The organism is Sphingobacterium sp. JUb20 (assembly GCF_004342035.1).
Taxonomy (GTDB): Bacteria; Bacteroidota; Bacteroidia; order Sphingobacteriales; family Sphingobacteriaceae; genus Sphingobacterium; species Sphingobacterium anhuiense.
This window is the reverse complement of sequence record NZ_SLYV01000005.1, coordinates 288,357-346,027: the sequence shown is the minus strand read 5'-3', so window position 1 is coordinate 346,027 and position 57,671 is coordinate 288,357. Positions and strand designations below refer to the sequence as shown.

General features: G+C 34.9%; 50 protein-coding genes and 1 tRNA gene (2 of these 51 cut by a window edge). 16 read left to right on the top strand and 35 right to left on the bottom strand.

Annotated elements, in window-relative coordinates:
- From EDF66_RS10820 to EDF66_RS10790, 7 genes are all read right to left on the bottom strand, one after another.
- On the bottom strand, positions 1 to 221 hold the start of the coding sequence (locus tag EDF66_RS10820; RefSeq protein ID WP_132773587.1) for an ROK family protein. The gene continues 748 nt to the left of window position 1, outside the view; only the first 221 of its 969 coding nucleotides appear in the window; it begins with the start codon at positions 219 to 221; its stop codon lies beyond the left edge, outside the window.
- Positions 222 to 391: 170 nt separating this feature from the next.
- Positions 392 to 784 carry a VOC family protein gene (locus EDF66_RS10815; protein ID WP_132842562.1) on the bottom strand — a complete coding sequence of 131 codons (393 nt, stop codon included), beginning with the start codon at positions 782 to 784 and terminating at the stop codon, positions 392 to 394.
- 228 nt (positions 785 to 1,012) lie between these two features.
- Positions 1,013 to 1,816, bottom strand: a complete 804-nt coding sequence (locus tag EDF66_RS10810) for a hypothetical protein (RefSeq protein ID WP_132842561.1) — start codon at positions 1,814 to 1,816, stop codon at positions 1,013 to 1,015.
- Between the two features lie 191 nt (positions 1,817 to 2,007).
- Complete coding sequence (locus tag EDF66_RS10805) at positions 2,008 to 2,781, bottom strand: alpha/beta fold hydrolase (protein WP_132842559.1); 774 nt, start codon at positions 2,779 to 2,781, stop codon at positions 2,008 to 2,010.
- A gap of 1 nt (position 2,782) precedes the next feature.
- Entirely contained in the window at positions 2,783 to 3,307 is a 525-nt protein-coding gene (locus EDF66_RS10800) for a DinB family protein (protein WP_132842558.1), read from the bottom strand.
- Between the two features lie 125 nt (positions 3,308 to 3,432).
- Positions 3,433 to 4,944 (bottom strand): NAD(P)H-hydrate dehydratase, encoded by a 1,512-nt coding sequence (locus tag EDF66_RS10795; RefSeq protein ID WP_132842556.1) that lies wholly within the window; start codon positions 4,942 to 4,944, stop codon positions 3,433 to 3,435.
- Positions 4,945 to 4,976: 32 nt separating this feature from the next.
- Positions 4,977 to 5,471, bottom strand: a complete 495-nt coding sequence (locus EDF66_RS10790) for a hypothetical protein (RefSeq protein ID WP_132842554.1) — start codon at positions 5,469 to 5,471, stop codon at positions 4,977 to 4,979.
- A gap of 306 nt (positions 5,472 to 5,777) precedes the next feature.
- Here EDF66_RS10790 and EDF66_RS10785 point away from each other — a divergent pair, with 306 nt between their 5' ends.
- The 8 genes from EDF66_RS10785 to EDF66_RS10750 all read left to right on the top strand — a co-directional run bounded on the left by EDF66_RS10785 (position 5,778) and on the right by EDF66_RS10750 (position 15,403).
- Entirely contained in the window at positions 5,778 to 7,130 is a 1,353-nt protein-coding gene (locus tag EDF66_RS10785; protein WP_132842553.1) for a WG repeat-containing protein, read from the top strand.
- A gap of 150 nt (positions 7,131 to 7,280) precedes the next feature.
- A complete protein-coding gene (locus EDF66_RS10780) occupies positions 7,281 to 9,533 on the top strand; it encodes a sensor histidine kinase (RefSeq protein WP_132842551.1) in 2,253 nt (750 codons plus the stop codon).
- Positions 9,534 to 9,538: 5 nt separating this feature from the next.
- Positions 9,539 to 10,168 carry a response regulator gene (locus EDF66_RS10775; RefSeq protein WP_132773576.1) on the top strand — a complete coding sequence of 210 codons (630 nt, stop codon included), beginning with the start codon at positions 9,539 to 9,541 and terminating at the stop codon, positions 10,166 to 10,168.
- Positions 10,169 to 10,339: 171 nt separating this feature from the next.
- Positions 10,340 to 11,026 (top strand): hypothetical protein, encoded by a 687-nt coding sequence (locus EDF66_RS10770; protein WP_132842549.1) that lies wholly within the window; start codon positions 10,340 to 10,342, stop codon positions 11,024 to 11,026.
- Between the two features lie 4 nt (positions 11,027 to 11,030).
- Positions 11,031 to 13,043, top strand: coding sequence for a hypothetical protein (locus EDF66_RS10765; protein ID WP_132842548.1), 2,013 nt, complete (start codon positions 11,031 to 11,033; stop codon positions 13,041 to 13,043).
- A gap of 6 nt (positions 13,044 to 13,049) precedes the next feature.
- Entirely contained in the window at positions 13,050 to 14,315 is a 1,266-nt protein-coding gene (locus EDF66_RS10760) for a hypothetical protein (RefSeq protein ID WP_132842546.1), read from the top strand.
- 323 nt (positions 14,316 to 14,638) lie between these two features.
- The gene (locus EDF66_RS10755; RefSeq protein WP_132842544.1) at positions 14,639 to 15,079 is read left to right on the top strand and encodes a MepB family protein; all 441 of its coding nucleotides are present in this window, start codon (positions 14,639 to 14,641) and stop codon (positions 15,077 to 15,079) included.
- Positions 15,080 to 15,220: 141 nt separating this feature from the next.
- Complete coding sequence (locus tag EDF66_RS10750; protein WP_132842543.1) at positions 15,221 to 15,403, top strand: hypothetical protein; 183 nt, start codon at positions 15,221 to 15,223, stop codon at positions 15,401 to 15,403.
- An 82-nt stretch (positions 15,404 to 15,485) separates the two neighbouring features.
- Here EDF66_RS10750 and EDF66_RS10745 read toward each other — a convergent pair whose 3' ends face one another.
- Both EDF66_RS10745 and EDF66_RS10740 read right to left on the bottom strand, forming a co-directional pair.
- Entirely contained in the window at positions 15,486 to 17,699 is a 2,214-nt protein-coding gene (locus EDF66_RS10745; RefSeq protein ID WP_132842541.1) for an NADP-dependent isocitrate dehydrogenase, read from the bottom strand.
- A 245-nt stretch (positions 17,700 to 17,944) separates the two neighbouring features.
- Positions 17,945 to 18,589: an NAD(P)H-binding protein gene (locus EDF66_RS10740; protein ID WP_132842539.1), complete on the bottom strand. Its 645-nt coding sequence runs from the start codon at positions 18,587 to 18,589 to the stop codon at positions 17,945 to 17,947.
- A 130-nt stretch (positions 18,590 to 18,719) separates the two neighbouring features.
- Between EDF66_RS10740 and EDF66_RS10735 the strand changes: the two genes are divergently transcribed.
- Positions 18,720 to 19,559: an aldo/keto reductase gene (locus tag EDF66_RS10735; RefSeq protein ID WP_132842537.1), complete on the top strand. Its 840-nt coding sequence runs from the start codon at positions 18,720 to 18,722 to the stop codon at positions 19,557 to 19,559.
- Positions 19,560 to 19,687: 128 nt separating this feature from the next.
- Positions 19,688 to 19,960, top strand: a complete 273-nt coding sequence (locus tag EDF66_RS10730; RefSeq protein ID WP_132773561.1) for a hypothetical protein — start codon at positions 19,688 to 19,690, stop codon at positions 19,958 to 19,960.
- Between the two features lie 159 nt (positions 19,961 to 20,119).
- Here the strand turns inward: EDF66_RS10730 and EDF66_RS10725 are convergent, their stop codons facing one another.
- The 9 genes from EDF66_RS10725 to EDF66_RS10685 form a co-directional block, all read right to left on the bottom strand.
- A complete protein-coding gene (locus tag EDF66_RS10725; RefSeq protein ID WP_132842535.1) occupies positions 20,120 to 22,012 on the bottom strand; it encodes a DUF3857 domain-containing protein in 1,893 nt (630 codons plus the stop codon).
- Positions 22,012 to 24,015 carry a DUF3857 domain-containing protein gene (locus tag EDF66_RS10720; protein WP_132842533.1) on the bottom strand — a complete coding sequence of 668 codons (2,004 nt, stop codon included), beginning with the start codon at positions 24,013 to 24,015 and terminating at the stop codon, positions 22,012 to 22,014. The genes EDF66_RS10725 and EDF66_RS10720 overlap by 1 nt, the downstream gene beginning before the upstream one ends.
- Positions 24,016 to 24,191: 176 nt before the next feature.
- Entirely contained in the window at positions 24,192 to 26,378 is a 2,187-nt protein-coding gene (locus EDF66_RS10715) for a DUF4954 family protein (protein ID WP_132842532.1), read from the bottom strand.
- A 4-nt stretch (positions 26,379 to 26,382) separates the two neighbouring features.
- Positions 26,383 to 28,224 (bottom strand): glutamine--fructose-6-phosphate transaminase (isomerizing), encoded by a 1,842-nt coding sequence (glmS, locus tag EDF66_RS10710; RefSeq protein ID WP_132842530.1) that lies wholly within the window; start codon positions 28,222 to 28,224, stop codon positions 26,383 to 26,385.
- Between the two features lie 183 nt (positions 28,225 to 28,407).
- Positions 28,408 to 31,584, bottom strand: a complete 3,177-nt coding sequence (locus EDF66_RS10705) for an efflux RND transporter permease subunit (protein ID WP_132842528.1) — start codon at positions 31,582 to 31,584, stop codon at positions 28,408 to 28,410.
- A 16-nt stretch (positions 31,585 to 31,600) separates the two neighbouring features.
- A complete protein-coding gene (locus EDF66_RS10700; protein WP_132842526.1) occupies positions 31,601 to 32,659 on the bottom strand; it encodes an efflux RND transporter periplasmic adaptor subunit in 1,059 nt (352 codons plus the stop codon).
- A gap of 12 nt (positions 32,660 to 32,671) precedes the next feature.
- Complete coding sequence (locus tag EDF66_RS10695) at positions 32,672 to 34,000, bottom strand: TolC family protein (protein ID WP_132842524.1); 1,329 nt, start codon at positions 33,998 to 34,000, stop codon at positions 32,672 to 32,674.
- An 8-nt stretch (positions 34,001 to 34,008) separates the two neighbouring features.
- Positions 34,009 to 34,632 (bottom strand): TetR/AcrR family transcriptional regulator, encoded by a 624-nt coding sequence (locus EDF66_RS10690; protein ID WP_132842523.1) that lies wholly within the window; start codon positions 34,630 to 34,632, stop codon positions 34,009 to 34,011.
- A 156-nt stretch (positions 34,633 to 34,788) separates the two neighbouring features.
- On the bottom strand, positions 34,789 to 35,460 hold the full coding sequence (locus EDF66_RS10685; RefSeq protein ID WP_021190385.1) for an NUDIX hydrolase: 672 nt from the start codon (positions 35,458 to 35,460) through the stop codon (positions 34,789 to 34,791).
- Positions 35,461 to 35,624: 164 nt separating this feature from the next.
- On the opposite strand from EDF66_RS10685, the gene pfkA reads away from it, so the two are divergent.
- Genes pfkA through gap form a run of 3 tightly spaced genes read left to right on the top strand, consistent with a single transcriptional unit; the run spans position 35,625 to position 38,488 of the window.
- The gene (gene pfkA / locus EDF66_RS10680) at positions 35,625 to 36,611 is read left to right on the top strand and encodes a 6-phosphofructokinase (protein ID WP_021190386.1); all 987 of its coding nucleotides are present in this window, start codon (positions 35,625 to 35,627) and stop codon (positions 36,609 to 36,611) included.
- 22 nt (positions 36,612 to 36,633) lie between these two features.
- Positions 36,634 to 37,485 carry a hypothetical protein gene (locus EDF66_RS10675; protein ID WP_021190387.1) on the top strand — a complete coding sequence of 284 codons (852 nt, stop codon included), beginning with the start codon at positions 36,634 to 36,636 and terminating at the stop codon, positions 37,483 to 37,485.
- Between the two features lie 4 nt (positions 37,486 to 37,489).
- Positions 37,490 to 38,488, top strand: coding sequence for a type I glyceraldehyde-3-phosphate dehydrogenase (gene gap / locus EDF66_RS10670; protein ID WP_132773545.1), 999 nt, complete (start codon positions 37,490 to 37,492; stop codon positions 38,486 to 38,488).
- 77 nt (positions 38,489 to 38,565) lie between these two features.
- Here the strand turns inward: gap and EDF66_RS10665 are convergent, their stop codons facing one another.
- From EDF66_RS10665 to fucP, 7 genes are all read right to left on the bottom strand, one after another.
- Positions 38,566 to 39,357 carry an SDR family oxidoreductase gene (locus EDF66_RS10665; protein ID WP_132842521.1) on the bottom strand — a complete coding sequence of 264 codons (792 nt, stop codon included), beginning with the start codon at positions 39,355 to 39,357 and terminating at the stop codon, positions 38,566 to 38,568.
- A gap of 8 nt (positions 39,358 to 39,365) precedes the next feature.
- Positions 39,366 to 40,193 (bottom strand): amidohydrolase family protein, encoded by an 828-nt coding sequence (locus EDF66_RS10660; protein ID WP_132842519.1) that lies wholly within the window; start codon positions 40,191 to 40,193, stop codon positions 39,366 to 39,368.
- Between the two features lie 9 nt (positions 40,194 to 40,202).
- Entirely contained in the window at positions 40,203 to 41,057 is an 855-nt protein-coding gene (locus EDF66_RS10655) for a fumarylacetoacetate hydrolase family protein (RefSeq protein ID WP_021190390.1), read from the bottom strand.
- Positions 41,058 to 41,104: 47 nt separating this feature from the next.
- Complete coding sequence (locus EDF66_RS10650) at positions 41,105 to 41,869, bottom strand: SDR family NAD(P)-dependent oxidoreductase (RefSeq protein ID WP_132842518.1); 765 nt, start codon at positions 41,867 to 41,869, stop codon at positions 41,105 to 41,107.
- Between the two features lie 132 nt (positions 41,870 to 42,001).
- Positions 42,002 to 43,666, bottom strand: a complete 1,665-nt coding sequence (locus EDF66_RS10645; RefSeq protein ID WP_021190392.1) for a UxaA family hydrolase — start codon at positions 43,664 to 43,666, stop codon at positions 42,002 to 42,004.
- A 1-nt stretch (position 43,667) separates the two neighbouring features.
- The gene (locus EDF66_RS10640) at positions 43,668 to 44,003 is read right to left on the bottom strand and encodes an L-rhamnose mutarotase (protein ID WP_021190393.1); all 336 of its coding nucleotides are present in this window, start codon (positions 44,001 to 44,003) and stop codon (positions 43,668 to 43,670) included.
- A gap of 10 nt (positions 44,004 to 44,013) precedes the next feature.
- On the bottom strand, positions 44,014 to 45,270 hold the full coding sequence (gene fucP, locus EDF66_RS10635; protein WP_132842516.1) for an L-fucose:H+ symporter permease: 1,257 nt from the start codon (positions 45,268 to 45,270) through the stop codon (positions 44,014 to 44,016).
- Between the two features lie 141 nt (positions 45,271 to 45,411).
- On the opposite strand from fucP, the gene EDF66_RS10630 reads away from it, so the two are divergent.
- Complete coding sequence (locus EDF66_RS10630) at positions 45,412 to 46,284, top strand: AraC family transcriptional regulator (protein ID WP_021190394.1); 873 nt, start codon at positions 45,412 to 45,414, stop codon at positions 46,282 to 46,284.
- Here the strand turns inward: EDF66_RS10630 and EDF66_RS10625 are convergent.
- The 8 genes from EDF66_RS10625 to EDF66_RS10590 all read right to left on the bottom strand — a co-directional run bounded on the left by EDF66_RS10625 (position 46,281) and on the right by EDF66_RS10590 (position 53,674).
- Positions 46,281 to 47,249, bottom strand: a complete 969-nt coding sequence (locus EDF66_RS10625) for an NAD(P)H-quinone oxidoreductase (protein WP_132842515.1) — start codon at positions 47,247 to 47,249, stop codon at positions 46,281 to 46,283. The genes EDF66_RS10630 and EDF66_RS10625 overlap by 4 nt on opposite strands.
- A complete protein-coding gene (locus EDF66_RS10620; protein ID WP_132773530.1) occupies positions 47,249 to 50,002 on the bottom strand; it encodes an outer membrane beta-barrel protein in 2,754 nt (917 codons plus the stop codon). Before EDF66_RS10620 ends, EDF66_RS10625 begins: the two co-directional genes overlap by 1 nt.
- Before the next feature lie 140 nt (positions 50,003 to 50,142).
- On the bottom strand, positions 50,143 to 50,670 hold the full coding sequence (locus tag EDF66_RS10615) for a ferritin (protein WP_132842513.1): 528 nt from the start codon (positions 50,668 to 50,670) through the stop codon (positions 50,143 to 50,145).
- A 181-nt stretch (positions 50,671 to 50,851) separates the two neighbouring features.
- Entirely contained in the window at positions 50,852 to 51,226 is a 375-nt protein-coding gene (locus EDF66_RS10610) for a DUF6686 family protein (RefSeq protein ID WP_021190396.1), read from the bottom strand.
- 196 nt (positions 51,227 to 51,422) lie between these two features.
- Positions 51,423 to 51,767, bottom strand: a complete 345-nt coding sequence (gene hpf / locus EDF66_RS10605; protein ID WP_132773528.1) for a ribosome hibernation-promoting factor, HPF/YfiA family — start codon at positions 51,765 to 51,767, stop codon at positions 51,423 to 51,425.
- Between the two features lie 14 nt (positions 51,768 to 51,781).
- A complete protein-coding gene (locus EDF66_RS10600; protein WP_021190398.1) occupies positions 51,782 to 52,660 on the bottom strand; it encodes a tyrosine-type recombinase/integrase in 879 nt (292 codons plus the stop codon).
- 92 nt (positions 52,661 to 52,752) lie between these two features.
- The gene (gene rpsU / locus EDF66_RS10595) at positions 52,753 to 52,947 is read right to left on the bottom strand and encodes a 30S ribosomal protein S21 (protein ID WP_021190399.1); all 195 of its coding nucleotides are present in this window, start codon (positions 52,945 to 52,947) and stop codon (positions 52,753 to 52,755) included.
- Between the two features lie 88 nt (positions 52,948 to 53,035).
- Positions 53,036 to 53,674, bottom strand: coding sequence for an HAD family hydrolase (locus EDF66_RS10590; RefSeq protein WP_207898588.1), 639 nt, complete (start codon positions 53,672 to 53,674; stop codon positions 53,036 to 53,038).
- Positions 53,675 to 53,761: 87 nt separating this feature from the next.
- Between EDF66_RS10590 and EDF66_RS10585 the strand changes: the two genes are divergently transcribed.
- Positions 53,762 to 53,835: transfer RNA gene (locus tag EDF66_RS10585), tRNA-Ile, on the top strand.
- 637 nt (positions 53,836 to 54,472) lie between these two features.
- Here EDF66_RS10585 and EDF66_RS10580 read toward each other — a convergent pair.
- The gene (locus EDF66_RS10580; RefSeq protein WP_031289203.1) at positions 54,473 to 54,661 is read right to left on the bottom strand and encodes a CsbD family protein; all 189 of its coding nucleotides are present in this window, start codon (positions 54,659 to 54,661) and stop codon (positions 54,473 to 54,475) included.
- A 528-nt stretch (positions 54,662 to 55,189) separates the two neighbouring features.
- Here EDF66_RS10580 and EDF66_RS10575 point away from each other — a divergent pair.
- Positions 55,190 to 57,406, top strand: a complete 2,217-nt coding sequence (locus EDF66_RS10575; RefSeq protein ID WP_132773523.1) for a glycosyltransferase family 4 protein — start codon at positions 55,190 to 55,192, stop codon at positions 57,404 to 57,406.
- On the opposite strand, the gene EDF66_RS10570 is transcribed toward EDF66_RS10575, so the two are convergent.
- Positions 57,384 to 57,671, bottom strand: partial view of a glycoside hydrolase family 130 protein gene (locus EDF66_RS10570; RefSeq protein ID WP_132842510.1) — the 3' portion only. Its footprint extends 1,191 nt past the window's final position; 288 of the gene's 1,479 nt are visible here — the last part of the coding sequence; its start codon lies beyond the right edge, outside the window — the gene reads right to left on this strand; it ends in the stop codon at positions 57,384 to 57,386. The genes EDF66_RS10575 and EDF66_RS10570 overlap by 23 nt on opposite strands.

Here is a 57,671-nt window from a genome sequence, read left to right as displayed (position 1 = left end):
CCAATTCCATCAAAGTTTTTCACTGTACCGTATTTCTCGATAAGTGGAGAAACCTGAAGATATAATGCATCAATAAAATCTTCTATTTTCTTATATTCATCTGTTCTTAGGGATCCTTTTTCTAGAACTTCCCCGCGATGATTTACCACTCCGAATTTCGTATTGGTTCCACCAATATCGATTCCGAGAGCGACTCGTCTTGACAAGTTTGTTAACGCCATTTCTCTGTTTAATATGCTAAATCGCTAAAACTATAAAAAAAAATGTATAAATGCGCTATTTAAAAATACTTAATCGATCTTAATGTGTGCTTTATGGAGAGAAAAATGCACTAAAAAGGCATCGCTACTCGATAATAAACGGATATATATTTTTACAAAAAAGTTTCTGGTTAAGGTAACGGAGTACATAATTCAATTAGAAAACCATCTAAATCTCTCACATATGAAACGGTCTGTCCCCACGGCTTGACTGTAGGCTGTTCAACAATAATTCCATTATACTCCCATACTTTGTCTACTAGATCTTCAACATTATCCGTGATAACGCCCAATTCTATTCCAAAAGGTTTCGCTAAACGAGAACTTTCCTGATATCCTGCACTCAAATTAGTCTGTGCTAAACTGTGTTTGGCAAATGAAATGGTGGTTTCTCCTGTTATTAATTCGCCGTAATCTTTTTCAGGTGTTATAAATTTTCGTACAAAGCCAAATACTTGTTCATAAAACTGAATGGCCCGTGTCACATCGGACACATATAAGATAGTATATTTAAATTTGATCATTTTTAACTGTTTTGTTTCTTCAAAATTTTACCTTTTCTATTTTCGCTATATCAATTTGACGTTGTATCATTACTGGAAATAGCCAAGTTCGTCGTCCTACTATGTTTTAACTAACACAAAAATAAGTCTGCTAATGACAACAGTATGTCAGTAAACCTTATTAAAAAACGATAAAAAATAAAAAAGCCTTTTCGAAGTGATCAAGGCTTTTTATAGTTCAATTACAGCTTAATCGGTTCTACTATTGTCAAGTGCTCCTGCTGCTGCACCTAAAGCCACCACCCCTCCTAACAGCAAAGCATTTTCACCTTTTACTTTCTTATAAGCCATTAGATCACCTTGTTTTGTATAATACTCAAGTACATTATTTAATGATGTACCAGTCTGAAATAATGTTTCAGCATAAAATTTTTGTTCTGTAGTTCTGAAAGTAACCTCGCCATTATTCAACACAGAATAGCTCAAAAAACTGCTCAGGATATAAGGCGAATCCTGTATGTTAAACTTGGCTTGTTGAACATTATATGTTCCACCGTTCATGCCATACCGCACAACTTTTTCTTTTTTTGCTTGGGATACCGATTTCTTTACATCATCGCGAAGATCAAAAAACCTTCCATCAACAAACGTATGAGGTGGTATTAATAACATATCTTTAGGTAATGTTGCTGTGCCGTTAAAATATCCATGAATAATATCCTCACTAAAAGCGGAAACATTCTGATTCACTTTACCTTTTAAATCTATCTGGTTGTTAGCGTAACTAAGGGCCTTTCCGTTGATTACTAGTGCAGAATTTTTTAAGTTCCACATGATTGGATGATCTAATTTATTTTCAACCTTAACATATACTTTACCATCCTTCCCCGCAAAAGAGTATTGAACAGCCAAAGTGTCATTTGTGTATAAGAAAGTTCCTTGGTCTTTTTCTTTAATCGTATTGGTGGTATTAACAGTCATCAGGTAATTTGAAGAACAAGCTGACAAGAATAAAGCAGTGCAGAGCGGAATAAATGATTTGTACATCTTCATTTTCAATATTGGTTAATTTAGTAATGGGTTCTTAGCGCGATAAACTTTGAAAGTTTCGTCTGTGATACCCTAAGATATTACAAATATTTAAAAATAAAGTAGCCCTATAACCTATATTTCACTTTATTAATTACCTAATGACCCTAACAAGCTGTAAACTTTGTATTTAAATTGACCCAGGAACATGTAAATTATTCTAAAAATCGTGCGATCTGTGATACCGTAAATGTGATTAATTCTTCATCTACTATCCCTGATTCATCGGCCATCATATACCCGCCGTGGGTGGCAGGAAGTATGCATAATCTTGCATCAGGGAGCAACTGACTGATGGTTGCGGCATGTGTGACTGTAACAACATCTCGATCTCCATAAATGAGCAGAACAGGATTTTTAATATGCTGCATATCACGATCTTTCCAGTCTTCAAAATGGATCATACGCTGACTGTCTTTTTGAAACATATTATGCAACTCATCTATATTCGAATTTAGTTTCAGAAAGTTCTCTTTCAGATAGGTCGGCATATTATCAATTGTGGCCTGTTCCATTGCTTGAAAGAAACCTGGTATCAGGCCATTTCTTTTATAAACTCCAGAGGCTGCTACGATCTTCACGACGCGATCTGGGCAAATCTTTGCTATCTCTAAGGCAGTCGTAGCACCATTGCTAAATCCAAAAAAAGAGGCTTTAGGTACTCCCAACAGATCCAATAATGCGACAATATCCTTTGCATCCTGTTCAAAAGTTTCTGGTTCTTCCCTATGATCTGAGCGTCCGTGATTTTGCAGATCAATGCCGATCAGCAAAAAGCGTTCTTGTAACCGGATAATCGTTTCTCTAAAATCAAACTGTATAGAACCCGCCCCTCCATGAATCAAAACCAAAGGTTCACCTGCTCCATAAATTTCATGATACAGACGAATTCCGTTTACCTCTAAGTATCCTGTTACATGTGGTTCCATGCTAATATGTGATCTTGTCATCTACACCGTAACTCATACTCGAATAATTAAGGATACGTCTCATCAATGCCATCTGCCCGCCAAGATAATCCTGCCGACCTATACACATTCCGATAAAATTGAGTTTATCTTCTGTAACAAAAGGGATATTCATTCCAATCGGAAATAATTCAGACAACTGTTCATCATTGACGGCTAATAAACTCCGGTAAACTTTAGGAGATATTTTATGAAAACTAGCAATGAGATCGGCTAGAGTCGGGTATTGAAATTGTTCATCTAATGTCTTTCCCATATAAAACAAATCGTTATAGGGATCTGTTTCTTCCAAACCTAAAATGTTTGCTATTCCGTAACGTACATTGACAAAGTTGCCGGCCATCCAAATAATATGATTCGTTCGTCCATCGATCCGCTTCTTGGCATCCACTTCAGATATCCCAGATAACACACTTAAAAAAGTCTGTGTATGCATTCTATAAGCGGGAATAATCACTTCTAGTTTTGTTGATTTTGGCTTATCCATTGTTTATTGATTTAGCGATGGTTGACTACCATCTGTTTAATCAAAAATAAACAATAGATCATAAAGTCTCCTTGCCCTATGACAAGAAAACAAACTATCGTCTGCCATTTAAGTCTTGGACTGGTTTACAGTGTCGCAAGTTCTAATTCAAGAAACGCTTGTGGTAAATACTGAATAATATCGGAGGGAAGAAGACTATAAGTACCGATGGTTTTAACTGCCAAATCTGCTGCCTTTCCATGTAAATATACACCCATGATTAACGCTTCGTTTGCAAGATATCCCTGTCCAAGCAATGCGGTTATAATCCCTGTTAATACATCGCCGCTGCCCCCTGTTGCCATCCCTACATTGCCTGTACTATTAAAGTAGCTCTTTCCGTCGCTCATCACCATTGCACTATTTGCTCCTTTTATCAATATATTGACCTGATATTTACTTGCAAATTCTTTTACTTTTTCTAATTTATCCCAATCGTCTATCCACGATCCTATAATCCGATTCAGTTCTTTTGGATGTGGAGTCAGAATGGTGTTTTTCGGTATAAAGTTCCATAACTCGGGATTTTTTGACATCATATTTAAGCCGTCGGCATCTATAATCAATGGCGTTTGGATTCCTCTACTTAAGTAATCTATCCAGGCTACACTTGTTTCTGCTGCGGTTCCCATTCCTACTCCAATGCCAACAGCCTGATAATTTGCTAAGTCGGGTATGGTGGTTATCACGTCATTATGATCATCCAATAAGACCATAGCTTCGGGCACAGCAGTCTGCATAATGATATGCCCGCAAGCAGGTACAAAGGCGGTAGCTAAACCACAGCCACTTCGCAAAGCTGCTTTCAGTGCCAGCTGGACAGACCCCATTTTTCCCTTGCTTCCCCCTATGATAATGCTATGCCCAAAAATGCCTTTATGTTCAAACTTTTTCCTTTTTCTATAGTATTTGAGTATTAACCCTTTTTCCACATAAATCAAATCGGAATTTTCTTTTTCAATAGCATTTTTACTCAATTGAATGTCCAGTACTTGAAAATCATCATAAAAAACTTGGTTCTGAGGCATTAATAATGCGAGCTTAGGCATTTGGAAAGTATATACCAAATCTGCGTGAATCACAGGAGCAGTAATCGATGTTGGTCTATCTGCCAATAAGCCTGAAGGCATATCAATGGCATATACAGGAACATCAGCTTCATTGATCTGCTTACAGATATAAGCCCATTTCCCGTCTAATTCTTCTCGAAGTCCATATCCGAAAAGACAATCTATAACAATGGTATTATCCGGGATTTGCAACTGATCTGTTTCGTTAAAAAAATGAATTTGCGCCGCGGATAATCTTGCCTGATTGCGGCTATTATCAGGCGCGTAAATTTCGGATTTTAGGACATATACCATCACATTGGCTAAATGTGCATCTAATAAACGTGCTAATACCAATCCATCTCCGCCATTATTTCCTTTTCCGCAGATGATGGTGAAATGTTGTTTTGGGAGATCTGGGTACTTGATCTTTAATGCAGCAAAGACCGTTTGGGAAGCTCTTTCCATTAAATCTAAGCTTGTTATTTGTTGTTCGTTGCAGGTCAGTACATCTGCGTTTATCATTTGTTTTGCGGTAAGAATTTTCATTTGATCCAGGTATAAGCTAAATATACTTGTATTTATTTAATGTTTAATTTTATAAATTCCTGATCGAGATTAATCAATTCTGGCAGTGCATAAAATGAAAAATAGGTAACACTTGCCCATTCTCTATCTTGCAAAAGTAGGCTATATGAGCGTATACAGTTTTGAATGTGATTTTGATAGAGTTTAATCCAATGACCTTCATTTTTGATGTCGTAATTTTGGAATTTTTTCTCAGCTTCTTGAGAAATGTAATCGAACTGTTTTTGATCTAGGGCAAGTGCTTTTCCTTTTATAACTTCTAGTAGCATAGGCTGGGTCTCTGTGTAGTAACGTTTGGCTCGCTTAATTGCGGAAAGCACTTTTTTATTCTTTGACTTTTGCTCTATCAGTTGGGTCATAAGTAATCCTTCGGTACGCATGAAAACAATGTTCGTCAGGATCGCTTCTTCCTGCGATACCTGCTTTAACTGCTGGGGGTTGGCATTTACAAAAGTTGTAATGAAAAAAAGTAGTAAAGGTATGCGCATATGTCTCACATCTGGTCGCTTGAAATAATCTGTACAACTTTTAAACAAATTACATCCTCTTATTGTTTAGATTTTCTCTATTTCAAGTTAAAAAACAACCATTTATATCTAGAAATCGAAAAAATTAAAGCGCTCCAAAATATATAAATAGACCCTTCATGCTTAGGTGATCAATTCATGAGGAGATGGTCAAGAGCTGTTTATGATAACTAAAAAATCCCTATTCATGTTTTGCAAATGGCTGTTATCAGGGATAAAAATGGTAAAAAACAATCATGACTTTTGTGTTAGAATTACATTAATATCATGAAGAGAATAACACTAACACTAGCAACAGTGTGCTTAATGAGCTTAAGTGCCCTAGCTCAATCCAACAAGTTTTTTCGTATCGATTACGGAATAAAATCGGGAGAAAACAATGGACAGCTGGATGATACGCAATTAAGAGCTTGGGTGAATCAGGATTATATGCGCATCGCTTATACGCAGGATGAAAGTCACATCGAGATAAAAGATAAGAAAAAATTAAAATCATTTATTTTAGTTCCTAACTCTCAAGAGTACTTGATGCTACAAGACGGTACCAAAAATGATTACACTGATATCCAGATCGAATACATAAAAGGCCAAGAGAAAAAAATAGCGGGATATACATGTAAACTAGCAATAATTAATATAGGAACTGATGAGGAGTCTGGCGAGGATGTAAAACTTGCGGTTTATTATACTGAGCAAATCCCTAATTTATCTTGGGCGGAATTCAATTTCTTAGAAACTTTACCTGGGGCACCATTGTCAATTACGGTATCGGGAGATGGCTACATTGCAAAAAAGATCGACTCTGAGGAATTGACTCAAGAGCTATTCGAAATTCCAGAAAGTTATACTGAAATGCAAGCTGATTGTGCAATAAGATATGATGATCTTCAAGTTGCTGATAATCGCTATATTTTCACTAATGAAACCGGAGATTTATATGGACTAAAAGATGAGAATGATAAAGTTCTTTTACAACCTAAGTATACTTTTATAGCACCTTTTCATGGAGACATATCTATAGTAAACAATGCAGAGGATAAATTTGGAGCGATCAACTTAGCCGGTAAAGAAATTATTACGCTACAGCACGATTTTCTAAACTATTCTGACGACTCCAAAACATTCATGTACGGTGCACAAGATAAATACGGTTTATTACGTGCTGATGGAAGCGTTTTGATTAACGCAACATATGAGATGGTGAGTTTTCCGGAAAATGAGCTGATCCAATTCATGAAAAATGATAAAAGCGGTTTTATGAATGAGAAGGAGCAGGTGATCATACCAGCAGTACATGAACACATTTTCATGAGAAATAAAGACTATTTTATTACGTTCGAGGATACTTCTTATTCTTTACTCTCTATTAAAGATAATAAAAAAATAGCCGAAGGATATGAATATATGGCTTTACCTGATGAAGGAAATATTTTCTTAGCGATGAAAAATGGTAAGTATGGTTACATTGATGAAAAAGGTAAAACAATTATTCCTTTTAAATTTTCAACAGCACTTGCATTTGATAATGGTGTAGCCATTGTCTCGGAAGATGAAGCTGGTGAAAACATATATTATATTGATACTAAAGGTCAAGAGGTTGCTGCTGTAGAGGCTGAATAATATGAGAAAACTCCCATATTTAGTAAAATAAATATGGGAGTTTTCTTGCATTTATGGGGTTTAAACAACTATTTTAATGTTTCGATCTATACATTGTTTATAAAAAATGATATCTTAGTCTCCTATATAATAGGTCCAGAATGAATGCAAATGAAGAAGAGTGCACTATATTTTACCAATAAATCGAGAGAAACTCTGCTTCTATTAATCTTGTGTTTTTTATTTAACTTTTCTTCTGCTCAGGAAGTGCTAGATAAACTAAAGGAACAATATGATAAAGTATCTGTTACGAATCCAGAAAGATTAATTGTTGCCGGCAAATATGCAACTGCCTTATTTTTCAATCAACAAGAAGTTAAGGCCGGTCAAATCCTTAAAGATAATATCCAGATAGCAAGTCGCTTACCAGATGGAAAATATGCGGCTAATCTTTATGCGATTGAGGCTATGAATTATAGAATCAGCGAGCGTATAAAAGAATCTAAAAGTAGTTTTGATAAGGCAAAAGAGTTTGCTAGCAAATCTAAAGATGTAGAGATCAAGGGTTATATAAGTTATTGTGAAGGATGGCTATATACCAGAAATAATAAAGAAGGTGAAGCTGTTAGAAGTTTTCTACGTGCGATCCGCTATTTTGATCAGGCTCCCCCATCCCGTACACTTAATAGCCGTAAATCTACAACTTACAAGGAGCTAACTTCAATTTATGCGAATTGGAATGAGCATCAGCTACAGGAGAAATATAGTCTACTTGCTTTAGATCTTGCTATTCAACAAAATGATCCCATTGCTATATTTGACGCTTATATGCTCATGGGGTATATGTATGAACAACAGTACATAAAGAACGATACTAACCACAAATTACGAGATCAGGCAGAAAAGTATTACCTCTTAGCTATTAATACGTATAACAAAAATAAGGCTACAATCCCCTTCCCATCTAATCTATCTTTTGTTGCTAATAATCTAGCTTACCTCTACTTTAGTTTTTTTCCTGATTCTTATCAAGATCAGGCAATTCAATATGCTGAGCTCGCCCTAAAGCAGGGAGCAGCGACTCAACAATACACGCATGTTGCATCTGCTTACGGTATAATGGCGGAGATCGCACTGAAAAACAAAAAACCTGAGCGTGCTAAAGCCTATTTGTTGTCGGCACTTATGGAGATTACTAAAAGCAGTGTTCCGGATCAGAACATCATCCTCAGTATTTACGAGAATCTCTCTGAAATTGCGGAACAGGAGAATAATCTTGCTGAAGCCATACGTTACCATAAAGTGTATATGGAAACATTTAAATCCATATACAATCAAGAACAATTGGAATTGGGTAAACGACTAGAAGCACAGTTTGATAAAGAAAGACAGCAACAGCAACTTATCAGAATGCAACTGGAAACGGATAAAAAAGAACAGCAGCTCCGTTTGCTGCATACCGTCAGTCTGCAGCAAAAACAGCAATATGAGAATTTGAAGTTGCATGAAGAAAATCAGCGAAAAGAACTTGAGCTCACACAGCTTGAATCTGAAAAAAGAACCCAGGAACTCAAGCTATCTCGTTTAGAGACACAAAATCGTGCTCAGGACATCCTCAGTTTCAAAAATGAGATTTCTTATAAAGAGAAAATAAATAAATATTATGTGGCTTTGATCTTGTTTTTTTTACTGGTTCTACTATTAATGCTATACGCATATAAACAGCGGTCCAAAAGTATGCGTCAAAATAAGGAACTGTACAATTTCTCTTTAGATAAGGAACGTCAGAATTCAAAAATATCAATATTAACTGCTATGCTTGATGGTCAGGAACAGGAACGAGGACGATTGGCCAGGGACCTTCATGATGGACTAGGAGGCCTCTTATCCACCACAAAAATCAGTTTATCTCAATTGACAAATAAAGTGGATAGTCCAATGAAAAATGATATGCAAAAATCTCTTCTGCAATTGGATACTGCTGTACAAGAGCTAAGACGTGTAGCTCATAATCTGATGCCCGATTTGCTAAATAGATATGGTCTGGAAGAAGCATTACAAGATTACGCTGTTCGTATGTCCAATGTACAATTGGATATTGATGTACAATTTTTACATTATTCGAATCAACTTACAAAAGATGAACAATTACTTGTTTATCGGGTCATCCAGGAGTTGGTTAATAACGCAATAAAACATGCTGACCCCAAACAAATTATCATTCAAATTGTAGAAGAAGCTGATTATTACACCATCACTGTTGAAGATGATGGAAAAGGATTTGATATTGATCAGGTTAAGGGTAATCACTCAGCAGGCCTTCATAATATACAATCGCGGATCGATTTCCTTAAAGGGAAATTTACTATACAGTCGGAAAAAGATGTGGGGACAAGTGTTGAAATTATATTTCCAAAAAAATAAAATAAATGATTAAAATAGCAATTACAGATGATCATCCTTTGCTTTCGGAAGGATTGAAAAATATCCTTTCTAAGGAAGATATGTTAGAAGTAGTGGGTTGTTATCCTGATGCATCAACCATGCATAAAGCGCTTTCGGATGGGCCTGTTGATGTACTTTTACTGGATATTAATCTTCCTGATGCCAATAGTATTGAGCTGATCAAACCGTTGCGGTCCAAGTATCCTCAAATGCGTATTATAGTAATCAGTGTACATAACGAATATGCTGTTATCAATAGTGTACTGCAAGAGGGGGCCCAAGGTTATATTCAAAAAAATGCTTCTGTGGAAGAGATTGTTGCCGGAGTTGAACAGGTTATAAAAGGAAACAAATTTCTATGTTCTCAAACAAAAAATATTGTTGAAAGAAAATCAAAAGATGAACTCAAAAGTGTTCCAAAATTGACCCGTAGGGAAAAGGAAGTGCTAACTGAGGCATCTTTGGGATTAACAACGGGGCAAATCGCAGAAAAACTATTTATTAGTCCGCATACTGTGGAAAGTCACCGTAAAAATTTGATTGAGAAATTTGACGCAAAAAATCTTAGTTCTGCAATTAAATTAGCGTTAGAATATGGATTGATTCGTCAATAGTAGAACTTTGATTGATAAAACCACTAGTTTCGGGGATTGTAGAAATTGCTTCTAATCTCTAGCTTTGAGTAGATGTAAAATTGTTAAGAACCTAGAAAGAAAATCTGATGCCGTACGATGATGGCACGGTAATTAGCAGGAATAATAGCAAATCCTTTAAAACAATAAAAAATGATAAAACTTAAGCCGTTTTCGCGATTAATAATCTTAATCTGCTGTTGCAGTTTATTGACAAGTTGCTTTGACTTTATCGAAGATATCAATCTAAATGCCAATGGTTCTGGCAGTATTAAAGCTACACTCAACCTTAGTAAAAGTAGTACTAAAGTAGCCTCTCTGATGAAATTAAAAAGTGTAAATGGCATTCAAATTCCGACAAAAGAGAAGATAAAGAGTGAAACCGAGGACATGATCCATATTTTAAAAAATACCCCAGGTATAAGTCAGGTGCAATATAATTTAGATTTTAACAATTATATTGCAACTGTCTCCTGCAATTTCGCTTCCGTAAATGCTCTGAATAATTTTAGTAAAGCACTTGGAACTCATTTTAAAAGTGCCCTCGGTAATAATAATAATTATTCCTACGATGCTAAAACTGGAACCTTTACCAGAACATATACGCACTCTCCTACTTTAAGTAAAGAGTATGCCCGTATATCTGAAACTGACCGCAAATATTTTAATGATGCCTTTTACACACAGATTATACGTTTTGATAAAACGGTCAAATCACAAAAACATGCTTCAGCAAAAATATCCAGTTCTGCAAAAGCTGTTCTACTTAAGTTAAAGGCTACAGATCTTGCTAGTGGCAAAGTTTCATTAGCCAATACCATCACTTTAAATAACAAATAACTACATGAATATTAAATTCTTACCCTTGTTAGCATTATCTGCTTTTGCAGGAATGGAGGCTACAGCTCAAGAACTGACCAGCAAAATACCGGCTCATGCCGACTTTGTTGTTTCTATTAATAATAAAGCTATCGTAGAACAAAGTTCTATGGAACTGCTAAACGAAACACTAACTAAACTAGGTGCATTTGAACAGGCCAAAAACATGGATTTTCCAATCAAAAACCTAAAAGAGCTGGATTTTAATCTAGATAAACAGGCTTATGTTTACCGTGCAAATACCGATAGTTTACACTACATTGGAATTTTACTTCCCCTGAAAGCAAACCATCAGGTTAAACAACATATGTTTTCACAATATGAAGTTCTTCCAATATATAATGGATATGAAAGAAGAGTTTCAAAAGATGGTAAAACACAGGTTGCCTGGAATTCAGAAACAATGTTTATTCTCACAGGTGATGTACACAGTCAATACTTTCAAATGAAAGATGTAGCAGACCGTTACGGCTTAGATCTTGGCTCTTATGCGACGGACACCTGGACCTATAATGAAGCATTAGGTGATGCGGCAACCGCAGCTACGGCTGCTGCTGAAGAAGCTGTGGAGGCTATGGAAGAAGAAACTTTTGAGAGTGAAGAGGAAATTTTACCTGATACCGTGAACGTATTAGAAGAAATAAGCGAAGCTGAAATGGAGGCCGTTGAAGCTGTTGTTGATTCGACTATAGCCATATCCGCAGATCAATGGGATGATTCAGTAGACACAGTAGAGGCTTACGATTTGGAGTCGGACTCACTTTATCTTCTAAATCAAGCTCGAGAAGCTAAAAATGATTCTATTAAAAATAAATTATTTGGAACATGGCTTGCAAATGACTTTAATGGCTACTTAGATCCTAAGAGCAACATGGCAAACAATAAAGCGATCAAATTAACAGATAACAAACATCTGATTCGTCTGTGGGTGCCCAATGTAGATAAATTATATCAAGGTGCATTGCCTTATGATGTGTTAAAATTGGCCTATGGTATTGATATGGATAAATTTAAATATGGATATGAGGAAGGTACATTTGATTTAATCCAGGATCAGCATACGATTAAGTTTACTGGAACTTTGGGAGTCGATGCTGAAATGGCAAAGATTTTCAAACCGTTGTACAATGGTAAAATCAACAAGAAATTTGCAAAATATATCCCTGAAAACCATTTAGCATATGCTGCCGTAAATATTAATACGGAAGCTTATCTAAAACAACTGCCAGCCCTTGTGAATCGTTGGTATGCTCCCATTGCTGGCGAATATAGTGACGTTGTCACCATTGGCGCTACAGCTTTAGAAATTGCACTAGATGAGAAAGCAATCGGTAAAGTGATGAAAGGTGACCATGCTTTTTTCTTAAATGATCTTCAAAAGGTTAATAAAGAGTATGTAACCTATGAGTATGATGATGATTACAATTACAAAGAAATTACGAAAATGAAAGATGAGTATGTACCTAATTTCTTATGGATGTTTACTTCTCAAGATCAAAGATTGTATAAACGTACACTTGACTTCGCTGTAAAAAAACAAGAAGTAACTTTGGAAAATGGTATTTACAAAATTGCTGAGCAGAAAAATATAAAACCAATCTATATCCTTTTCAAGGAAGATCTTGTATTTGTAGGTAGTGATGTAGAACAATTAACTTCTATTGAACAAAACCGTTTTAAAGGTACTAAAAATGCAAAAGTGAAAAAGGATTTACTTGCTAACCCATTCAATTTGGTTGTTCACGCGAATGCTATTCCTGAAGTAGTCCATAAACTAGAAGTACCAGTAACTGCTTCATTGCAACAAACAATGAAAGACCTATCGACTTACGGCGATATTCAATTAAGAGGAAGTACGTTAAAAAATCGTCAATTCTCTGGTGAACTTTCTATAGAATTGCCAAAAGAGGATAAAAATGCATTACAGTATATTTTAAAACATATCATGCAGAACATGGATAGTAAAATCGCTAATTAATTATACATGAAAAGGATTACAATTATCATCTGCTCGCTATTACTTATACTTATATCGTTCCTATGGGTGACTTATACTGTCCGTAAAAATAGGATTGAAAAACAATATGTCAGTCAATCAAGTACCGGTATTCTCTCCATTGCTGTTGATGACTTACTGTTGGATAATGTATCTCAGCTCTTGAGCTTTGATACCCGTTCTACAGGAATAGAAGGTGGTGAAGACTTGATAAAAAAAATCGTATGGAATTCGGGAATATCTATTCCAGCCCGTCTGTTTTTATTTAGTACTGATACACAGAAAAATCAATTCTGCGGAATATTAGCTGTATCGAACTATGATGATTGTTTTTCTTTTTTTGCAAACCAATATCCGAAGGCAATTAATTTTGTAGATAAAAAACAAGGTATTGTCAGTGTTAATATAGCAAAACATATTAAAGTACTGTTTGATCATAATCATCTTGTTTATTCGATTGGACTTGATCCTAATTCGGATTTTAATGAGCTCCGTGCACTGTTAAAAAATCAAGATGCATGGGTACAGATCGGTTCTTTTAAAGGCTTTGAACATGCTTTGACCAAAAAACATATTGGTTATGCCCTAAAAGACAAAAGTTTAATGGCTGAAGCTACTGTTACGAAACATAAGACAGCCATTACTGGACAGTGGTTGTTATCTGAAAGTATAGAACAGAACCTTCAGGTAAGAAAGATAGATACAGCTAATCAAATTGTTACCTTTTGGAGTTTATTGTCGCTAAATGATCTTCCTTTGTTATCCCAGATTATGAGCAAGTATACAGGATTCAATCAGGAACAGTTAAAGAAGAATTATGCTAATTATTTGGATTTAGAGATTAAAACCGATAGTGTCATCCAAAAAGACACGTCGATTGCATATGCTTATGATGATGATTTTAATGCTATAGAAGAAATAAAAGTGACAGAAATTGCTGTTCCTTATATTGTACATACCTGGAAATATAACGAGCCATTAGCTGCGTCCCTTCCTGGTAAAATGTTTTATCAATTTCATAAAGCACATATCGATTCATACTTGTTAAATACAACTTCTGAACGATCTCCTGATCGGATTCAAAATGAAAGAACTCAACACCCTTTTTACTTCTTTATTGATTTTAATGCATGGCCAGAAAAGTGGACAATATATCCATTTAGTAAATTAAAACAGAGCAAAGTCAGCGCTACAATGACAACTACTCTTATGGATAAAAACAAACTTGCTATAAAGGGAGAAATCACCTACTAGTACTAGTAGTCATATTTGGTTTCATGAAAACAGACAGTACTTAAAAAATACTGTCTGTTTTTTGTTATATCTAAGGTTATATACTATGCTAATATCACTCGCTTTAAAAAGATCTGCACAAGTCTCTTTATATTTGCAACAATACAAGTTTTAACAAAGTTTGAAACTGCTTACCATGTTCAAGCAATTCTTCAAATGCATAATCCATTTCATATAAATAAGCTTTTTAAATTATTATATACATCACATTGCAAGATATTACCCTTACCTCTACGGAGATTCAGCTCATCAATACATTTATTTTTCAGCCCTGTGGATTAACAATGGCACATAGAAAATATGAACGAGAAAGTCAAGAATATGATGCTCAAAATTTTGATCTAGACCATTTGAAAATTAAGTATAGGAAAGCCAAGATAACACCTAAAAAGATTGGTCAATTCGTTACCTTATGGTATAGGGATGCAGCTGGAATTACGACTCCGTATGCAGGTAGTAACCCTATTGATTTTTATATAATAGCTACCCGAAAAGATAATGATGTTGGATTGTTTATATTCCCTAGAAGCATTCTGTTAAAACATGGTATCTTGAGAGGTGAATGTAAAGCTGGTAAACGAGGTTTTAGAGTCTATCCAAATTGGGATATCGCCGAGAATAAACAGGCTAAAGAAACACAACTTTGGCAAAAATTATACTTTATAGAGATTCTTGCAGGTGAAGAGGTTGACTTAAAAAAAGCTAAACAACTATTAACCTTATGATGGGGTAATTTTAAAAAATTATTTTCAAGATTCTAATCTATTGTACTTTTCATTTATTTTATGTAAATTGTAAATACCAATTACAGACATAATTGAATCATTATGCATCCATTTCGAAATAAAAATAGAAATCATTCCATTATGAATGAAAATAAGGATTCTAAAAAACCAAATGCTCATCCTTTTGTGAGGTCTAATTTTCATTTACTCGACAAGGATACAAAATCGCATAATATGCTAAAAATCCAACAAGTACCTATTGTTAATGAAGAGACCTTAGAACAGGTTATATTCGAAATGAATTTAATGAAGAACAAAAATTAGTATTCCACCATACTTTATAATTTTTATAAATAAAAAGGCTCCATTCATGATGAATGGAGCCTTTTTATTTATAAAATCACGACTATAAAGAAGCGATTGCATTATTTAATGTTTGCGAAGGACGCATAGCGGCTGTAGCCAAATCATCATTGGGGAAATAATAACCACCAATGTTTTGTGCTTTACCTTGAGCACCTATCAACTCTTCGTTGATCTTAGCCTCATTTTCAGCTAATGATTTAGCTAAAGGTGCAAACTTCGCTGCGAGTACGCTATCCTTTGTTTGTGCAGCTAAAGCTTCAGCCCAATAAGCTGTCAAATAGTAGTGAGAACCACGGTTATCGATTTGACCTACTTTACGTGCTGGAGATTTATCATTCGCTAAGAATTTTTCTGTTGCCACATCCAATGCTTCTGCCAAAACTAATGCCTGCGCATTATTCTGTGTTTGTGACAAATGCTCTAAAGATGCTCCTAAAGCTAAAAACTCACCTAGAGAATCCCAACGTAAATAACCTTCTTGTAAGAATTGTTCAACATGTTTTGGAGCAGAACCACCAGCACCTGTTTCAAATAAACCTCCACCATTCATTAAAGGAACGATAGAAAGCATTTTTGCAGATGTACCAACTTCTAAAATAGGAAATAAATCTGTTAAATAATCACGTAATACGTTACCCGTTACAGAAATTGTATCTAATCCTTCGCGGATACGGTCTAAAGAAAATTTAGTTGCCTCAACAGGATTCATAACAAAAATATCTAATCCATTTGTATCAAAATCACCTAAATATTTCTCAACTTTTTTGATGATTTCTCTATCATGGGCACGATTTTCATCTAACCAGAACACTGCAGGTGTAGCCGATAAGCGCGCGCGGTTAACCGCCAATTTTACCCAGTCTTGAATAGGTGCATCTTTAGTTTGACACATGCGGAAGATATCACCAGTTTCAACTCTTTGTTCCATCAAAACATTTCCATTTGCATCTACTACACGGATCGAACCGTTTTCTGATGCCTGGAAAGTTTTATCATGTGAACCATATTCTTCAGCTTTTTGAGCCATTAAACCCACGTTGGGAACAGAACCCATAGTTGTAGGGTCTAATGCGCCATTTTCTTTACAATCTTCAATAGTTGCTTCATACACTCCTGCATAAGAACGATCTGGAATAATAGCGATGGTATCTTGCGATTTTCCTTCTTTATTCCACATCTGTCCCGAAGTACGGATCATCGCTGGCATAGATGCATCAACGATCACATCTGAAGGCACATGTAAGTTCGTAATACCTTTATCAGAGTTTACCATTGCTAAATCTGGACCATTCGCGATAGCGGCTTCAATAGCTGCTTTAACTTCTGCCTCTTGCGGATTACCCGATATTTTTGCAAATACTTCTCCTAAACCATTATTTTTATTGATACCTAAAGAGTTGAATAATTCACCATATTTAGCAAATACATCTTTAAAATAAACCTCTACGATAGCACCAAAAATAATAGGATCTGATACTTTCATCATCGTTGCTTTTAAATGAGCAGATAATAAAACACCTTCAGCTTTAGCCGCAGCAATTGTATCTGCAACAAAACCTTTTAATGCATTTAAGCTCATTACTGATGAATCAATTACTTCACCTGCCTTTAATGGAGATAAACCTTTTAATTCTGTAGCGGTACCCGCTGCATTAACAAATTCAATTTTGAACTGTCCTGCGTTTTCTACTGTTACTGATTGCTCAGTCTCATAAAAATCACCGTGAGACATGGACGCTACGCGTGTCTTAGAATCTGCTGACCAAGCACCCATTGAATGCGGGTTTGCTTTAGCATAATTCTTAACAGCTTTTGGCGCACGGCGGTCAGAGTTTCCTTCACGTAAAACTGGATTTACAGCTGAACCTAATACTTTTGCATACTTTGCCTTAATCTCAGTTTCTGCTGCAGTTTCTGGATTGTCAGGGAAATTTGGTATCGCATAACCTGCTGCCTGCAATTCAGCAATTGCTCCCTTTAATTGCGGAATGGAAGCTGAAATATTTGGTAATTTGATGATATTAGCTTCTGGAGTTGTTGCCAACTGCCCTAATTCAGCTAAAGCATCAGCTACTTTCTGATCTGCGCTTAATACATCTGAAAAGTTTGCTAAAATACGACCTGCAAGAGAAATATCTCTTAATTCAACATCGATATCAGCTGTTTTGGCGAATGCTTGTACAATAGGTAAGAATGAGTAAGTCGCCAACAATGGCGCTTCATCTGTCTTGGTGTAAATGATTTTAGATGACATAATTTTTTTATTGAAATCTTTTAATTTGCTTAAACAAAATTGAAATTCAAAACGAGCGCTGAGGCTGATTCAAAATTCGCCTAAAGATAGGAAATTGAAATTTAAATCGCTACAAAAGGTTGAATTATGACGGTTAAAAGTAAAATGTTGGCATGACTGGATTAAACACAATTATATTTGTCTATTACCTTTCTTTTCAGATGCATGTGCACTTATATCCTATACGCACTACAGCCTACATCTAATTACTTAGTTAGTGCCCTCATTTCTTTTAATGAAATTACTTGAACGTTTGATCCATATGAAAAAACACTTTCTATCATTGCTTGAGCGAGCTGATGCGTTTTAATAGGCGCATAATGCCGAAAAAAACCTAATGAATTAAAAAAAGTAATTGCTTTCAGTCCGACCTTTTCTCCAAATCGATTTGAATTAGGTCTTTCTATAAAGCCTGGTTGCAATATCATAAGGTGTTTAAACCCAATTTTTTTGATTGCTTCTTCTAAACTTCCTTTCATACGATTATAGAAAATACTGGATTTTGCATCTGCTCCTATTGCTGATAATAGAACAAAATGGGATACTCCATTGTTGAAAGCTAGCTGTGCAAAATCCAGTGGATAATCGTAATCTATATGCCATTGTGCACCTTTACTTCCTGCATCTTTTAAAGTTGTGCCAAGACATGAAAATGCAACTTCTCCTTTTATAACTTGGTGATAAGATGATAATTTGTCAAAATCGACAATAATTTCCTCTAACTTATCCTGTTCTTCAAAATAAGCTTTACGTACTAATACACGTACTTTAGTGAAGCGTACATCTTCTAATAATAGCCTAACCAGTTCTCTTCCTGTAGCTCCACTTCCTCCAATAACAATTGCTTCCATGTATTAAATATAATGATTCGTTTCCATATTTCATTATGTTGTCAAATTCTCACTAAAATAAACGGAGGGACTGAGATTGCCTGTTAGAATCGTTAATTTTAGATTTATTATTTACAAATAACTTTAATACATGACTACATATACATTAAACAACGGGATTAAGATTCCTGCTATCGGTTTCGGAACCTGGCAAATCGAAGATGGTGCGCCTGCCTATAACGCGGTAGCTGAGGCATTAAATGCGGGTTATATTCATATCGATACTGCTGCCGTATATGGTAACGAAAAAAGCGTTGGAAAGGCCATTCAAGATAGTGGAATTGATCGTGATGATCTTTTTATTACGACAAAATTATGGAACGCGGACCGTGGATATGAGAACACATTAACTGCATTTGAAAAATCACTAGCTTTACTCAATTTAACTTATGTTGATTTATACCTTATTCATTGGCCGGCTAATGAAGCACAATTTGAAAATTGGGCAGAAATTAATGCTGATACCTGGAGAGCTTTTGAAAAATTATATGTTGATGGAAGAGTCAAAGCTATTGGTCTAAGTAATTTTCCTAAGAAATATGTTGAAACCCTTTTGAAGACAGTACAAATTAAACCAGCTGTCAATCAACTGGAATTTCACCCTGGGTATTTACAGGAAGAAACAGTTTCGTACTGTAAAGAAAACAACATTTTGGTACAAGCTTGGTCACCTCTTGGATCAGGTCGAATTCTTGACAATGAAGTATTGCTTTCGTTAGCGCAAAAGTATAACGTTAGTGTCGGCCAGATCTGCATTAAATTTGCACTACAGGAGGGTATTAATCCTTTACCAAAATCTACTAATCCGATCAATATCAAGGCAAATCTTGACCTATCAAATTTTGAATTGACTGCTGAAGATATAGCATCAATTAAAAATATGGGGGACTTAGGTTTTTCAGGACTCAACCCAGCAGAGGTGCCATTCTAAAAAAGAATTGTACTTAAAGTGCTACACGGGTCTTGTTTGTGTATAATTTACATCTGTACCAAGGTGACCAGGACTCTTAGTTAAGAATAAATTTTGTTGTAGAGATGTGATTGACTATGTTTGCATACATGTCTAATTCAGAAAAAAATCCATATCAACTGTTCAATAAAACCATCTGGTCAAATTGGAAAAATCAAGATGTTGTCTGCATAAAAGTGGAGGAATTATCACAGAGCAATGGAATTACATTCTTTGAGCTCATACCTGATTCTGAAATGCTTGATGCAGATAGTGAAACTTTGTATCCAATAGATTCGGAAGATGTCATGGATATGCTATTACCTAATGCACAAGTTAAATTTGTCGTACATGACATCTACATGGCGGATTTGGATGATTAATTATTATGATCGTGCATCAAAATTGATTAATAATCACAGACAACACTGGCTCAGATTATTTATTGATCACATATAAAACCAGGTATTTATATTTACAAAGCTGTAAGGATATCAAAGTTTCCTTACAGCTTTTTAATTTATTATATCAGTTTAAATAAATTATAACGTTTTTGTAATAACAGCTTTCTGCTTATCTGCCTGAACTATTTTTTTATAAAAATCAACATACTCACTGTATTTTTCTGGTGGATATATTTTATCATTCATTTTCTGAGTTCGGCTGTAGATAAGAAGACCATCTTTTTTCTCAAATGTCGCCGTGTAAATACCGAAATCTGATTCGATCAGTATATCTTTTGGAATAAAGTCTATCTGATAGCCTTGTGGCAATTCGAAAACGATCTCATCTTTATCTTCATACGCATAAGGAACGGAAAAAAATGTTTTTCGATCTGCAATCTTAATAGGTACAGCTTCCCTTCTATTCATTTGATTCAGTAACAGAAAATATTTATCACCACCCTTACTTAATAATGGTTTTGATTTAAATGATAACTCCTCTACTAACTCAGGTTTAGTTTTATCTTTTTGATCACATTTATAATAACCAAATGTTTCAATAGGAATATTGCTATTTTCTAATGCTCTTTTTTTCTGTTCACTTGGTTCTAAAACTGTTTTTCGTAAATTATCTTCAAATTGAGAATTACCATATGATGTGTTGATCAATACATCAATATCATTTTCATTGTTAAATTTAATTTTTGTTTTACTCACCTGATAGTTTTGTGAGGCATTATAAGCTGGCGTCTTTACAAGTTTTCCACCAGCTTCAGTCACCAACAGTACGTTTCTATTTGAATTTCCGTAACCAATAAATCCCATCGGATAATAAGGGCTCGTGCACTCCAGAAAGGTAGTGTCCTTCCCTATCGGTACAGCTAATATCATATGATTAGCCTGCCCGATACTTGAGTATTGAGCGTTTAAACTAGGTTTGCCATTTCCAATCATCACTAAATGTGAATTAATTCCCACTTCATTCAGCATCGCTTTCATAAAATTGGACAGCCCCTTACAATCACCATAATTAACTGTAGCTACTTTCTCGGCCAATACAGGTCTAAATCCGCCAATACCCAATTGCACACTGACATAACGTGTATTCTGTTGCAGATATTGATACAGGATGCGCATCTTTTCTTCTGGAGTCCGTGCTGCTTGTGTTAAATCGCGAATCTTAATTTTAAATGCTTCAGGTAATTGATTTCCACCTTCATTAAGCTTATAAATCCATTGTCCAAAATTATTCCAGTTATCAAAATTACCGGTGGAGCCATCATATTCAAATAAGTTCGGAGAGGCTTTAACCCAGGAACTTAGATTATCAATCCCTATAGCCATCGGTTCTTTAGCTAAAGCAGGTACTTGACTACTCTCCCATTTATAACGTATTTTACCTCCAATACTGGTCGAATCAACTTTCAACCCTGTACTCGAGAGGTATTTCATTTGATAATTTTTATCTTTTTGAATACAATAACTTGATTTTTCTACGGAAACACCAAAATCTTTTAGATCGCGCCACTGGGGAAAATAAAGTAATCCTTTAAAATCTTGGCTAAAACTATATTCAATGGTATACGGATAACTAATACTTACAAATTTCAGACTCTTTAGCCTATTGTCCTCAAATATTGAAAAACCAGATATCAAGCTTTGATCTTTTATATCAGAGGATTTATATTCCTTAATCTTCTTACCGGTGGCATCATACAAAACCGCTTTTATATTATAAATAGTAGAAAACTTATCGTAAACTTCTTCCATTGCAGCAAAGTCATCACCTGCTTTGCTAAAAATGGTTGCAGTTATTTTATAATCATATTTTGCAGCATTGATGCCTTTAATATCGAGGAACTGTTCTTCATTTCTAATAACAATAGTGGCATCTTTTTTAAGCGCTTCGTGGATATTTGCCACATCCCAATTTGTCTGTGCATTAGCGTGAGAAAAAAACAGCAATGCCATTAAACCCAATGTATACTTCATTATACCTTCTTTTTAAATACAATTTTTTCTGCTTGCTTCTCTACAATAGCGGCGAAAAGTTCTTTAAGATAGAAATACTCTTCTGAACTGTACATCGACTTATTGATATGAATAGCACTTTTTATTAGAAGTGTCTGGCCATCGATTAAATATGATATCGAAAAGGAGCCGACATCTTCAGGAAGTTTAAAAATGCCGCCCTTAGGAAGTTTATCAATCTGATAATCTTCAGGAAAATTAATGACTACACGGCAATTTTCAAGTATCGGATGAGCGAAATCTACAGGAAAAAGTCTTTCCTCATGTTTCAATGGATTTTCCTTTGTTCGTTCGAAAAGTAAAGGTGTGAAATAAACCAGATCTCCAGCTTCTTCCACATTATCTTCTATCTCAACATCCATCGTTTCAATCAATCGATCATCTAGACTATCCAGATTTAAGATCTTGAAGTTATTAAGCTCTAATCCCGTTTTATTTTTTTTCAGGTTCTTGATATAATCTTCTTCATTGATGGCAGTCCTGTAGCTGTTGCGAGCACTTAAACCGGCATATCCATTGAAATAATTGGTTACACTACCTTTTAATCGGTTTTCTTTATCTAACACGAGATTATACACATGCATGCTCTCATCTCCGAAAAGCGTTTCAGTGCTGATCCACCCACCACTTTTTTCACCAACATTGATCAAGAAACCCTCATGATTTAAATTTTGATAATTCATCATTCCAAATGGCATGTCCTTAACCGTTGCATCGAGAAAGTATGATTTGCCTCCAATTTCTACCGCAGCCACAACATTATCAAATTTACTTATGATTGGGTATCCTGGATGTTTCCCATTGGAACGTGTACTAATTAACACTGGATAAACACTGTAATTCGCTTCTTTCAGAAAGTTGATCAGCACCAAATTTAAATCGGCTGAATTTCCTGTTTTTTTCTCAAAAATTGTCTTAGGATTTGTTTCCGTAGTATAAAAATTGTACTTCTCATTCCACTTAAGATTATCCTTAACATATTTAAAAATTGATTTTGCATTTGCCAAAGAATCGTTTTCAGCTTTAATGATAGATTTCAAATTATTTTTAGCGAAGCTTGTTTTCTCTATATAGCGTCCAAAATTTTCATCTTCTAGCAAAGAACTGATAATCTTTGGCCATGATCCTGTATAATCAACAAAAAACTGTCCAGGGAAATTGGTGGATCGAAGTTCAAAATCTATAGAAGGTCGATAATCATCTAGGCTTGAAATAAAAGGTTCGTCCTTCAGAGCGGGCATATTTTCTGCCACAAAGCGATCACGAATCGCAGCAGATTGAACACCGGAAACGTAACTTGCATTAACGGTTTCGTGCATAGGATGTGCAATATCATAATATCCATTTCTACTGAATTTATAATCAAAATACTCTGGAATAGTTACTGTATATTCGGACCAACGGGTCGGAATTTCACTTTGGAAACTCCATCCGCGAAGATTAAAAATGAAATCCGATTTAATCTTATACTTATATTCAATTATAGATCCTTCTTTTACATTAGGTAGTGTAAATTTTTTCTGGATAACATTCTTATTTACTTCTTCCGTAAATTTTGAATCTTTATCAATTTTGTCTGTTTTCATGACACCATCCACCATATTATAGGTAGCTGCGCTCATATTATCTAACGTTTCCTTGGACTGTGAATTACTTTTATACAATCCAATAGTATGATTTGCGTAATCATACCCATTTTTATTAATGATTTTATAACGCACGTGTCTTTCATATACATAGACAAATGATTTTGAAGCAGGACTTAATTCAAAATAACAGTTACCGATGTCAAACAATTTAATGGCTGAAGCGGCAGAGTCCGCATCTGATGGCATAATTGAAAATTCTTCAGGTTGAATTTTGCCAAACTTATATTCGATTTTTTCTTTTTTTTGTGCAGAAACCTGATAGTGACTGATGGTAAATAACATCAGAAAAACTAATAATACTTTTTTATATGGCATTTTATTTATAATTGGTCATGCAAATATAAATAATAAAACGATATTTAATAGCTATTAAATATCGTTTTAAACTTAAATTGTTTCCTGAAAATATGAATAATATAACTACATAAAATATTTATCAACCATCTATTGTTCTATTTTGAAAGATTTATATTTTGTTTTTATATTATCGTCTAATTCGACAGTTTTGAAATTAATTTATGGACACATTTTATAAAGCCATTGAGCTCGTCACGTTGCTGCAAAATAAAACTATTCTCAGATAACTTGCCAACAACCAAATCACGTTCCTCTTCACTGTTGTATACCATATTTCGAAAAGGATTCTCGTAATCTTTCGCCCTACTTGCGTAAATTTCATCAACCATCCATGTTCGATGCGAGATCGCTTCTTTCAGCCAAGCTTGCACAATTTCAACCGATATAGATTCCGATGTTACGTCTGTAATTTCGAGTAACGATGCAAATGCATGCGCCCTTTTTGTTTCTAAGTAAGATCGACTCAATTCATGATAATATTTATGGATATCTTCCCAATCATCAATCTTGCCTGATTTAATTTCACGAAGCAATTGATCAATAGCATTTTTTTCTATCAATTGCCCACCGATATTTACCCACTCTAGGCGTTGACTATTTGTCATCTCATTTTTCAACTCTTCAAAGCTATGAGTTTCTAAAAAGTCAATCATATGAATGGTTCCGTAGTATTGGATAAAACGCTTAAAAAGTGGATAAGCAGTGCCAATTTTGACCAATTCAACTTTCCTTTTCGAATGTTCAAATCCTTTTACAAGAACTGATGTAGGTATCTGATCTAGCGGTCCAGTCAATTTTGCTCTACCAGCTCGAATAATTTCTTCTTTGGTGAGTGAATTGCTCTCTTCATTTATCTGTGAACCAACTGCCAATTCAATGATGCGCAAGGAATTGAAAAGCTCATTGATCGTATCCGGAGCAAGCATATCATACTCTAAATATTGATTTTTCAATAAACGTTTATCTCTACTTGCATACTTATTTGCATTACGAACAAGCGCATACATATTATACATAAACCAATAACCAGGTATGATCATTAATTTATCGTTTTTAACATCATTGTTGACCAAAGAAAATGGAATCGGAATATCCATTTCATATGGAAAATCACCCTTTGCTAGAAGTGTATAAGATGCAAATCTTGAATTATGCTTTAAACTAACACATAGGCCTGGCCAGAAACCCCGCCCTGCAATAATTTCACCATCTGCAGCTCTAGAATTATGATTGGAACCAACTGTCGCACCTGCAGCCATATTGCTCTGCCCCATGATCGTTGCCGCGCATAAGAAAGAATTGTTATGATGCTGCTCATGTGCAGGAAAGATTAAAGAATTTAGAACTTCGCAACACGAAATAGTTGAGTTATCTCCTAAAAAAGAATTTATAAGACGAGCGCCATATTTCAATTGTGAAAAAGACGACAAAATAAACCTTACGGCTTTAACTCCGTAGAATATACGGCATCCATATCCGACAATTCCATTGACCAATTCACAACCTTCACCGATTTGTGTAAATGCTTCGGGCGAAGAATTAATGGTAAGATTTTTCAGTTTATTGATTCCTTTAATATATGCATCTGAACCAATTTGCACATTTTTTATATTCTGCGAATTTTTAATGATACAGCGATCGCCAATCATACTATAGGTGCCTCGTACTGTGGAAAATCTCTTTTCAGTCAGCTCCTTAAATCTATGCTGCAAAACAGTATCTTGCCTATTTCGTGTCCACAAATAAGCATCCGCTGCTTGCATCCCATCAAAAGGAAGAATAGAGCGTACCCCATTTTCGTTACATAGCTCCAATGCTATCCGTAGATCTTCAGCCTCCCCTTCTCGTAAAACTCCATTTCCAAATTTAGCAGTACTACTCGTCTCCATTTCGCTGATGTTACTTAATATAACATCGTTACCAATAATGAAATGAGACATATAACGGACATGGTGTATAGCCACGTAATCACCCAAATCAGAACTTACAATAGTGCAATTATAAATACCTGATTCCAGTTTAAGATTACGATATTCTAAATAGGTTGGTGCCATATGACCAATTCGAACCAACCCAAAGAAATTACTCTGTCTAATTTGATAAGGGATAAATGATTCACTTACCAAGATATTCTCCCAATTATCTGCCCTATTACCATTTTCGATAAGAATGACGATTTCTTCTACTGTCAAATTCCTATAATCTGAACGTGGATTTTGTTCAAAACGATGATGATTTTCATCTTTCCCTTTTGGTATAAATACCTGTGGAATAAAATCAAAACCTAATCGAGTGATGCTACCTTTTTTTATTTGACTCATATTTTTATTCAACAGTCACAGATTTGGCTAGATTACGAGGTTTGTCAACATCTTGATTACGTTCAACGCCCATATAATATGATAATAATTGCAATGGAATAACGGATAAAATAGGTGCTACAATTTCATCAGCATCCGGAATTTCGATATAATCTTCCGCCAACCCTTTTGATACTTCATCTCCCTCAGTAATAACCGCTATAATACGACCTTTTCTAGCCTTCACTTCCTGAATATTACTCACAATTTTCTCATGATAGCGGTCCTTGGTAGCCACAAATACTACTGGAAGATTTTCATCTACTAATGCAATAGGTCCGTGCTTCATCTCTGCTGCCGGATACCCTTCTGCATGGATATACGTAATTTCCTTTAGTTTTAAGGCTCCTTCTAATGCAATAGGGAAATTATATCCTCTACCTAAATATAGAAAATCTCTTGCGTCCTTATATTTACGAGCTATTTCTCTGATTTTTGGAAGTTGCGTATCTAAAATCGTTTGTACTTTATCTGGAACTGCACTCAGTTCTTTTAAAAGATGTGCATATTGCTGCTCGTCAATTGTTTTTTTAATATGCGCTATTTTAATTGCTATTAATTCAAGAACTGTTAACTGCGCAGTGAATGCCTTTGTACTAGCCACTCCAATCTCTGGACCAGCGTGCGTATACGCACCAGCATGCGATAATCTTGCAATAGATGATCCTACAACATTCACAACTCCCAATATAATTGCGCCTTTGCTTTTCGCATTTTCTAAGGCAACCAATGTATCAGCTGTTTCACCGCTCTGTGATATCGCCAAAATAACATCTCCTTCATTGACAATAGGGTTTCGATAACGAAATTCTGAAGCATACTCCACTTCAACATTGATACGGCAAAGCTCTTCAATTAAATACTCAGCTACTAGTCCGGCATGCCAACTTGTACCGCATGAGACGATAACTATTCGATTTGCTTTACAAATCTGCTCTGCATATTGTTCAATACCGCTCAATGTAATGGTCAGTTTATCTAAATCCAAACGTCCACGCATTGAATCAAAAATAGCTTGCGGCTGTTCTATAATTTCTTTGAGCATAAAGTGATCATAGCCTCCTTTTTCAATCGCAGCCAATTCCAGATCTAACTTTTGAACATAAGGTGTAACACGCTCATTTCCTATATTTTTTAATATTAATTCATCAGGTTTAACAATGGCCAATTCGTAATCATTGATATACACAACCTCATTGGTATATGCTAACATTGGAGATGCATCGGAACCAAGAAAATGCTCTCCTTTACCAATACCGATCACCAATGGACTTCCTTTACGTGCCGCAATGATAGTTTCAGGATGTTCCGGTTCTATCAATAAAATAACATAAGCACCAACAACCCGTTTTAAAGCAATACGTACTGCTTCCTCTAAACTACAGGCATTATTTTTCTTAATTTCAGAAATAAAATAGAGTAAAACTTCGGTATCTGTATCGCTTTTAAACTCATACCCTTTACTGATTAATTCATTTTTTATAGTTTGATAGTTTTCAATAATACCATTATGAATCATGGCAATTTGACCATCAGGTGTATAATGTGGATGAGCATTTCTGTCGGAAGGCTCACCGTGTGTAGCCCATCTGGTATGTCCAATAGCGGTATGTGAACTAACATCATGGCCAGAAACGGCAGTTTCCAAATTTGCTACTTTACCTGCTTTTTTAAAAACATTGAGCTTGTTTTCTTGAACTAATGCTATACCAGCACTATCATATCCACGATATTCTAATCTCTTAAGTCCATCAAGCACGATAGAAAATGCCTGACGCGGACCCGTGTAACCAACTATTCCACACATAATTTATTATTAACGTTATTAATTTAAACAATTGAATCAAAATTAGCATTTTTTTTAATGCAATCGATTGTTTGAAATAATTTTATCAAAATTTAACATAAATTAAATACGAACAGTAACAAAAGAAGAAAGCCTTGCAGTTTTGCAAGGCTTTCTTCTTTTAAATAAACTTATGAAAAATATTTAGTGCTTGCTGGACATTTCATCCACATAATCATCACTTGGAACATAGTCTGCAACCATTTCTGCTTCGTAATCTACCTTTTCATGATTACCCAATCTTCTTTGAATGCCATCGAAAAGCGAGTAAACAACTGGTACGATTATCAGCGTAAGAAACAACGATGACAATAAACCTCCAATAATCACAATTGCAATACCACGGTTCATGTCAGCACCGTCACCTTGCGCCATTGCAATCGGAACCATACCAATAACCATTGCGATAGTTGTCATTAAAATAGGACGTAAACGTGCATGGTTTGCCGCAATTAATGATTCATATGTAGTAAAACCGGCGTCTTTCTTATGATTTGCAAAGTCAACCAACATAATGGCATTTTTCGCAACTAAACCAATCAACATAATAATACCTAAAATAGTAAAGATATTTAAAGTCTGGTTCGTCAATGCTAATAACAAAAATGCACCAATGAAAGATAATGGGATTGAAAACAATACAATAAATGGCGTTGCAAAACTATCGTACAAGGCTACCATCACAAAATATACTAAAATAATAGAAGCTAATAATGCAATACCTAATGTACCGAAACCTTCTTGCTGATTCTCCATATTACCACCCCACTTGAACGATACACCTGGTTTAAGTTCAAGTTTCTTAAATTCAGTTTCCCATTCAGTCGCTATCGTACCAGCAGGTTTACCGACAACTTGCGCTTGTACTGAAACAGATGGTGACTTATCACGTCTCTCCAATAAAGTTGGCCCAGATCCATATTCGATATCTGCAAATTGTTCTAAGGAAATCGACTCGCCCTTCGCATTAATGAATTTTAAGTTTTTCACATTATCCATACTCGTTCTCCCAGATTGATCATAACGAATGTTGATATCATATTCTGTATCACCAGCACGGTATTTTGTATCAGTATTACCAGAAAAAGCCGTCTGCATCGTCATACCTACAGAAGCGACATTTAATCCCAGAGCATTCATCTTGTCACGATCTAATTGCACATTGATCTCCGGATTACCATCTTCTGATGTCAATTTTACTTCCGTTGCCCCTGAAATATTACGCAATAATGCGGCAGCCTTATCGGCAAATTCTAAGGCATCTTTTTGCGATGATGCAATTACAGTTAAATTTAATGGAGCCTGCTCTGCACCCATAATACCGATTGAAACCGTTTTAACTTTAGCTCCAACTAAATGCTCTTCCATCTCTCGTTTCAACTTCGCTGCATACACCTTTGTTGGAACTAATTTGTTTTGACCATCTTTCAAATAAATCTGCATTTCAGATTTATACTTCGTTCCTGAAGTACCAGCCATCATACCATCAGACGCCTGTCCCACAGTTGTGATCACTCTTTCGATCTCTGGTTTAGCCGCTAAAAATGATTCAGCTTTTTGTGTCATAAAGTTGGTTTGTTCAATCGAAGCATCTTTATTAAGTTCTAGCTGTAAATAGAATTCTCCTTTATCATTACCAGGAAAGAAATCTGTACCAATGTAACCCATCACCAATAAACTAATGGATGCGGCAAACATCACAATCGTAACGACCAGTGTAATTACCTTATTCCAGCGATTACGTAATGCCCATTCTAAAATGCCAGAAATCCAATGTGTCAATTTCTGTAATCCTGCTTCAAATTTTTCTAAAATTCTACCAAAGAAAGTCGCATTGCTAATGTGTGACAATTTTCCAAAACGTGAATACAACCAAGGTACTACGGTAAATGAAACAAGTAAAGAGATTAATGTTGCAAAAATAACCGTTACACAAAATTGACGCAAGATGTCAGATACTAAACCTGATGATAAAGCAATCGGTAAGAATACAACGACAATTACTAACGTAATGGCAGTTACGGTAAAACCAATTTCTGCAGCACCATCATACGCTGCACGAATCTTGCTTTTACCCATTTGCATGTGCCTGTGAATATTCTCAATAACAACGATCGCATCATCCACCAAAATACCAACCACTAGGGAAAGACCTAATAAAGACATTAAGTTAAGCGTATACCCCATTACATAAAGCCCGATAAAAGTTGCAATCAATGACAAAGGAATAGCCACAACAGCGATAAAGGCATCACGTAAACTATGCAAGAAAAACAACATGATAAAACCTACCAAAGCAACAGCGATCATTAAATCGTGCATTACGTTACTTGCGGCATTAATGGTGTATTCAGTCGAATCACTCGCGACATCAATTTTGATTTTTTGTTCCTTGTAATCTTTTTCTACAACCTCGATTGTCTTTTTAACAAGTTTCGATACAGCAACCGCATTGGCATCTGACTGCTTGAAAACCTGCATTAAAATGGTGTTTTTTTGGTCAATACGAGATATCTTTTCAATATCCTTGATACCATCCTGAACATCTGCAACATCACTTAAACGAATTGATACACCAGAAGGCGTAGTGATCGGAAGATTACGCATTTGGTCCAATGAAGTAAATTTACCCGATAGGCGGATTGTTGTCTGATTGTCTCTCGACTTAATGCTACCTGTTGGAAAATCTAAGTTAGAAGATGCAATTATTTTTTGTACATCACTGATCGTAAGGCCATATCCTTCTAATTTTTCAGGATTAGCACTTACTTGGATTTCGCGTTCTTCACCACCGGTCAAATCTACTTTTGCAACACCTAATATACGGGCAAAAACAGGTTGAATTTTTTGATCTAATAAGTCGTATAATTCTTTTTCAGATAAGCTTGAGGTTACTGAAAGGTTCATTATCGCCACATCATCGAGTGAAAATTTACTTAAAGAAGGGGTTTCGGCATCTTCTGGTAAATCATTGATCACAGCATTGATCTTACGTTGTGCATCTGTCAATAGAAAATTGACATCAGCACCTGTATTTAACGTAATCATGACGACCGAAACACTTTCCATAGATTTTGTTTCAATCTTTTTTACGTTCTCTAAAGATGAAACGGCATCCTCAATTACTTTAGAAACAGATGTTTCTACTTCCGAAGGAGCTGCTCCGGGATAGACGGTCTGTACAGTTATAACATTCACATCAAATTTAGGAACTAATTCGTAGCCTAAATTCAAATAAGATCCGATACCACCTAATGTCAATAATAAAAATATGACAATGATGATACTCGGTCGTTTTATAGATATTTCAGAAATTTTCATTTAAAACTTACGTTAATTATTTAATGATTTCTACAGCAGTACCATCCAATAAATTGATCTGTCCTGTCGTAATGACTTGTGCACCACTTTCAATACCTGAAATGATTTCAACCTGATCTCCAAACACACGACCCGCAGTTACTTTAGTTAATACCGCTTTTCCGTCTTTAACAACAAATACCTGATTCGAGCTTACACTACCGACAAAAGCATCTCTAGGAACAACTAATGCTTGAGCAGTCTGATCATCACCAAAATAAGCTGTTCCGTACATTCCTGCCTTTAAATCATTAGCAGCATTATTACTTATTTCCAATTCAACAGGGAAATTTAAACTTCCATCTGCTTTGGGCGCAATAAATGTGACTTTACCTTGGAAGGTTTTATTAGCTAACACTGCTGACTGAACCTTGATGTTTTGACCTAATTTGACAAATCCTATATTTTTCTCGTCTACGTTTACCTTCAATTTTAATGAAGAAACATTGACGATTTCAAACATTTCATTTCCTGGACTTACATATGAACCTGGCTCAATACTTCTCTTATTGACAATACCAGCAAATGAAGCTTTTACGTTAACATCTGAGGCCGTGATCTGTGAAGAGCGTAAATTGTTTTTTGCATTTTCCAATTGCAATTTCATCTGATCCAATTGTTGTTTCGTAACACCACCTGTTGCAAATGCACTTTCAAATCGAGCTACCTCATTTTTCGCATTATCGTAAACCGCCTGCGCATTGTTTACACTTACATTTTGCTTATCTCCAACAATAATGGCTAATGTCTGTCCTACTTTAACATAATCACCTTCATCTACAAGTACACGAGCTACACGTCCAGCAACTTCTGAAGAAAGTTTAACTTCTTGTTTAGGAACGAAAGTTCCATTTGTTACGTATACTGTATTGACATCCTTAATGCCTGCCTCAGCAATACGAACAGCAACTGCTGCATTTTTTTGCGCTACTACAGCTGTTTGAGCTTCATTCTCCTTTTTATTTTTTTTCAACACATACATAATACCTGCTAATGCAGCAATAACTATGATTCCTGTTATAAATATCTTTTTCATATATATCGGTTACTATTTGCTATTTAATAATGTATTTAATTCCCCTTTAGCCTTAATTAATTGAACTTCAGCTACTTTATAATTTAATAATGATGTACTTAAATTGTTTTGTGCATCTGCATAAGCATTCTCAGCATCTAATAAATCTGTGAGCGTTGCTAATCCATTTTTATAATTATTCTGCGTGTTATCCAAAACTTCTTTCGCTAACTGCACATTTTCGCGATTACTGTTAATTGTCAATAGACTATTTGTAATCTGCGATTTGGCATTTTCATTGGATAAACTCAATGCCAATTTGGTATCTTCCAAATCAACCTGTGCTTGTTTCAACTGAATAGTAGCTTGGTTAATTTTAGCTTTTGTTGTTCCCCCTGTAAAAATAGGAATTGAAAGGTTTAAGCCTAAACCAGAGGTAGAGTTCCAGTTAAAGTTACGCCCTCCTAAAGGAAAATTTTTACCAAAACCTGTATATCCAATATCACCTCCAAATGATAAGTTAGGATAATATGCAGCTTTCATAGCATTTCGGTTCAGTTCTAATAGTTGGTTTTGTTTTTCCAACAATAGTATCTCGGTTCTTGATGCTAAATCAGCGGCGGCTAAATCAGCTGTTGATAGGTTTATTTCAAATGTCTCATTTGGAAGTTTAACTTCTTGATCCATAGGCATACCAATAGCAAATTTTAACGCATTTTCTTTCAATTCCAATGCATTAATCAAAATTTGACGGTTTGCTTTTAAATTATTGACAGCTACACTTGTACGGTCCAAATCAATTTTTTTCCCCAAACCCGCCTGCACCAAACCCGCGATCACATCTCTTGTTTTAGTAGTGCTATTTAAATTATTATCAACGGTCTCTAGTTGTAATTGCGTCTGAAAAACATCATAATACGCATTTGCGACCTTTTCAATTAATTGCTCATCAGACAAGCTTTTATTAATGATATAGAACTCTTTTGTAGTTTTTGCAGCTTTCAAACCCGTAAATAACGATTGATTAAATAGCTGCTGATTAACAGAAAGCATGGCATTAGAATTCCACGGCTGTCCCATTTTTATAATTTGGGTTACTCCACCAGCCTCTAATGCCATTCCTGGTATTAGTACATTATATTTAAGGGATGCGGAGCCACTAATCTGCGGAAGAGCTCCCCCTCGGACTTCGTCAATTTTATACTGGGCGTTCTCTAAATCAAGTGTTGATTTTTTTGCCTCTGCTTTGTTTTCCAGCGCATACTTAAGAGCTTGATTCAATGTTAATATTTCCTGCGCATGCACGAAATTCACTGAAAACAAAGCGGCTAATAGCACTCCTACTATTTTTATCTTTTTCATTTTTATAATTAATTCGAAACCGTATTAAACTTTAAACCATTGTATATTAACATTGTTGCATCTTTTTGTTTCTGTAAAACATCGCCCACATTACATTGAGTTGGAATTCCGGTAAACACATCACATAATATTCCAACTAATCCGATACTTTTCATTAGGTAAACGTACATTTCACTAGTTTTATGTACATCCTCTATAGCAAGTTCTTTATTATCTACTCCCTTTTGAAATAATTTCGCAACTTCGATAACTTCCTTTTCATGTATTTGACGCATCAATGTTTGCAATGGCGCACCTTTTATCCATTCCATGTTTTCATTCATATGCAACATATAATGACGCTCTATAAATGCTGATTTTAAATCCAACAAATCTAAAAGAAGATTTATTACAGATGATTTAGACTTCTTAATTAGTTCTTGTTCTTGCTTCCTGAAATCATCTGTGACAGATAAGATCACATCATGCACTAATGTTGTTTTATCAGGATAATAGTAATAAAGGTTTGCCTTGGTAATTTTAACATCTTCTGCAATCTCATTCATGGTTGTTTTAGAAAAGCCATAGTGCGCAAATCTTCTAATAGCTGCGGCAATAATGAACTCTTTCTTATTATCATTGTTTGTTGACATACTTGATTCTAAACTTTTGACTTTATGTAAACTTTGGTCAAATATACAAAAAGTGAAAAACACTCACAATTTAATTGTCAACAGATCGTCAATTTTTAAAATAAAAAAAGTGCATACTATACGATATGCACTTTTTTTATTTTAAACTTATAACTGTTAAAAAGTTATACTGTTTTGAAATTGCTTTAAAAACTTGCGTTTATCCAACTTGTAAAGCCTTGCCGCACGATAAGCCACTCCTTTTTGAACTTCGTCCAATTCTTTAAGAAAACCGTAGTTAATCATTTTTTTTCTAAAATTTCTTTTATCCAATTCTCTTCCCAAAATACTTTCATAGACCATTTGTAACTGTGTCAACGTAAATTTGTCTGGCAACAGTTCAAAAGCGATGGGTGTATTAGCGATACGACGTCTCAATTTTTCAACACTTTGTTTTAAAATTGTACTATGATCAAAAGCCAAATCTGGCACTTTATTTAAAGGGAACCATTTGGCCTGTCGCATATAAGAGGTAACTGGCTTTAACTTAATTTTTGTCTTGTCCAATTGTAGTAAAGCATAGTAAGCAACTGTCAAGATCCTTCCCTGAGGATGTCTTTTTAAACCTGCAAAGGCATACAATTGATCCAAAAACACATCCTTTAGACCTGTATTTTCATATAATATCCGTTTAACAGCATCCTCCATTTCTTCATCATTATTAACAAAAAAACCAGGCAATGCCCACCAATCCTTAAAAGGATATTCATTTCTCTCCGTTAGTAGAACATGTAGTTCCCCCTCATAAAAACCGAAAATGACACAATCGACTGTAAATGTAGTATACAAAACTTTTCTAATTTATTATCTTTACTTAAACCAATGAGTTGAATATGTAGCTTATGCTATAAAGTTAATAACTTTACCTTAATTTTTATCGAAACAAAAAAATAAAAAATAATTTCAATAGTGTAAAAAATACACTATATTCGTACAACCTAAAATTTTTGACAGTGGTGAATATTAAAAGAATCGGAGTTTTTACATCAGGCGGAGACGCTCCAGGCATGAATGCTTGCATTCGAGCGGTTGTCCGTACAGCATTATACGAAAAATTAAGTGTTACCGGTATATACCAAGGATATCAAGGTATGTTGGATGGTAACTTTACAGAAATGACATCACGTTCGGTTAGTAATATTATCCAATTAGGAGGAACTATTCTTAAAACAGCGAGATGTCTCGAATTTAAAACAAAAGAAGGAAGAGCAAAAGCTTACGAAAATGTAAAAGCGGCAGGTATTGATGCTTTGGTTGCTATAGGTGGGGATGGAACTTTTACAGGTGCAGACTTTTTCTCAAAAGAATATGATATTCCAGTTATTTGTATCCCTGGTACAATCGATAACGATTTATACGGATCTGATTTCACATTAGGTTATGATACGGCAACGAATACAGTTATCGAAGCAATAGATAAAATTAGAGATACAGCTGCATCCCATGAGCGTTTATTTTTCATTGAAGTTATGGGAAGAGACTCTGGATGTATTGCCTTGAATGCTGGAATAGCTGGTGGTGCAGAGGCAATTTTATTACCAGAAAAGGAAACAGCGATAGATGAATTAATTGCTCACTTATCAGCTGCAGATGGCCGTGGGAAGAAATCATCTTCAATTGTTATTGTCGCAGAAGGTGATCAAAACGGAGGTGCCTACAATGTTGCCAAAAAAGTCAAAGAAAAATTTGATTATTATGACACAAAAGTTAGTATCTTAGGGCACTTACAACGCGGTGGTTCTCCATCAAGCTTTGATCGGGTACTTGCGAGCCGTTTAGGTTTTGCTGCCGTAAAAGAATTATTAAAAGGAAACAATCGTATGACTGTTGGTGTTAGAGGGAATGAAGTTGTTACGACTCCATTAGAGGAGGCTATTAATAATAAAGAATACAAATTAAGTTCTGATATGTTAGAACTTGTTCAAGTATTGGCTATTTAAAATAAAAAAATAGAGAATTCAGATGATTGCAGTGGTCTACAGTGGTTCAAAATTTGCAGATTGGAGATTAGCCGATAAAGGTCGTGTGATCACGGGCTTTCGTACAAGTGGAATTAATCCTTATCTGCAAGACGAGCGATATATTGCACAACTTTTAAATAAAAATACCAATTTGATCAATAATGCTGAAAAGATCAAACGGATTTATTTTTTTGGTGCTGGTTCATCTTCTCCGGAACGCAAGAACAAAATCAAAACTGTATTTGAAAAATTCTTTATTAACGCGAAAGTAAAGGTGGAACATGATGTTATCGCCTCTGCAATTTCTTCTTTTGGCGATGAAAAAGGCATTATCGGCATTATCGGAAGTGGCTCAAATGCGGCATTTTATACGGGAAAAAAAGTTATCCCAAATAACTATGGCCTCGGTTATATTTTAGCCGATGAAGGATCGACGAATTGGACATCAAGAATGTTGTTAAAGCATTATTTAACAGATACACTCCCGCAAGATCTGCAGGATAAACTATTAAATAAATATGCTATTGATCGAAAAATAATCTTGGAAAAGGTTTATAATTCCCCTCAACCAACTATTTTTCTCAATTCATTCTCCGAATTTGTATTGGAAAACAAAAATCATCCATTCATTATTCAGATTGTAAAAAATGGATTTCGTTTGTTTCTTAAAACTTTCATTAAACCATTGTACAAGGAACATCCTGATAATGACATTCATTTTACAGGCTCTGTAGCCGCTAATTTTGAAAATTTGCTTAAAGAGGTGGCAACGGAAGAATTTAATATATCAATAGGGACAATTATAAAGGAACCTATTCATAATCTTATAAAATATTATATCAATAAAAATTAATAATATGAAAATTGGAATTAACGGATTTGGCCGTATTGGTCGTTTAGCATTCAGAGCTGCGGTAAATCGTCCAGATGTTGAAGTTGTTGGTATCAATGACTTGGTGGAGCCAGATTATATGGCGTATATGTTGAAATATGATTCAACACATGGTAAATTCGATGGAACAGTAGAGGTTGTTAACGGAAACTTAGTGGTTAACGGAAAAACAATTCGTGTTACAGCAGAAAAAGATCCTGCAAACTTAAAATGGAATGAAGTTGGTGCAGAAGTTATTATTGAATCTACAGGTTTCTTCTTGACACAAGAATTAGCACAGAAACACATTGATGCTGGTGCGAAAAAAGTAGTAATGTCAGCACCTGCTAAAGATGATACTCCTACTTTCGTTATGGGTGTTAATCATAAAGACTTAAAAGCTGATCAACATATCGTTTCTAACGCTTCATGTACAACAAACTGTTTAGCACCTGTTGCTAAAGTATTAAACGACAAATTTGGTATCGTTGAAGGTTTAATGACAACTGTACACGCTGTTACTGCAACTCAAAAAACAGTTGATGGACCTTCAGTGAAAGACTGGAGAGGTGGACGTGGTGCTTATCAAAACATCATCCCTTCTTCTACTGGTGCAGCTAAAGCTGTTGGTTTAGTTTTACCTGAATTAAAAGGTAAATTAACAGGTATGTCTTTACGCGTTCCTACAGCAGACGTTTCTGTTGTTGATTTAACAGTACGTTTAGCAAAATCTGCTACTTACGAAGAAATCAAAGCGGCTATGAAAGAAGCTTCTGAAGGTGACTTAAAAGGTATTTTAGGTTACACAGAAGACGAAGTTGTTTCAACTGATTTCGTAGGTGATGCGCGCACATCTATCTTTGATGCTAAAGCGGGTATTTCATTAAATGAAAACTTCGTTAAAGTTATCTCTTGGTATGACAACGAGTGGGGTTACTCTAACAAGATCGTTGATTTAGTTCAAGAAATTGGTAAATTAGGTTAATCCTTATCGATTGAATAATAAAAGGGCTTTTAATAAATATTAAAAGCCCTTTTTATTTCTTCAATAACTTCCTATGGTTATTGCTCGGCAATGATCGAGCGATCAAGATGAACATAACCACCATCAACATGAATCAACTGCCCTGTTGTATGACTAGATTTGTCGGACAAAAGAAATAATGCTGTATTAGCAATTTCCTCTGAAGTAGTCATTCTATGTTCTAGTGGAATACGATCTGTGATTTTCTTTAAAGTTTCTACAGGATTATCTAAAGTTTGTATCCAGGTATCATATTGTGGCGTAGCACATTCTGCGACGACAATTGCATTCACGCGGATTCGGTGTGGAAGCAGTTCCACAGCCCACTCTCTTGTTAGCGCATTTCTACCGCCATTAGAGGCTGCATAAGCTGATGTATTGCCTTGCCCTGTCTCTGCCGTCTTTGAAGTAATATTTACAATACTACCTTGTGATGCGATCAAAGCATCTAATGCATGATGCGCCATTAAATAATAATGAATTAGATTTTTATGTAAAGAAGCTAAAAACTTTTCATAATTACCAGAGGCTAAACCTACTCCGTCATTCACTCCTGCGTTATTCACTAAGCCATCTATACGCCCAAAATGAGTAATTGTTGTCGCAACTGCAGTCTCACAATCTTTCGGATCAGACAGTTCTGCCTGCACAGCAAAAGCCTGCCCGCCAAGAGCTTCTACTTCTTGCTTAACAAGATCATTATCAACCTGTCTACGCCCAACAATTACCGGAATAGCACCCTCTTTTGCCAAACCTAAAACAATTGCCTTACCAATGCCTTTTGCACCTCCTGTGACAATTATAACTTTATCTTTCAAATTCAAATTCATATTCTACCTTATAAATTATAGGTTTTTAATGCATTTAATCCCCAGAACGCCTCTTTCTCAGTGGCAGTAAATGCACCTAATTTCGATTCCACAATGGTGACACTTTCTTCATAAGATGCTGCTAATAAACATACTGGCCAATCGGATCCAAACATAATTCGATCTTTACCAAATGAATCAAATACATGTCCCAGATATTGTGTAAAATCATCCAGTCGCCAACTTTTCCAATTAGCTTCCGTAGCAAGACCAGAAACCTTGCAACTTACATTCGAAAAACCAGCTAATTCTTCAATAAATAATGCCCATTCTTCAAACTCGCGTGATTTAATTGGGGGTTTAGCAATATGATCCAAAATAAATGTTTGGTTTGGATTTGATTGCACGCATGTTATAGCACCAGCATAATGACGAGGACGAATCAGAAGATCGTATGTATAACGATGTTTCGTTAGAGATTCTATTCCTTTTAAAAATGAATCTCGCTGTAAGAAATCGGGATCTTCCTCCCCTTCTACAATATGTCTAAATCCTTTAATAATAGCTTCATCTCTATACTGATGCAACTGTTCATCAATATTCGAAGCTCGTAAATCGACCCAACCAACGACTCCTTTTACAAAAGAATATTCTTTTGCCAATTGCACCAAATACTTTGTTTCATCATCAGACTGATCTGCTTGAACAGCAATACAGCCATCAAAATCATTCTTTTCCAGTATAAACTGCAGATCTAGCGGAATAAAGTCTTTTTGTAAAACCTTCATTTCACTAGTAATCCAATTATGTCGTCTGGGATCGTACTGCCAGAAATGTTGATGAGCATCTATACGCATAAGAATTAATTATTTTGAATAAGCAATTACCTCTTGACGGGACTCACCTAGACCATCGGCACCCAATTCAATCACATCGCCAGGTTTTAAATAAATTGGAGGATTAAATCCTAATCCAACACCTGCTGGTGTACCAGTAGAAATTACGTCACCCGGCAACAATGTCATAAATTGAGACACATAACTCACAATAAAAGGTACTGAAAAGATTAAATTTTTAGTACTTCCATTTTGATACATTTTACCATTTACCTTCAACCAGATATTGACGTCATTAATATCTTTGATTTCATCTTTAGTTGACAAAAAGGGTCCCATAGGAGCGAACGTATTACAACCTTTACCTTTATCCCATGTTCCACCACGTTCTAATTGATATTCACGTTCAGAAACATCATTATGCAACACATATCCCGCTACATAATCCAATGCAGTAGCTTCTTCCACATAAGATGCGGTTTTACCAATAACAATTCCGAACTCCACCTCCCAGTCAGTTTTAACAGAATCACGAGGTATCATTACCTGATCGTATGGACCTACTAAAGAAGTAGTAGATTTCATAAAAATAATAGGTTCTGCAGGAATTGTAGCTCCTGTTTCTTCTGCATGATCTTTGTAATTAAGACCAATACAAACTATTTTAGAAGGTCTTGCAAATGGTGCACCAATTCTTTCAGTATCTGGTACAGGAATTAATTTACCATTATTTGCTTTAACAAACTCTTCTAAAGCCTCTAAACCGTCATTCTCAAAAAAAGACTCATTATAATCACCTCCAAATGCAGATACATCATAATTTACACCATCTATCTGAACACCAATTTGTTCTTTTCCCGCTGCTCCAAAACGTATTAATTTCATATTTTCAATATTAATATTATATAAAGTGATCTCAAAAGATCCTTAATTTAATTATTTAGTTTTATAAAACCTCCATCAATGGGATAATCATTTCCAGTGATAAAACCGGCATCATCACTACATAAAAACAAAGCCAATTTAGCAATTTCTTCAGGTTGTGCCATACGTCCAATCGGTTGACTCTTTGACAATTTCTCAAAGACCTCTGCTTCTTGTCCTGGGTAGTTTTTGGCAATGAAACCATCCACAAATGGTGTGTGTACTCTTGCAGGTGAAATACTATTACATCTAATTCCATCAGCCATGTAATCACGAGCAACCGATAGTGACATTGCAAAAATGGCACCTTTACTCATTGAATATGCGAATCGATCTGTAATTCCGACCCAAGCTGCAATGGACGCTAGATTAAGAATTGCCCCGCCACCATTTTCCTTCATTTTTGGAACAACTGCATAAAGCGCATTATAAGCACCTTTAACATTTACATTAAATACTCTTTCAAAATCTTCAGTTTTACAATTTTCTAGATTTCCAACATGAGCGATACCTGCATTGTTAACTAAAATATCAATTTTACCGATACTATTTACAATTGATAACACCTCATCCTGAAGACTTACATTACATGCATGGACAAATCCCCGTCCTCCTTGATTAGTTATTTCAGAAACGACACTTTGCCCCCCTTCAATATTTTGATCCAGAATATGAACAGTTGCTCCTTCTGCGGCAAAAAGCAAACTTATTGCACGACCTATTCCACTTCCACCACCTGTGATAACAGCTACTTTATTTTGCAATTTTGACATGTTATTATATTATTTATTATTAATATCTGATCCATGTTACTTCATGAACAGCTACCTTATGATTATTAAAATTTATTAACAAAAAGAACGTGTCTACCAAGCTTTACTGATAATCTTGACACAAAATTATGATTATAAAGATACGCCTCTTCTCCAAGGAATAAAGTCATCCTGCCCCAGAAGTACCGCTTTCGGCACCACTGCTCCGCTAGCCACTTCAATCACATAATCTAATATACGATGTGCCGCTTCTTGAATTGATTCCTCACCCTCGATAATAGTCCCACAGTTAATATCGATGATATCTGGCATTTTCTCAAATGTCTTTGTATTTGTAGACAGTTTAATCACTGGAGTTATTGGATTACCCGTTGGTGTTCCTAGACCAGTGGTAAACAAAACAATATTTGCTCCTGCAGCAACTTCTGCGGTAGTACTTTCAACATCATTTCCTGGTGTACATAGCAGATTAAGACCTGGCTTATTGGCTAACTCTGGATAATCAATTACTGCAGTTACAGGCGATGTACCGCCTTTCTTGGCAGCTCCAGCAGACTTTATTGCATCGGTGATCAGACCATCACGAATATTGCCAGGAGAAGGATTCATATAAAAACCAGAACCATCAGCCTCAGCTTTCGCATTATAAACACGCATTAACTCCATAAATTTATCCGCAGTCTCTTCATCTACACATCGGTCACTTAACTCTTGTTCTACCCCGCATAACTCTGGAAATTCAGCTAAAATAACAGATCCACCTAACGTTACTAAAATATCAGAAAGATATCCGAGAGCAGGATTTGCAGAGATACCAGAAAACCCATCCGATCCGCCACATTCGAGACCTATACATAATTTATCTAAGGTAGCGGGTTGACGTATACATTTATTTGCTTCCATCATTCCTGCAAATGTTGCCTTCACAGCCTTTTGCATTAATTCCTTCTCCGTACCTTCTTTTTGTTGTTCAAAAATATACAAAGGTTTATCAAACTTCGAATCCCTTTTCGCGATCTCCGCTTGTAATATTGAGGCTTGAGCATGTTGACAACCTAAACTTAAGATGGTTGCACCTGCTACATTTGGATGTGTAATGTAGCCTGCAAGCAAACCACAAAGTGCATCCGAATCCATACGTGTACCGCCACAGCCCATTTCATGATTTAAAAACTTTATTCCATCGACATTTTCAAATAAGCGATGGTCGCTTGCTCGCGTTGCCGAAGAACTTAAATCCTGAGCAATGATCTGATTAATATCTGCACCTGATTGATATAAACGGATCAATTCATCCACTTCAGTGGTATAATCATTTGCCCTTACTTTATACCCCAACTTCTCTTCAAAAGCTGTCTTTAAAGTCAGGACATTTCTATTTTCACAAAAAACCAATGGGATTACTAACCAGTAATTAGCAGTACCGACCGATCCATTAGATCGATGAAAGCCATTGAAGGTTTTTGCTAAAAAAGATGAAACATCAGGTTTTATCCAGTCCGTTCTTCTTTTACTTAGCTTAAAATCATCGGCGGCATGACGTAGATTTTCTGTAGAAATCAAGGCGCCAGTTTCTAATGCACAGTTAACCTTTCCAACCAACACACCATACATATAAACCTCAGCATCCTGACTTAAAGGAGAGATGGTAAACTTATGTTTGGCAGCTACATCTTGCAATAAATGAAAACTGCTATTTTTCCATTCAATTAACGTTCCTTTAGGCAAATCTTGCAAAGCCACTAATACATTATCCTCTGGATGAATCTGCAAATATGTTTTTTTATCCTTTATCATTTTATTTCTTCAAATCAAATATCTGTTTCATTAAAACCCACTTCTCATTTTCTTTAGCTCCCGGAATAGCACTCTGGTACTTCCACATCAGCTGTTCCCATTCCTGAACTTTAGGATTGGTAGCATCCATATTTGCTTTTCTTTCAAATGTAAAAGTGTCATCCACTTCCATGATCATAAACAAGCGATTTTCAAATCTAAAAATTTGCATTTTAGTTACACCGGAATCTAAAATTGATTGTTGAATTTCCGAACTGACGCTCCTATGATATTTTTCATATTCAGCAATTAATTTGGGATCATTAACCAGATCTAAGGCAAAAGTATATTGAGTCATTTTACAATTATTATTCGTGAGAAGATTGTGTCTTTAAATTATTTTTATTAGCTAAAGAAAATAAAAGCACTACTACAAAACAGATCATCGGTACCCAGTAGCCCAATTGAAGATTACCAGTTTTATCTGAAATCAATCCCAATAAAGGTGGCAAAACCGCTCCACCTACAATCGACATAATGATTAAACTTGAAGCTGATTTCGTATCTGCCCCAATTCCCTCAACTCCGACCGCAAATATTGTGGGAAACATAATAGACATAAAAAATGCTACTGCAATTAATGCATAAACTGTTATTGTACCACTTCCGTATATCACAATAAATGACAATGCAATACAAATGATTGAATAAATCATCAGCAAAGTTAGCGGCTGTATAAATTTCATAAAAAATGTTCCAACAAAACGACCTAACATAAAAGCTAAACCTGCAAAACTAGCATATTTGGAAGCATTTAAGGGAGTGATTCCAGCAACCTCAGTGGCATAAAGTACCATAAAACTCAACACACACACCTGTGCTCCCACATAAAAAAACTGTCCGATTACTCCCCACTTTACATTTTTATGCTTAAATGCATGAAAGAAACCAGCCTTTTGTTCGCCTTCATCATCTTTAATATCAGGAAGTTTAGTAAAAAAAAGAATTGCGGCAACAATCAATATAATTAAGCCTAAAATCATATAAGGCGCTTTTACAGTTGCAGTCTCTGCCTGCATATAGGCTAATTTAACCTGTTCGCTCATGGCGGCAATCTCAGTATCAGATTTTGGTTGTTCTGCTAAAATAAATTTTCCGCCTAAGATTGGAGCTATAAATGCTGCCAGTCCATTAAAGGATTGGGCAAAATTCAATCGCTGCGTTGCTTTACTGGGGTCACCTAATACCGTAACATAGGGATTTGCCGCAGTTTCCAAAATAGTTAAACCACAAGCCACAACAAATAAAGCCGTTAAAAAGAATACATAACTAATCTGATTAGCTGCTGGTATAAATAAAAAACAACCAATAGCAAAAATTGTCAGACCTATTAAAATACCCGATTTATAACCATATTTTTTCATGATCATACCGGCCGGAATAGCTAGTAAAAAATAAGCAATAAAAACAGCTGAATCCACTAAAGAAGCCTGTAAATGCGTTAGACTAAATGCATTACGAAGATGCGGAATTAAAATAGGGTCCAAATTATGAACAAAGCCCCAAAAGAAAAAGAGGGATGTTACGAGTACAATCGCTAATTTATTATTTTTACTAACTGACATATAAAATATAATTTATCATTGGTTTATGTAAAATAAGGAATAATTAATGAAAGAAAATTTAAGTATTTTACCCAATTATTACGCTATATTACCATTCAAAATAGTAGAACTGTAAAATATAGTGCATATATTTATTAATAAATGAAACCACAACTACTAAAAGTCAATAATAGTAACGTACAGTCATTCAGCGTGAGGAACGATATTATTCCACAAAATCATAATATTTGGCACTACCATGAAGAGCTTGAATTAATTCATTTCGGAAAGGGATCGGGAACCCAATTTATTGGTGACAGTATTAAAAATTTTACAAATGGTGATATTGTATTGGTTGGATCTAACTTACCTCATTATTGGCTATTTGACTCCTGCTATTTAGATGATAACTGTCCCGAACCTGCGGACATTAGAGTTTCCCATTTTAAAGAAAATTTTCTTGGCGACGCTTTCTTTAATCTGCCGGAAAATTACAAATTAAAGAATTTATTAAAAAAATCTAAAAGGGGAATTCAGTTAAATAAATCAATTTTGCAATTAGCTAAATCTCTAATAGAAAAGGTTTTAAACAATAACAACTCAACTAAAATAATAGCACTAATAGAAGTCTTAACTTTAATAGCAGAATCTGAAGCCTATACTTTGTTGTCCAGTGAAAATTATCCGATTGACAGTCAAGATCTAGATTTCAGAAGAATGACTGTTATCATGGATTATATTACACAAAATTACAAATCACAAATCAAGTTAGAAGATATTGCGACATTAACTGGAATGACTACAAACTCGTTTTGTCGCTACTTTAAAGCTAAATCTGGAAAAACTCTATTTCAATATCTTATCGAAATACGTATTGGGCATGCCTGTAAATTGTTAGCAGAACGTAAATATAATGTGAAACAAATTTGCTTCGAATGTGGTTTTCAAAACTTTGTCAGTTTTCACAAATATTTCAAAGAAGCGACAGGATTTACTCCATTACAATATCAAAAAGGAATTGCACATCTATTTTAAAGAACAAAGACAAGCTTTCCTGTAAAGTCACCAGAATCTAACAATGCATGGGCAGCAGAAGCCTCTTCCAATTGAAAGGTCTTGTAGATATTTGCTTTAAAAACACCTGGTTTGATTAGAGGTAAGATCTGTTTATTTATGTCATCGCGCACATTTTTTTTAAATAAAATAGATCTACTTCTTAAAAGACTACCTGATAGGTAGATTCGTTTTTGCATCAATTTAAAAAGATTTAATTCTACTTTAGCACCTTTCATTGCGTTAATGTAGATCAGATGACCATCCGGTTTCAATACTTCAAGGTTCTTTGCAAAATAATCGCCTCCTATACTGTCAAGTATAACATCAATTTTATTGTCTCCAATAATCTCCATAAAGTCCTGCTCCTTATAATTAATGATCACTGACGCTCCCAATTCTTTACAGTAAGTAGCTTTGTCACCCGATCCCACTGTTGTATACACTTTTGCTCCTGCAAGCTTTGCTAACTGAATTGCCATTGATCCAATACCTCCACTTCCACCATGAACTAAAAAGCTATTGCCATATTTTAGTTCCCCTCTTTGAAAGACATTGTGGTACACGGTAAACAATGTTTCTGGTAAAGCGGCAGCTTCTTCATAAGTCAATCCTTTAGGTATAAGCAGGCACTGTCCCTGATCAACAGCGACATATTCTGCGTATCCTCCACCAGATAAAAGAGCACAGACCTGATCACCAATTTTCCATTCATCTACCAACTCACCAATGGATACAATTTCTCCCGAAATCTCAAGACCTGGAATATCAGCGGGGGCACCTTCAGGGGCCGCATAATTTCCCTTCCGTTGAAACACATCTGGCCTATTCATACCTGCTGCTTTTACAGCAATCAACACTTGATGCCCAGTACAAGTTGGTGTATCCACCTCCTTTATCTTCAAAACTTCAGGTCCACCAAATTTTGTTATAACAACTGCTTTCATTATGATTTTTTAGGATATTTTTGTAAACGGAAATTTAAAGAGACCATAAAATAACGAGATAACCTTTCATTTTGAACGTCAAATATATCATTTCCTATTACATCTCTGGTAATACCTGAATTTTGATTTAGTAAATCAAAGCCCTGAATCCGTAACATTGCTAAATTATTACGCATAAAAGTATATTCAAAATATGCATTAATAATTGTGGGATTTATATTTGTCCATGATGATGATGAATATCCCGAATTTAACCTTTGCGATACCTCTACACCAAAAGATCCATGTGCGCTCACATAATATTTGGATCCCAAACCAAGCACACCGGTATGCGCCACAATTTGATCATTATAAGGTCGTTTATAGGTAGCTTTGTTTAATGCGTAATTTCCATTAAGTTCAGCTTCAAATACATCATTAAACATGTACCTGAATTGCAGAGACTGCGAATATAAAAAATGTCCACCGTCATTACGAATGTCATTTATGTAAGTGACATTATTATAAAAATCAGCATTGCCATTCAAACTCATCTGTATATTATCGTTAAACAAAGCTGCAGTAAATAAGTAGTATGCCTTGATATCATAATAACCCGATGTATTTAAGAAGGTAGTTTTTTGTATTGTTGAATTAGGAATAGTAGTCCGATTAGAGACAATTTTATTTGAAATAAAATTATAAGCAATACTACTTTCAAAATATTGTCCCCTTTTTACAATTGATTTTCGATATTTAGCCAAGATACGGTTAGCGAATTCTGCTTGTAATTCTGGATTTCCTTGTATAATATTTTGTGAATTTGTATTATCCAATATCGGCTGAATCTGATAGAAATTAGGTTGATTATTTTTACCTAAGTAATCAATTGACAAATCAGAATTCTCATTAAATTTCCATTTGACCCCCGCTGCTGGTATAAGATTTACATTACTATAAGATGTTTGAATTGATTTATCTTTAGAAAAACCTTTAAGTTCTGTTGGTTGAACCGCAAATCCGATATTATATTTAAATTTATTGAATATATCCTGTTGATATTTCATGCCAACTCTATTGGATGAAAAAGCATAATCGTAACTTAAACTAAGAGAATCAACTCGACCAAAATCTACCAATTCATTATTTCGTTCATGAACTAACCGCCTTGCATCAATTGAGGTGTAACTAAAGTCATAATTCAATTCTAATACTCCGCCCTTGTCCACTGGCTCTATAATAGATAGCGAACTTTTAATATCTTGATTTTTGTTTTCACTTTTCACAAATTGATTTAAGAAACTATCCTTAATTTGCACTTGATTAAACGCACTATCTATAATCTTATTCCGGTCAACTATATCCTCTTTTTTATCGACTGAATTATATCCCAGATGTAAATTGTACACTAATTTCCGTCCTGGCTTCTTAAAACTTTTGGCATATAAGATGTCTACTTCAGCATTTGGACTCGTACTACTGTTGTCAGAAGCATATTCCCCATCGTTTGTGATCTGTCTATTCTTAATATATCGATCTCTAGATTCATTACCTTTCGATTTATTCCATGAAAAAGTTGGAGATATTTTTAAAAGATCTGAATCAGATAATTTTATATCAAACCCCCAATTCATATGATGCGCATTATCAACAGTCTTTGTTACATAATCCTCTTGGTTGGTTATAATGTTATTACCATATACAGACTGTAGATAGGAATTCCCCCTCGTCGTATTCTTTGTATTTGTATAACTGTAACGTCCAAAAGCACTAATTTTATCATTCAAATTAGTGGAAAAACTTGTTCCCAAGGACCCAATAGCATTAAAACCATCAGTAGGGTCGGCAAAGTCTGCCAATTCGCCCATTACACGATCCCGGGAACCTCCTCCATTTGGAGAACCAAAAGAAAAAAGATTCGTATTTGTATTATTAACAGATCCTACAAAAGATAGTTCCTGACCATCATTGAATTTATTGAGACCTGCACTCGCGAGGTATCGTTCTTGATCACCTAAACCACCTGTAACCTGTCCAAAACTTATTTTTTTCTTGTCATCTTTCAAAACAATATTTAGAATTTTCTCAGACTCACCAGTTTTTGTTCCCTTAGCACTTGCTTCATCTCCGAAAAAATCAATAACCTGAATATTTTTAATAAAATCCGCAGGAAGATTTCGAGTAGCGGTAAGCACATCTCCTCCAAAGAATTTTTTACCATCTACTTGTACAGAAGTAATCGGTTTACCAAAAGCATATACAGAGCCATCACGAGAAACCTGGAAGTTCGGTAACTGTTTAAGCGCATCCTCCAGCAGTGTGCGTCGATCAAACTGGAAAGCTCCCATATTAAATTGAACCGTATCCTCTTTGAAGACGATTGGTTTATATTTCTTAATAACAATTTCTTTGAGCACTGAAACCTGTGGTTTTAAAACAACAGTCTCCGCAATAACACGATCTGTTGTATTATACTGAGGGTAAGAACGATCAACAATCTGTAAGCCTAAAGAACTGTAGTTTAAACGGATATTACTTCCTTTAATTTGGTAAAATTTGTAGAAACCTGTTTTGGAAGAAATTGCCATGACGGTATCCAAAGAAGTTGTCAGACGCACATTGACGCCAGCAAGCGGTTGCCCATCGATATCCACAACAAATCCGTACACCTCCTTTTTCTGGAGTTGGGCTTGTGCATTACCCACAACAAAAAAGAAGACGATAAGAAAGATGACCCTATGAGTATTTCCTGATATTTCGAATTTATCCGACATCAAAACAACTTATTCTATTTGTATCTCAATATACATAATAATTTACACAACCATAACGCAAAATAATGAATAGTTGTATATAAAAAAGGCGGCTTATTTGAAATAAGCCGCCTTTCATTTTATTTATAAGAATAAATTAATTATTCACCAGCAAAAGTAACTTTAAGTAAATGTTTATCAATTTCCCAACGTCCAGTACCATCTTCTCCAATTACATCAAATAATTCTAAGATTCTTCTCGCAACAAATTCCTCTTCAACTTGCTCTGCTAAGAACCATTGTAAAAAGTTAAATGTTACGTAATCTTTAGCTTTCATACATTTGTCTGCGATGTTGTTAAATTGTTCAGTAACGAACATCTCTTGTTCCAATGCTGATTCGAAAATCCCACGGAATGAATCAAAATCTGAAGGAATACCTGTTACTTCTGGTGAAATAGCACGACCGCCTCTATTGTTAATATAATTGAAGATTTTCAACATATGCTCACGCTCTTCATTGGACTGTTTTGCAAAAAAATCTGCTGCATTCTCCAAACCTTGATCATCACACCAAGATGACATCGCTAAGTATAGTGAAGAAGAATGTGCTTCAATTTTAATTTGAGCATTTAATATATTTTCGATCTCTTCTGTTAAAGAAGATTTTAATTTTAATAAATCTTTCATATCTGTAAGTTTTAATACTAATTATAATAATCAAGTTTCAAATACTTGACTTACTTGAACACTACAAATATAGGGGACATTACAGATTTTTGTATAAAAAATTTGCAATACGAATTCAGTCTAAATTAGCGGAAAAAAGGTTAAACTGTTTAGAATCAGTATAATTACAAAGAATGGAAAATTAAGCTAACACAGTAATCTGAGAACTACGTAAACAAGCCTTAACAATACTATTTAATTCGATCATAAATTTAGCTCCATCTAACAAATCTCTTAAATTCAAAACATCTTGAACTGCCAGGAGAAAGCAACGTTCTGTTCGAAAAGGCATTACCAATGTAAAATCCGCAGAACGTGCAGTGTCTGTTAGCATTTTCTCGACATCAATATTATCTATTGATTTCTTAAATTTAAAAAAGTCTGACACCGAAAAAGATGTCGTTGAACCCGCAAATTCCATCCAATAGCAGTTTTTACGACTACACTGATATATGGCACCAGTTTCAGTTTTAAAGACCTCTTCTACATTTGTTAATGGACAGATTTTGTTTGACATTTCTTAATTCATTATGATGAAGCAAAAATAATCATTATTTATAATCAATCCAAGTAAGTTTTAAATTATTTTGAACAATTATAAATAGTTGTCTTTAGCATAAAAAGAAGCCCAGATGCGCATTGTTAACTCCTTGTTTTACACAAAAAAAGACTAATCATAATGATTAGTCTTTCATTTATTAAACTATTATATACTAATATTCTTCTTCTTCAGTCGTCAAGATCTCTTTATGATTACTGGCCTGTGTTTTAGTTTTGGTCTTATGTTTATTAATCTGTCTCCTTAAGGATTCTACTGCAATATCAGTTGCTTCTTCAAAACTCTTAGCTTGTCCTTTTGCAAAAAGTTGACTCCCTGGTATATTTATTTTAATTTCCGATACCTTATTAGATTCATCATCTACATTTTCTAAACGTAAATAGCATTCTCCACCAATGATTGAGTCTAAAAACTGATTCAATTTACCTGTTTTTCTTTGGATAAACTCAATTAGCTTTTGATCAGCATTAAATTTAATTGATTGCACAGTAATGTTCATTTTTCCTCCTTTTTTTAAGCTTTTGGATGAGCTTGTTTATAAATAGACTTTAACCGCTCCGCAGAATTATGCGTGTAGACTTGTGTTGCCGCAAGCCCCGCATGCCCGAGGAGCTCCTTTATTGCATTAAGATCTGCACCATTGTCCAATAATGCTGTCGCGAAAGTATGTCGCAAAATATGCGGACTTCTCTTCTGTTGTGAAGAAACCATCGACAGACATTTATGCACAATTCTATAGATCAATTTCTCGTAGGCCGGTTTTCCCTCTTTAGTAACGATTAAGAAACTTGATTTATTATTTTCAATGTATAAACTTTTAGCGTGTAAATAAAGCTGTAGCTCTTTTATTAATGTCCCATTAATAGGAACTAACCTTTCCTTACTCCTTTTACCGAATATAAGAATATTTTTGTTATAATAATCAATATCTCTATCCTGAATTTGTAATAATTCTGCAAGTCGAATACCTGTACCAAATAAAAGTTCCATCACCAATTTATTTCGACGACTTTCAAAATCATGCACGTTCTCTTCTAAGTGGTCCAGCAACAACATCAATTTATCCTTCTCAACTACCACTGGTAACTTCTTAGGCATTTTCAGAGCTTTCACTTGTATCGGATTATCTTTCACAATATCCTCCCGCTGTAAGAACTTATAATAAGTCCGTAATGCCGAGATGCTTCGATTCACTGTCGTAGCCGATTTATTCGCTTCTGTCATCATGGCGAAATAATGACGCATATCACGATGGCCAACCTCTTCGAATGGAAGATGTTCATTCTCTAGAAACACTAAAAACAGACTAATTTCATGTAAATAAGCTATTAAAGTGTGTTTAGAGTAGCGCCTTTCATATTGAAGATACCGTTCAAACTCTTTTATATACATAATCCATTCTATTTGTAACTAATTTACCGAATTAAAGCGCATAAAAAAAGGGAAAAGTAAACTTTTCCCTTTTTTATATCTTTTTAGAAACCTTAGATTGAAACCTCTTGGTTTAATCCTTGTTTGTAGATCGCTTTCTTAACTTGAATACGACGAGTTACAGATCTCTTTTCATAAGCTTGACGAGAACGTAGTTCTCTTAAAACTCCTGTTTTTTCGAATTTCTTCTTGAAACGTTTTAATGCTCTATCTAAAGATTCTCCTTCTTTTACATTTACGATAATCATGCTCTGTATATACCTCCTTTCGTAGCCTTTTAATTTTTAAAGTGATGCAAAGGTACAATTATGATTGAGATATACAAAAAGAATCTCACTATTTTTTCAATAAGCCTTCACGATAAATTAAATCATATAAGGTATCAGGTTTAGTGAGCAAATAAGTTTTTAATCCCAATTCACTCGCAGTCTTTAAATGCTGTGGACTGTCATCTATAAAAACCGTCTCATCGGGGACCAAACCATTTTCCTTTAATACAAATTGGAAAATCTCAACATTAGGTTTACGCATACCCATTAAATGTGAATAATAGTCTTTTTCAAAAAAAGCTGTATTATCATCGAGGTCAAAATTATTTTTTAAATAATCCATAATCCAACCATAATGAATTTCGTTATTATTGCTCAATAAAAATAAGCGATATTCATTTTTAAGATCGAGCAATAATTCATGATTTCCATCCGTCACACCAATTAACATGGCATTCCATGCAGCATCTATTTGTGTATCCGTCAAAGAATATATACCGGAAATTTCACGAATTCCATCTCGAAATGCTTTTGCGGGAATTTTTCCTTGTTCAAAATCATCAAAAAGTTTTGTTTGTGCTCGGTGACCATAATAATCTCGTACATTTTTGATTCCCAACTCACTAAAGGCAGACTCCATCCTCAAAAAGTCGATCATAAAGACCACATCTCCATAATCGAGGATAATATTTTTAATTTTTTTCATCTTTTTATTTTGAAATATCAATACAAATATCAATATTTGCATCGTCAAAACGCGGTAAACGTTACATTTTGACAAAATATAATAACCGCTCCTATAGCTCAGTTGGTTAGAGTAGAAGACTCATAATCTTTTGGTCACTGGTTCGAGCCCAGTTGGGAGCACTGTTTAGAAAGCCTTACTTTTAGTGAGGCTTTTTTGTTTATGGCGGAAGAAACACGATATTGATTAAAATTAAAACTGTAATGTTGTAACAACTATTTGGAGTTTATTTGAAGCAGCTTTAAATTTCAAGATCTCCATTTAAATCCTTCCACTCCGCCTCTTGCAAAGCTATTCATCTCATTTCTCTAAAAGCAAATATACAGGACTAATAGTGTTATCAAAAAAATATTGAGTAAAATTAGATATGTTGAATAAACAATTTTCAAAACTATTGATAAATAAACACGCGCTTATTATTTATAACAAATCTATCGATGGAAATAAAAAAAGGTCGTGTTAGACTTAACGCGACCTTTTCATCTACCTATGAAAAACATGCCCTTTTGGGATGGGCTTCACAAAGCTAAAATTTTTTTTTCACAAATAAGGGAAAATACCAAAAATAATGCGCAAACTACTGATTTTCAGATCATTTTTTTTCACAACAAACAATTCAAATGTATTATTTTTTAAAATATTAATCCATTAAAAGATGAATCAGGCACTGTTGTAATAATAAATTATTGGAGACAAAAAAAAATGGTTAAGCACTTATCGTACTTAACCATTTTTTATGCTATATAAAACTAAAATTTACTATTTCAATTTATCTAACCAATCTTCTACCTCTTCCTTAGTTTTTCCGGTTTTCTTTTGAAGTTTACCTAATAATTCATCTTCTTTTCCCTCGGCGTACAATAGATCGTCATCCGTTAGATCTGCATATTGTTGTTTCACTTTACCTTTTAGTTCGTTCCAACGACCTTTCCATGTTAATTCGCTCATAATAAAATCTCCTTTTTTAAAGTAAATACTATAGATATAACACTTAGGAAGTGAAATTGTTTTCATGCGCTGGATAATTTGATTCGATTAACAAATATTTAACAGTACGGTAAAAAGAAATTTCTATTGTTGATTTAAAAAGAAGTACCTTCAACAATTCAAAAACATTCAACTTTTCTAATTTCTAATTGTTTAGTATGTTGAATATGGGCAATTCACTAATATTTATTCAGAACCTATACTTTCAATAGCTCTCAAGCCAAGCACAACAGCCATGAAAAGCTATCGTGCCTAGCTTGAGGATCAAATACATATATAAATAATTTTTTTAACACCATGTACATTCCTTAAAAAATAAATACGATCATTCTTAATAAACTCATTAAAAATAACAATGATCACCGAATACCATTATATCAACCTGTTTCAGTCATGAAACATAAATAAGGTAAATTCATCAAAAACAGCTGAACTAAAAAATCAGGCATATCAAATCATTTAATTATTTAAAAAATTTAAGAATTCAACATGAAAATAGCCTACATCAGTACTTATTTGCCAAAACAATGTGGAATAGCAACTTTTACCAATGATTTACTACAATCCATAGACCATCAGGATTCAACTATTACCCAACATATTATTGCTCTTTCAGACCGATCTTATTCTTATAATGAGGAAGTTGTTTTCGAAATTAACCCCCAACAGCAATTAGATTATATCCAAGCAGCCAATTTTATTAACGAGAATAAATATGATTGTGTAGTGCTGGAACATGAATATGGTATTTTTGGAGGTAATAGCGGTGTTTACATACTCTCTTTGATCAATTTACTTCATATGCCCTTATTGGTCAACTTACATACTATATTAGAAAAACCAAATATTGATGAAAGAGCAATATTGATTGAAATTGCAAAAAGAGCTTCTATCATAGTAGTCATGAGTTCCTATGCAATTGGACTTCTCCAAAAAATATATCATGTACATGAAAACAAAATACGTTTAATACCTCATGGAGTTCCAGCCTTTGATTACCAACAGAACGATGCAAAAGAAAAACTACAGTTGACAGATAGACGCATCATCCTTACTTTTGGCTTTATAGCTCGTAACAAAGGAATTGAAACAGTTATACATGCACTTCCAAAGGTCGTACAAGAATATCCTAATACTGTTTACCTTATTGTAGGAAAAACGCATCCAAACGTTTTATTGGAATCTGGCGAAGAATATCGGGAGTATCTAACTGCCTTAATAAAACAAATGGGCTTGGAAAACAACATCATTTTTGTCAATGATTTTGTCAGTAACGAAACCCTAACCACCTACTTAACGGCATGTGATATCTATATTACTCCCTATATTAATGAAGCTCAGATTACGAGTGGAACATTATCATTTGCTGTAGGGGCTGGAGCGGCTGTATTATCTACTCCCTATTGGCATGCGAAAGATTTATTGGCAGATGGAAGAGGCATTTTATTTGATTTTAAAAATCATAAAGAATTAAAGAATATTCTCATTGACCTATTTGATAACCCTAAAAAACTAGAAGAACTTAGAAGTAGGGCTCGCCATCATGGTGAAAAAATGACCTGGAACAAATTAGGCGGATCTTATGTCAAGTTACTCCAAAAGCTCTCCTCTACACAAGTAAATCTCGACACCGATATAAAAATAACGATGTTAGAGCGTTTTCCAAAATTCAGATGGGATCATCTTGATCGATTGACAAATTATGTAGGAATTATTCAACATGCCACATTTGCAACACCTAACTATCGAGAAGGATACTGTTTGGATGACAACGCGAGAGCACTTTTGGTTAGCCTCATGCAATATGAAGCCTTTGGAGAAAAGGATACTAGAAAGAGAATCTCAACCTATCTTAATTACATTTACTATGCTCAAAGAGAGGACGGACTATTTCATAACTTCATGAATTTTCAGAATGAATTTTTAGAAGAAGTCGGATCTGAAGATTCTTTTGGTAGGGCTATATGGGCATTGGGATATCTATTTAATACAGCACCTTTTGTTGACTTCTATCAGTTAGGATCAAATATGTTTTTTAAAGCTATGCCACACTTTGAGAATTTAAAATCTATACGTGCTATCGCTTATACGATGATGGGTATTGCTGAATATCTAAAACAACAGCCAAATGATGAAAGAGTCACAGAGTTACTCCGTAAACTGGCTTTTAAATTAGTACATGAATATGATTCCAGTGCTGATGATGAGTGGAAATGGTTTGAACCCGTTCTGGCATATGACAATGCGATTATCCCACTGGCAATACTCATGTCAACCAAATATTTAAATGATGATAAACTTAGAAAAATAGGATTTTCAAGCTTTTATTTTCTCGAAAATATCATTATGCAAAATGGGTTTTTATCTATTATTGGCAACCAAAAATGGGCAAAACAAAATCAGAATATAAGCAAATTCGGACAACAGCCCATTGATGTTACAGCCACAGTACTTTTATTTAGGGAGGTATTTGAAATCACTAAAAATGAAGAATATTTTGAAAAAATGATTCGATCTTTTGAATGGTTTTTAGGCGAAAATGACCTTAAGCTCCCGCTATATGATCACAGCACCAAAGGATGCTGTGATGGGTTAGAAACTTATGGCATTAACCGCAATCAAGGAGCAGAAAGCACGTTATGTTATTTTATAGCCTACTTAACTGTTTATAAGTCTTTAAAAATCAAATTTCAGGTTGAAGAATAGCCTGAATCAACTCATTCAAGTTAATGGTCGCATAAGTCGAGGCATAGTCCGACATGGCGTAAGGCATAATTAACTGATCATTATGAACTATAGCACCACATGAATAGACAACATTTGGGACATACCCTTCTCTTTCCATATCATTAGGGGTTAAAATGGGGAGACTAAGGCGTCCAATTTCTATATGTGGATTTTCCAAATCTAATAATGAAGCCCCAATTGAATACTCGCGCATAGGGCCAACAGAGTGTGTAATAATTAACCA

Bases quoted from the DNA above. Each gene is read 5' to 3' on its own strand.
- EDF66_RS10750 (WP_132842543.1), top strand. From the start codon at position 15,221: ATGAATGAAAATAAGGATTCTAAAAAACCAAATGCTCATCCTTTTGTG.
- EDF66_RS10705 (WP_132842528.1), bottom strand. From the start codon at position 31,584: ATGAAAATTTCTGAAATATCTATAAAACGACCGAGTATCATCATTGTC.
- EDF66_RS10720 (WP_132842533.1), bottom strand. From the start codon at position 24,015: ATGCCATATAAAAAAGTATTATTAGTTTTTCTGATGTTATTTACCATC.
- gap (WP_132773545.1), top strand. From the start codon at position 37,490: ATGAAAATTGGAATTAACGGATTTGGCCGTATTGGTCGTTTAGCATTC.
- EDF66_RS10660 (WP_132842519.1), bottom strand. From the start codon at position 40,193: ATGCGTATAGATGCTCATCAACATTTCTGGCAGTACGATCCCAGACGA.
- EDF66_RS10610 (WP_021190396.1), bottom strand. From the start codon at position 51,226: ATGTCAAACAAAATCTGTCCATTAACAAATGTAGAAGAGGTCTTTAAA.
- EDF66_RS10770 (WP_132842549.1), top strand. From the start codon at position 10,340: ATGATAAAACTTAAGCCGTTTTCGCGATTAATAATCTTAATCTGCTGT.
- EDF66_RS10640 (WP_021190393.1), bottom strand. From the start codon at position 44,003: ATGACTCAATATACTTTTGCCTTAGATCTGGTTAATGATCCCAAATTA.
- EDF66_RS10805 (WP_132842559.1), bottom strand. From the start codon at position 2,781: ATGGAACCACATGTAACAGGATACTTAGAGGTAAACGGAATTCGTCTG.
- EDF66_RS10725 (WP_132842535.1), bottom strand. From the start codon at position 22,012: ATGAAGTATACATTGGGTTTAATGGCATTGCTGTTTTTTTCTCACGCT.
- EDF66_RS10785 (WP_132842553.1), top strand. From the start codon at position 5,778: ATGAAGAGAATAACACTAACACTAGCAACAGTGTGCTTAATGAGCTTA.
- EDF66_RS10800 (WP_132842558.1), bottom strand. From the start codon at position 3,307: ATGGATAAGCCAAAATCAACAAAACTAGAAGTGATTATTCCCGCTTAT.
- EDF66_RS10630 (WP_021190394.1), top strand. From the start codon at position 45,412: ATGAAACCACAACTACTAAAAGTCAATAATAGTAACGTACAGTCATTC.
- EDF66_RS10795 (WP_132842556.1), bottom strand. From the start codon at position 4,944: ATGAAAATTCTTACCGCAAAACAAATGATAAACGCAGATGTACTGACC.
- EDF66_RS10755 (WP_132842544.1), top strand. From the start codon at position 14,639: ATGGCACATAGAAAATATGAACGAGAAAGTCAAGAATATGATGCTCAA.
- EDF66_RS10575 (WP_132773523.1), top strand. From the start codon at position 55,190: ATGAAAATAGCCTACATCAGTACTTATTTGCCAAAACAATGTGGAATA.
- glmS (WP_132842530.1), bottom strand. From the start codon at position 28,224: ATGTGTGGAATAGTTGGTTACACGGGTCCGCGTCAGGCATTTTCTATC.
- hpf (WP_132773528.1), bottom strand. From the start codon at position 51,767: ATGAACATTACTGTGCAATCAATTAAATTTAATGCTGATCAAAAGCTA.
- EDF66_RS10745 (WP_132842541.1), bottom strand. From the start codon at position 17,699: ATGTCATCTAAAATCATTTACACCAAGACAGATGAAGCGCCATTGTTG.
- EDF66_RS10815 (WP_132842562.1), bottom strand. From the start codon at position 784: ATGATCAAATTTAAATATACTATCTTATATGTGTCCGATGTGACACGG.
- EDF66_RS10700 (WP_132842526.1), bottom strand. From the start codon at position 32,659: ATGAAAAAGATATTTATAACAGGAATCATAGTTATTGCTGCATTAGCA.
- EDF66_RS10695 (WP_132842524.1), bottom strand. From the start codon at position 34,000: ATGAAAAAGATAAAAATAGTAGGAGTGCTATTAGCCGCTTTGTTTTCA.
- EDF66_RS10650 (WP_132842518.1), bottom strand. From the start codon at position 41,869: ATGTCAAAATTGCAAAATAAAGTAGCTGTTATCACAGGTGGTGGAAGT.
- EDF66_RS10790 (WP_132842554.1), bottom strand. From the start codon at position 5,471: ATGCGCATACCTTTACTACTTTTTTTCATTACAACTTTTGTAAATGCC.
- EDF66_RS10765 (WP_132842548.1), top strand. From the start codon at position 11,031: ATGAATATTAAATTCTTACCCTTGTTAGCATTATCTGCTTTTGCAGGA.
- EDF66_RS10735 (WP_132842537.1), top strand. From the start codon at position 18,720: ATGACTACATATACATTAAACAACGGGATTAAGATTCCTGCTATCGGT.
- EDF66_RS10675 (WP_021190387.1), top strand. From the start codon at position 36,634: ATGATTGCAGTGGTCTACAGTGGTTCAAAATTTGCAGATTGGAGATTA.
- EDF66_RS10740 (WP_132842539.1), bottom strand. From the start codon at position 18,589: ATGGAAGCAATTGTTATTGGAGGAAGTGGAGCTACAGGAAGAGAACTG.
- EDF66_RS10760 (WP_132842546.1), top strand. From the start codon at position 13,050: ATGAAAAGGATTACAATTATCATCTGCTCGCTATTACTTATACTTATA.
- EDF66_RS10580 (WP_031289203.1), bottom strand. From the start codon at position 54,661: ATGAGCGAATTAACATGGAAAGGTCGTTGGAACGAACTAAAAGGTAAA.
- EDF66_RS10690 (WP_132842523.1), bottom strand. From the start codon at position 34,632: ATGTCAACAAACAATGATAATAAGAAAGAGTTCATTATTGCCGCAGCT.
- EDF66_RS10645 (WP_021190392.1), bottom strand. From the start codon at position 43,666: ATGATAAAGGATAAAAAAACATATTTGCAGATTCATCCAGAGGATAAT.
- EDF66_RS10780 (WP_132842551.1), top strand. From the start codon at position 7,281: ATGAAGAAGAGTGCACTATATTTTACCAATAAATCGAGAGAAACTCTG.
- EDF66_RS10730 (WP_132773561.1), top strand. From the start codon at position 19,688: ATGTCTAATTCAGAAAAAAATCCATATCAACTGTTCAATAAAACCATC.
- EDF66_RS10620 (WP_132773530.1), bottom strand. From the start codon at position 50,002: ATGTCGGATAAATTCGAAATATCAGGAAATACTCATAGGGTCATCTTT.
- rpsU (WP_021190399.1), bottom strand. From the start codon at position 52,947: ATGATTATCGTAAATGTAAAAGAAGGAGAATCTTTAGATAGAGCATTA.
- EDF66_RS10625 (WP_132842515.1), bottom strand. From the start codon at position 47,249: ATGAAAGCAGTTGTTATAACAAAATTTGGTGGACCTGAAGTTTTGAAG.
- EDF66_RS10590 (WP_207898588.1), bottom strand. From the start codon at position 53,674: ATGAAAAAAATTAAAAATATTATCCTCGATTATGGAGATGTGGTCTTT.
- EDF66_RS10615 (WP_132842513.1), bottom strand. From the start codon at position 50,670: ATGAAAGATTTATTAAAATTAAAATCTTCTTTAACAGAAGAGATCGAA.
- EDF66_RS10715 (WP_132842532.1), bottom strand. From the start codon at position 26,378: ATGAGTCAAATAAAAAAAGGTAGCATCACTCGATTAGGTTTTGATTTT.
- fucP (WP_132842516.1), bottom strand. From the start codon at position 45,270: ATGTCAGTTAGTAAAAATAATAAATTAGCGATTGTACTCGTAACATCC.
- EDF66_RS10655 (WP_021190390.1), bottom strand. From the start codon at position 41,057: ATGAAATTAATACGTTTTGGAGCAGCGGGAAAAGAACAAATTGGTGTT.
- EDF66_RS10775 (WP_132773576.1), top strand. From the start codon at position 9,539: ATGATTAAAATAGCAATTACAGATGATCATCCTTTGCTTTCGGAAGGA.
- EDF66_RS10810 (WP_132842561.1), bottom strand. From the start codon at position 1,816: ATGAAGATGTACAAATCATTTATTCCGCTCTGCACTGCTTTATTCTTG.
- EDF66_RS10665 (WP_132842521.1), bottom strand. From the start codon at position 39,357: ATGAATTTGAATTTGAAAGATAAAGTTATAATTGTCACAGGAGGTGCA.
- EDF66_RS10600 (WP_021190398.1), bottom strand. From the start codon at position 52,660: ATGTATATAAAAGAGTTTGAACGGTATCTTCAATATGAAAGGCGCTAC.